This is a genomic window from Candidatus Pantoea communis, assembly GCF_011752685.1.
Lineage (GTDB): Bacteria > Pseudomonadota > Gammaproteobacteria > Enterobacterales > Enterobacteriaceae > Pantoea > Pantoea communis.
In genome coordinates, this window is the sequence record NZ_VWXC01000015.1 from 1 (window position 1) to 57,671 (window position 57,671).

Annotated in this window: 50 protein-coding genes and 1 pseudogene; 26 read left to right on the plus strand and 25 right to left on the minus strand. The window is 50.5% G+C overall.

What is annotated here, in order from left to right:
• Positions 1 to 259, minus strand: a 259-nt coding sequence (locus tag F3J37_RS18820) for an amino acid synthesis family protein (protein ID WP_166935102.1), incomplete at its 3' end; no start/stop codon positions are given.
• A 519-nt stretch (positions 260 to 778) separates the two neighbouring features.
• Here F3J37_RS18820 and F3J37_RS18825 point away from each other — a divergent pair.
• Complete coding sequence (locus F3J37_RS18825) at positions 779 to 1,459, plus strand: GntR family transcriptional regulator (RefSeq protein ID WP_034827627.1); 681 nt, start codon at positions 779 to 781, stop codon at positions 1,457 to 1,459.
• Complete coding sequence (locus F3J37_RS18830; protein ID WP_034827637.1) at positions 1,459 to 1,746, plus strand: DUF1330 domain-containing protein; 288 nt, start codon at positions 1,459 to 1,461, stop codon at positions 1,744 to 1,746. Before F3J37_RS18825 ends, F3J37_RS18830 begins: the two co-directional genes overlap by 1 nt.
• A gap of 82 nt (positions 1,747 to 1,828) precedes the next feature.
• Here F3J37_RS18830 and F3J37_RS18835 read toward each other — a convergent pair whose 3' ends face one another.
• Positions 1,829 to 2,671: a helix-turn-helix transcriptional regulator gene (locus tag F3J37_RS18835; protein WP_034827639.1), complete on the minus strand. Its 843-nt coding sequence runs from the start codon at positions 2,669 to 2,671 to the stop codon at positions 1,829 to 1,831.
• Positions 2,672 to 3,014: 343 nt separating this feature from the next.
• On the opposite strand from F3J37_RS18835, the gene F3J37_RS18840 reads away from it, so the two are divergent.
• The 5 genes from F3J37_RS18840 (at position 3,015) to F3J37_RS18860 (ending at position 10,814) form a co-directional block, all read left to right on the plus strand.
• Positions 3,015 to 5,141, plus strand: coding sequence for a TonB-dependent siderophore receptor (locus tag F3J37_RS18840; RefSeq protein ID WP_052127512.1), 2,127 nt, complete (start codon positions 3,015 to 3,017; stop codon positions 5,139 to 5,141).
• Between the two features lie 15 nt (positions 5,142 to 5,156).
• Positions 5,157 to 6,254, plus strand: a complete 1,098-nt coding sequence (locus F3J37_RS18845; protein ID WP_080748178.1) for an ABC transporter substrate-binding protein — start codon at positions 5,157 to 5,159, stop codon at positions 6,252 to 6,254.
• A 46-nt stretch (positions 6,255 to 6,300) separates the two neighbouring features.
• Positions 6,301 to 8,016, plus strand: coding sequence for an ABC transporter ATP-binding protein/permease (locus F3J37_RS18850; protein ID WP_166935104.1), 1,716 nt, complete (start codon positions 6,301 to 6,303; stop codon positions 8,014 to 8,016).
• Positions 8,013 to 9,758, plus strand: coding sequence for an ABC transporter ATP-binding protein (locus F3J37_RS18855; protein ID WP_255464793.1), 1,746 nt, complete (start codon positions 8,013 to 8,015; stop codon positions 9,756 to 9,758). Before F3J37_RS18850 ends, F3J37_RS18855 begins: the two co-directional genes overlap by 4 nt.
• Before the next feature lie 210 nt (positions 9,759 to 9,968).
• Entirely contained in the window at positions 9,969 to 10,814 is an 846-nt protein-coding gene (locus F3J37_RS18860; protein WP_166935108.1) for a sugar phosphate isomerase/epimerase family protein, read from the plus strand.
• 4 nt (positions 10,815 to 10,818) lie between these two features.
• On the opposite strand, the gene F3J37_RS18865 is transcribed toward F3J37_RS18860, so the two are convergent.
• From F3J37_RS18865 to F3J37_RS18880, 4 genes are all read right to left on the minus strand, one after another.
• Positions 10,819 to 11,799: a LacI family DNA-binding transcriptional regulator gene (locus F3J37_RS18865; RefSeq protein ID WP_034827643.1), complete on the minus strand. Its 981-nt coding sequence runs from the start codon at positions 11,797 to 11,799 to the stop codon at positions 10,819 to 10,821.
• 119 nt (positions 11,800 to 11,918) lie between these two features.
• Positions 11,919 to 13,070 carry a Gfo/Idh/MocA family protein gene (locus F3J37_RS18870; protein WP_034827645.1) on the minus strand — a complete coding sequence of 384 codons (1,152 nt, stop codon included), beginning with the start codon at positions 13,068 to 13,070 and terminating at the stop codon, positions 11,919 to 11,921.
• A complete protein-coding gene (locus F3J37_RS18875) occupies positions 13,067 to 14,131 on the minus strand; it encodes a sugar phosphate isomerase/epimerase family protein (RefSeq protein ID WP_034827646.1) in 1,065 nt (354 codons plus the stop codon). The genes F3J37_RS18870 and F3J37_RS18875 overlap by 4 nt, the downstream gene beginning before the upstream one ends.
• Positions 14,132 to 14,158: 27 nt before the next feature.
• A complete protein-coding gene (locus tag F3J37_RS18880) occupies positions 14,159 to 15,388 on the minus strand; it encodes an MFS transporter (protein ID WP_034827647.1) in 1,230 nt (409 codons plus the stop codon).
• Between the two features lie 438 nt (positions 15,389 to 15,826).
• Here F3J37_RS18880 and F3J37_RS18885 point away from each other — a divergent pair, with 438 nt between their 5' ends.
• The 3 genes from F3J37_RS18885 to F3J37_RS18895 all read left to right on the plus strand — a co-directional run bounded on the left by F3J37_RS18885 (position 15,827) and on the right by F3J37_RS18895 (position 18,420).
• The gene (locus F3J37_RS18885) at positions 15,827 to 16,183 is read left to right on the plus strand and encodes a helix-turn-helix domain-containing protein (protein WP_034827648.1); all 357 of its coding nucleotides are present in this window, start codon (positions 15,827 to 15,829) and stop codon (positions 16,181 to 16,183) included.
• Positions 16,173 to 17,438 (plus strand): type II toxin-antitoxin system HipA family toxin, encoded by a 1,266-nt coding sequence (locus tag F3J37_RS18890; RefSeq protein WP_034827649.1) that lies wholly within the window; start codon positions 16,173 to 16,175, stop codon positions 17,436 to 17,438. Before F3J37_RS18885 ends, F3J37_RS18890 begins: the two co-directional genes overlap by 11 nt.
• A 583-nt stretch (positions 17,439 to 18,021) precedes the next feature.
• Positions 18,022 to 18,420, plus strand: a complete 399-nt coding sequence (locus tag F3J37_RS18895; RefSeq protein WP_034827650.1) for an H-NS family histone-like protein — start codon at positions 18,022 to 18,024, stop codon at positions 18,418 to 18,420.
• 572 nt (positions 18,421 to 18,992) lie between these two features.
• Here the strand turns inward: F3J37_RS18895 and F3J37_RS18900 are convergent.
• The gene (locus F3J37_RS18900; RefSeq protein ID WP_034827652.1) at positions 18,993 to 20,075 is read right to left on the minus strand and encodes a class I SAM-dependent methyltransferase; all 1,083 of its coding nucleotides are present in this window, start codon (positions 20,073 to 20,075) and stop codon (positions 18,993 to 18,995) included.
• A 475-nt stretch (positions 20,076 to 20,550) separates the two neighbouring features.
• Here F3J37_RS18900 and F3J37_RS18905 point away from each other — a divergent pair, with 475 nt between their 5' ends.
• Positions 20,551 to 20,751, plus strand: coding sequence for a hypothetical protein (locus tag F3J37_RS18905; RefSeq protein ID WP_034827654.1), 201 nt, complete (start codon positions 20,551 to 20,553; stop codon positions 20,749 to 20,751).
• Between the two features lie 27 nt (positions 20,752 to 20,778).
• On the opposite strand, the gene F3J37_RS18910 is transcribed toward F3J37_RS18905, so the two are convergent.
• The 7 genes from F3J37_RS18910 to F3J37_RS18945 form a co-directional block, all read right to left on the minus strand.
• Positions 20,779 to 21,042 carry a biofilm development regulator YmgB/AriR family protein gene (locus F3J37_RS18910; protein WP_034827656.1) on the minus strand — a complete coding sequence of 88 codons (264 nt, stop codon included), beginning with the start codon at positions 21,040 to 21,042 and terminating at the stop codon, positions 20,779 to 20,781.
• A gap of 59 nt (positions 21,043 to 21,101) precedes the next feature.
• A complete protein-coding gene (locus tag F3J37_RS18915; protein ID WP_230599157.1) occupies positions 21,102 to 21,422 on the minus strand; it encodes a hypothetical protein in 321 nt (106 codons plus the stop codon).
• 117 nt (positions 21,423 to 21,539) lie between these two features.
• A complete protein-coding gene (gene ycgZ, locus F3J37_RS18920; protein ID WP_034827658.1) occupies positions 21,540 to 21,785 on the minus strand; it encodes a regulatory protein YcgZ in 246 nt (81 codons plus the stop codon).
• Between the two features lie 212 nt (positions 21,786 to 21,997).
• The gene (locus F3J37_RS18925) at positions 21,998 to 22,273 is read right to left on the minus strand and encodes a hypothetical protein (protein ID WP_034827659.1); all 276 of its coding nucleotides are present in this window, start codon (positions 22,271 to 22,273) and stop codon (positions 21,998 to 22,000) included.
• Positions 22,274 to 22,686: 413 nt separating this feature from the next.
• Positions 22,687 to 23,085 carry a fosfomycin resistance glutathione transferase gene (gene fos, locus F3J37_RS18930; protein WP_034827660.1) on the minus strand — a complete coding sequence of 133 codons (399 nt, stop codon included), beginning with the start codon at positions 23,083 to 23,085 and terminating at the stop codon, positions 22,687 to 22,689.
• Positions 23,086 to 23,161: 76 nt separating this feature from the next.
• Complete coding sequence (locus F3J37_RS18940) at positions 23,162 to 23,371, minus strand: hypothetical protein (RefSeq protein ID WP_034827661.1); 210 nt, start codon at positions 23,369 to 23,371, stop codon at positions 23,162 to 23,164.
• Between the two features lie 92 nt (positions 23,372 to 23,463).
• Positions 23,464 to 24,252, minus strand: coding sequence for a sulfite exporter TauE/SafE family protein (locus F3J37_RS18945; protein WP_034827662.1), 789 nt, complete (start codon positions 24,250 to 24,252; stop codon positions 23,464 to 23,466).
• Positions 24,253 to 24,357: 105 nt separating this feature from the next.
• Between F3J37_RS18945 and F3J37_RS18950 the strand changes: the two genes are divergently transcribed.
• Positions 24,358 to 25,125, plus strand: a complete 768-nt coding sequence (locus F3J37_RS18950; RefSeq protein ID WP_034827663.1) for an AraC family transcriptional regulator — start codon at positions 24,358 to 24,360, stop codon at positions 25,123 to 25,125.
• Positions 25,126 to 25,263: 138 nt separating this feature from the next.
• Here the strand turns inward: F3J37_RS18950 and F3J37_RS18955 are convergent, their stop codons facing one another.
• Positions 25,264 to 25,854, minus strand: a complete 591-nt coding sequence (locus tag F3J37_RS18955) for a TetR/AcrR family transcriptional regulator (RefSeq protein ID WP_034827664.1) — start codon at positions 25,852 to 25,854, stop codon at positions 25,264 to 25,266.
• Between the two features lie 77 nt (positions 25,855 to 25,931).
• Here F3J37_RS18955 and bdcA point away from each other — a divergent pair, with 77 nt between their 5' ends.
• Positions 25,932 to 26,645 (plus strand): SDR family oxidoreductase, encoded by a 714-nt coding sequence (bdcA, locus tag F3J37_RS18960; RefSeq protein ID WP_034827665.1) that lies wholly within the window; start codon positions 25,932 to 25,934, stop codon positions 26,643 to 26,645.
• 59 nt (positions 26,646 to 26,704) lie between these two features.
• On the opposite strand, the gene F3J37_RS18965 is transcribed toward bdcA, so the two are convergent.
• The gene (locus F3J37_RS18965; protein WP_034827666.1) at positions 26,705 to 28,276 is read right to left on the minus strand and encodes a sensor domain-containing diguanylate cyclase; all 1,572 of its coding nucleotides are present in this window, start codon (positions 28,274 to 28,276) and stop codon (positions 26,705 to 26,707) included.
• A 418-nt stretch (positions 28,277 to 28,694) separates the two neighbouring features.
• Positions 28,695 to 30,428 (minus strand): ABC transporter ATP-binding protein, encoded by a 1,734-nt coding sequence (locus F3J37_RS18970; RefSeq protein WP_166935110.1) that lies wholly within the window; start codon positions 30,426 to 30,428, stop codon positions 28,695 to 28,697.
• A 231-nt stretch (positions 30,429 to 30,659) separates the two neighbouring features.
• Here F3J37_RS18970 and F3J37_RS18975 point away from each other — a divergent pair, with 231 nt between their 5' ends.
• Entirely contained in the window at positions 30,660 to 31,082 is a 423-nt protein-coding gene (locus F3J37_RS18975; RefSeq protein ID WP_034827669.1) for an NUDIX hydrolase, read from the plus strand.
• A 1,180-nt stretch (positions 31,083 to 32,262) separates the two neighbouring features.
• Here the strand turns inward: F3J37_RS18975 and F3J37_RS18980 are convergent.
• The 3 genes from F3J37_RS18980 to F3J37_RS18990 form a co-directional block, all read right to left on the minus strand.
• Positions 32,263 to 33,315 carry a RepB family plasmid replication initiator protein gene (locus F3J37_RS18980; protein ID WP_034830847.1) on the minus strand — a complete coding sequence of 351 codons (1,053 nt, stop codon included), beginning with the start codon at positions 33,313 to 33,315 and terminating at the stop codon, positions 32,263 to 32,265.
• A gap of 942 nt (positions 33,316 to 34,257) precedes the next feature.
• The gene (locus F3J37_RS18985; protein WP_034830853.1) at positions 34,258 to 35,193 is read right to left on the minus strand and encodes a ParB family protein; all 936 of its coding nucleotides are present in this window, start codon (positions 35,191 to 35,193) and stop codon (positions 34,258 to 34,260) included.
• A 35-nt stretch (positions 35,194 to 35,228) separates the two neighbouring features.
• Entirely contained in the window at positions 35,229 to 36,431 is a 1,203-nt protein-coding gene (locus F3J37_RS18990) for an AAA family ATPase (RefSeq protein WP_034830844.1), read from the minus strand.
• A 2,360-nt stretch (positions 36,432 to 38,791) separates the two neighbouring features.
• Here F3J37_RS18990 and F3J37_RS18995 point away from each other — a divergent pair.
• Positions 38,792 to 40,327, plus strand: coding sequence for an FAD-dependent oxidoreductase (locus F3J37_RS18995; RefSeq protein WP_034830843.1), 1,536 nt, complete (start codon positions 38,792 to 38,794; stop codon positions 40,325 to 40,327).
• 158 nt (positions 40,328 to 40,485) lie between these two features.
• Here F3J37_RS18995 and F3J37_RS19000 read toward each other — a convergent pair whose 3' ends face one another.
• The 3 genes and pseudogenes from F3J37_RS19000 to F3J37_RS19010 all read right to left on the minus strand — a co-directional run bounded on the left by F3J37_RS19000 (position 40,486) and on the right by F3J37_RS19010 (position 44,256).
• A complete protein-coding gene (locus F3J37_RS19000) occupies positions 40,486 to 41,196 on the minus strand; it encodes a type 1 glutamine amidotransferase domain-containing protein (protein WP_034830841.1) in 711 nt (236 codons plus the stop codon).
• Between the two features lie 254 nt (positions 41,197 to 41,450).
• Positions 41,451 to 42,911 (minus strand): annotated as a pseudogene (locus F3J37_RS19005) (FepA family TonB-dependent siderophore receptor); the annotation flags it as partial.
• A gap of 478 nt (positions 42,912 to 43,389) precedes the next feature.
• Positions 43,390 to 44,256, minus strand: a complete 867-nt coding sequence (locus F3J37_RS19010) for a LysR family transcriptional regulator (RefSeq protein ID WP_166935112.1) — start codon at positions 44,254 to 44,256, stop codon at positions 43,390 to 43,392.
• A 93-nt stretch (positions 44,257 to 44,349) separates the two neighbouring features.
• Between F3J37_RS19010 and F3J37_RS19015 the strand changes: the two genes are divergently transcribed.
• From F3J37_RS19015 to F3J37_RS19060, 10 genes are all read left to right on the plus strand, one after another.
• Positions 44,350 to 44,850, plus strand: coding sequence for a lactoylglutathione lyase family protein (locus F3J37_RS19015; protein ID WP_034830838.1), 501 nt, complete (start codon positions 44,350 to 44,352; stop codon positions 44,848 to 44,850).
• The gene (locus tag F3J37_RS19020) at positions 44,843 to 45,817 is read left to right on the plus strand and encodes a zinc-binding dehydrogenase (protein WP_034830836.1); all 975 of its coding nucleotides are present in this window, start codon (positions 44,843 to 44,845) and stop codon (positions 45,815 to 45,817) included. Before F3J37_RS19015 ends, F3J37_RS19020 begins: the two co-directional genes overlap by 8 nt.
• 267 nt (positions 45,818 to 46,084) lie before the next feature.
• Complete coding sequence (locus F3J37_RS19025) at positions 46,085 to 46,828, plus strand: DeoR/GlpR family DNA-binding transcription regulator (protein ID WP_034830852.1); 744 nt, start codon at positions 46,085 to 46,087, stop codon at positions 46,826 to 46,828.
• A gap of 18 nt (positions 46,829 to 46,846) precedes the next feature.
• Positions 46,847 to 47,923 carry an oxidoreductase gene (locus F3J37_RS19030; protein WP_034830835.1) on the plus strand — a complete coding sequence of 359 codons (1,077 nt, stop codon included), beginning with the start codon at positions 46,847 to 46,849 and terminating at the stop codon, positions 47,921 to 47,923.
• Between the two features lie 347 nt (positions 47,924 to 48,270).
• The gene (locus F3J37_RS19035; protein WP_034830833.1) at positions 48,271 to 48,474 is read left to right on the plus strand and encodes a type II toxin-antitoxin system VapB family antitoxin; all 204 of its coding nucleotides are present in this window, start codon (positions 48,271 to 48,273) and stop codon (positions 48,472 to 48,474) included.
• Complete coding sequence (locus F3J37_RS19040; RefSeq protein WP_034830832.1) at positions 48,474 to 48,851, plus strand: type II toxin-antitoxin system VapC family toxin; 378 nt, start codon at positions 48,474 to 48,476, stop codon at positions 48,849 to 48,851. The genes F3J37_RS19035 and F3J37_RS19040 overlap by 1 nt, the downstream gene beginning before the upstream one ends.
• Positions 48,852 to 49,004: 153 nt before the next feature.
• Entirely contained in the window at positions 49,005 to 49,244 is a 240-nt protein-coding gene (locus tag F3J37_RS19045) for an Lrp/AsnC ligand binding domain-containing protein (RefSeq protein ID WP_205298999.1), read from the plus strand.
• Between the two features lie 796 nt (positions 49,245 to 50,040).
• On the plus strand, positions 50,041 to 52,251 hold the full coding sequence (fhuE, locus tag F3J37_RS19050; RefSeq protein ID WP_166935113.1) for a ferric-rhodotorulic acid/ferric-coprogen receptor FhuE: 2,211 nt from the start codon (positions 50,041 to 50,043) through the stop codon (positions 52,249 to 52,251).
• Positions 52,252 to 52,429: 178 nt separating this feature from the next.
• On the plus strand, positions 52,430 to 53,017 hold the full coding sequence (locus tag F3J37_RS19055) for a PNPOx family protein (RefSeq protein ID WP_230599254.1): 588 nt from the start codon (positions 52,430 to 52,432) through the stop codon (positions 53,015 to 53,017).
• 261 nt (positions 53,018 to 53,278) lie between these two features.
• The gene (locus tag F3J37_RS19060; RefSeq protein ID WP_034830827.1) at positions 53,279 to 54,730 is read left to right on the plus strand and encodes a sugar porter family MFS transporter; all 1,452 of its coding nucleotides are present in this window, start codon (positions 53,279 to 53,281) and stop codon (positions 54,728 to 54,730) included.
• A 14-nt stretch (positions 54,731 to 54,744) separates the two neighbouring features.
• Here F3J37_RS19060 and F3J37_RS19065 read toward each other — a convergent pair whose 3' ends face one another.
• Positions 54,745 to 54,915 (minus strand): DUF2256 domain-containing protein, encoded by a 171-nt coding sequence (locus F3J37_RS19065; RefSeq protein WP_072017069.1) that lies wholly within the window; start codon positions 54,913 to 54,915, stop codon positions 54,745 to 54,747.
• A 216-nt stretch (positions 54,916 to 55,131) separates the two neighbouring features.
• On the opposite strand from F3J37_RS19065, the gene F3J37_RS19070 reads away from it, so the two are divergent.
• The gene (locus F3J37_RS19070; protein WP_034830826.1) at positions 55,132 to 56,043 is read left to right on the plus strand and encodes a LysR family transcriptional regulator; all 912 of its coding nucleotides are present in this window, start codon (positions 55,132 to 55,134) and stop codon (positions 56,041 to 56,043) included.
• A 72-nt stretch (positions 56,044 to 56,115) separates the two neighbouring features.
• On the opposite strand, the gene F3J37_RS19075 is transcribed toward F3J37_RS19070, so the two are convergent.
• Complete coding sequence (locus F3J37_RS19075) at positions 56,116 to 57,312, minus strand: MFS transporter (RefSeq protein ID WP_230599251.1); 1,197 nt, start codon at positions 57,310 to 57,312, stop codon at positions 56,116 to 56,118.
• Positions 57,313 to 57,671 lie beyond the last annotated feature (359 nt).

Below are 57,671 nucleotides of genomic sequence, written 5' to 3' on the forward strand. Positions count from 1 at the left end.
CGACGGCGCTTTTGCCATAAGCCACAACCTTGTCACCGCCGCCCGCTTCTTTCACGATTAACCCGGTCAGTAACTCGCCCAACACGGGTGCCATTTCACGAATCTTAGGGGCGAGATCTTCCACGAACCCCTCACCTGCCCACGGATTCTTCACCACGGCAGCCGCCGCAATCATCACCAGCGGTGTCGTCGCCGCTTTGCCGCCGTCGGAGTAAATGGTCTCGGTGGTAACGAACGTCTTGCGTATATCTGGATGCATGGTCAGAACCTCATTCAAGTTAACGGTTTGTTAATCTGGTGTGTCGGGGAGTGATATAACACTGAGATTTCTGGCATGTCAAAAGTTGGTATACCATCATACGGTATTAAATTTTTCCGGCGTTTTTGCTATGCTTAAGCGACGCAAAACCCCGCCATGACTGGGGGGATGGGGATCAAAAAGGCAATGTGTCACCGGCGGTTTGAGAAGCGGGATGAGTGTGATTGAGTTCATAAAAATCACACGAATTATGAGGGCAGTCGTTTCATAACGGCATGAATTCACGAGATTTTGATTATTCCTCAAGGATATTTTTATTTCGTGCTCAGACCGCATGATGAAACTGTGAGCTAACGCTGATTTCAACGGGCGGGTCGGTGAGAAGTCGATAGGCGGTGGTAGCAAAGAGAGTAAAGGCGGCGTTGCTTTCAGAACGGAAACAGTGCTAATAGTTAAAACGCTTGCAGGACATGACATTGACTTCAGGCTGAATTTTTAAATTTCAACGAAGAGACGATTATGGATGCGAGTCATTCCCTAAAAATTGAAAATACGCCGGTGACGTTACGTGAACTGGCGTTGGCTAAAGTTCGTCAGGCCATTATCTCGGGATACTTTAAAGCTGGAGACCGTTTGGTTGAACGCTCACTGTGTGATGAATTAGGTGTAAGCCGTACCGTGGTGCGCGAAGTCATTCGCTATCTGGAAGCGGAAGGTTTAATTGAAAACCTGCCGAAAAAAGGCCCGATTGTGGCGATATTAACCTGGGAAGTGGCCGAGCAGATTTACGATATTCGTATCCTGCTGGAATCCGAAGCGGCGAAGGATTGCGCAAAATTAGCCACTAGCAGTGATAAAAAGAATCTGCACAAGAAACTCCTGCGCATTGCTAAAGCCTCGCACGATCATGATGATATTGAACGCGTTGAAGCGTCTCAGGCCTTTTATGAAGCACTCTTTTCCATTGCAAAACATCATATTGCGTGGGAAATCGTCCAGCGCCTGAATAGTCGTATTAGTCGACTGCGCGAACTGACCCTGCGCAGTCCGGAGCGTCAGGTGGCGGGTTTTGAGCGTATGTCGCGAATTTATGAAGCGATTGAAGAGAACAATGCCGAACACGCGAAAGAGGCCGTCAAACAGCATCTTTCAGAAGCGGCCACGCTGGCTAAATCTATACTGACTGCTGAGGAAAAATAATGTCTGCTTATTGGATCGCCCACGTCAATATTGAGGATGCACAGCAGTACCAGAATTATATTGAGCTGGCACCGCTTGCGTTTAAAAAATATCAGGCGAAGTTTATTGCCCGCGGTGAAAATGCCACCTCACTTGAGGGTGATGAATTTAAGAAGCATGTGATCATTGAATTCCCCGATTATCAAACGGCGCTGGACTGCTATCATTCTGACGAGTATCAGTTAGCCAAAAAGCAGCGTGAGAACGTGGCAACGGCCATGATTACCATTGTGGATGGGCTGGCGTAGAATTGGACCTACTCCCCAGGGTTGATTTGCCGCTCAATACCTCAGTTTAAAAAGCTAAGCAATCAGATCGCTCTGCCCCGTTTCAGCCCCGCATATCCTTAGGTGCAAAGCCATATTTTTTGCGGAAAGCGACGGAGAAATGGGCGGGCGAATAACCGACCTGATAGGCCACTGAAGAGACGCTGGCTTCCCCCGTCGACAACATACGCCAGGCGGTTTCGAGTCGCAGCGTTTGCAAATAGCCGAAGATGCTCTGATTAAACAGGCGTCGGAACCCGGCGGTGAGTTTACGCGTGTTCAGGCCAACTTTAGCGCTGAGATCACGAATGGAGGGAGGTGAGTCGATGTGCTCAGCGAGCAAGTTTTTCACATCATGCAGCCGGGCAATATCGCAGGCGCTTAGGCGTAATGTTGATTGCTGCAACGTCCTGTCTTCACTGACCAAACTATCCAGCGTGTGAGCAACGATCTCCAGCGCTTTGCCCGTCATGTACAGCTGTCGTGCGACACCTTGCAGTGGGTTGGTAAACAGTTGCGCTCTCAGTCCACTCAGGCACTTTGGCGTTGCCTGAATACGCATACCAGGATTTGCGGACAAATCGAGCTGCATGCCTGCAGTCAGTGTGTTGATGGACTCGGCGCAAAGATGCTGGCTCAACGAGTGCGTAGAGATATTCACGGCGGTGTAATTCAAATCAGCGCCAGGCAGTAAGCATTGACTTGCGTGCGCTAAATCCTGACTCCAGACAGCACAGAGTGCCGGACCTTTGATATGCCGCTCTGCTTGCTGAGGAAAACGGCACAACAGTTCACCACTTTCGATGATGATGATTTTCAGACCCACAAACAGCTGTTCATCCTGCCAGATCGCCCGCTGCGGGTTAACGCTGCCGCTGGCGAGTGAAATATCACCTCGCAACAACATCTGTACTCCGCCATCACCTCCCTGACTAAGTTTGCCTTTTCTGGCGGAAAGCTTCTGAGAATCCATCTTTGACCCTACCGTGAGATGAGTGATATTGATTATCATTCTCAATGTAAGCGTTTTGTAAATGCCTGTCCATGGGTATATCGAAACGCAAACCGTCTACTGGCAGCAGAATCAGCACAGATCCTAAATAAACTTCCCGGCCACACCGGGAAGTTTCATTTTGCATGTTTTTCTAAAGAAAGAGTTCGGCAAGCGAAAGTGTTGCTGATTGTCTGCCCACATTCTCACTGACACACTTTTAGTCGACAAAAAAGTCGCTTCTATTGTGGAGAATACCTTGGAAAACAATAATAAAAATTGGGCGCGCTGGACCACGCCCCTTACCTGCCTGGCGCTGTTAATTAATGCCCATTGCGCGCTGGCAGAAGATACCTTGCAAGTCACGGCAGACAGCAAAACGGCACCAGAAAAAGGCTATGTTGCACAGACCAGCACAACGGGGAGCCGCACCAATGAATCCATTCTCGCCACGCCCCAGTCAGTATCGGTGATCACCCGCAGCGAAATGGACGATCGTAACGTGCAGAGCACCACCCAGGCCCTGCAATACACACCGGGAGTGTATGCCTCAACCTCTGCGATCTCGTCCCGCTTTGACTACTTCAACATCCGTGGTTTTGATTCAACACTGAACGGGACCTTGCTGGATGGATTGCGATCCACCACTCAGCAGTCCTACGTACGCTACGAACCTTACGGATTGGAACAACTGGACGTGCTGCGTGGCCCCAATGGTTTCCTTTACGGCGCAGGATCGCCAGGCGGTATTATCAACGCCATCAGCAAGCGTCCCACGTTAAATGCACAGCATGAAGTGGCCATTCAGACCGGCAGTCATGGCCGCATGCAGGGCCAGTTCGACACCTCCGGGCCGCTTAACGATGATAAAACACTGCTCTATCGCGTGGTGGGTGTGGGGCGTGACAGCAATACCCAGTTCAACAACGTCCCGGATGACACCCTGTACCTGGCGCCTTCCTTGACCTGGCGCCCCGATGCAGACACCTCATTGACCGTATTGGCCTCGGTTAGCCGCAATAAATTTGGCCCCCCACGCCCTTACCTGCCGCTGTATGGCGCCTTACTCAGCAACCCTAACGGGCAGGTCAACCGCAACAGTTATCTTGATGGGACCAATCTCGATAACCATATGACCCAGAGCAATCTGGGTTACGAACTGGACCACCATTTTGGCGATCGCTGGACCTTCCATTCTGCCAGCCGCTACACCGAAACCGACCTGATGACGCAAACGCTTTCAGGCGCGTCGCTGGCGGCGGACATGCGCACGCTGAATCGCGTGGCCTATGAGTTCGGTATTAAAGGGAAAGTCTTCGCCACTGATAACAACCTCAAGACCGATTGGGATGCAGGGCCCGTGCACGGTTCCAGTGTTGCGGGCGTGTCTTTCCGCCACACCGGGGAGGATTACTATCTGAACTATGGCCGGGCCAGCAGCATTGATATTTACCAGCCGACCGGCAATGGTCGCTTCCCGACGACCTCGCCCTATACCAGCACGCAGCAGAATGCTAACGAAACCGGCGTTTACCTCTCTAACAGCCTCGCGTTGTTCCAGCATCTGAACCTCGACCTCTCTGCGCGTCAGGACTGGGCTTCGGTGAACACCAAAAACCGTCTCAACGACACTTACACTTCGCAGGACGATCAGCGCTTTACGTGGCGGGCAGGCTTAAGCTGGATAACGGATATCGGGGTAGCACCTTATGTCAGTTATGCCACCTCATTTGCGCCAGTGCTGGGCACCAATTTCTATGGTGACGCCTACAAACCCACCACCGGCAAACAGTGGGAAGTCGGTGTGAAATATCAGCCAGAGCAGTTCGATGCACTGTTTACGCTGGCATGGTTCGACCTGACGCAGGATAACGTGCAGACCACCGATCCCGACAATTCGTTGAACAAAATTCAGACCGGACAGGTTACCTCGAAAGGGATCGAAGCCTCAGCCACCGCCAACCTCACCGACGACTGGAAACTGATTGCCAGTTACAGCTGGAACAATCTTGAGACCAGCAAGACCACGGTGGCCGGTGCACAGGGCAAAACGCCCACCGCCATGCCCGAGCATATGGCCTCTCTCTGGAGCAATTACACCGTTGCGAGTGGCCCGCTGGCTTCACTGGGCTTAGGTGCAGGTGTGCACTATGTGGGCTCGACCTGGGCTGACACCAACAACACCATCAAAGTACCGGACTACACCCTGGTTGATGCCGCCATTCACTACGATTTGGGACAGATCAATGCCCAACTCCATGGACTGAATGTGGCGCTCAACGCCAATAACCTGCTTAACAAACATTATTGGGTCAGTTGCTCAACCACCACCTGCACCACGGGTTATGACCGCTCGTTAAGCGCCACCCTGTCCTATCGCTGGTAAGTTAAGGAAAACATCATGATGAGAAAATCCAACCTGATAATGTGGCTGTGCGCACTCTGCCTGATGTGCAGTGCTTCTTCAGCGTGGGCAGCGATTACGGTCACCGATATGCTGCAGCGTAAAGTGACTCTGCCTGGACCAGCAAAACGCGTGGTGCTGGGAGAGAATCGCCACATCATTACGCTGGCGCTGCTGGAGAAAGATCCTTTCCATAATCTGGTGGGCTGGGGAGACGATCTCCAGCGCTACTCACCTGCCACCTGGGAGGCGATAAAAAAACAGTATCCCGCGGCCAGCCACATACCGGTGCTGGGCACCATGAACAGCGGTACCTTTTCAATGGAGGCGACAATCGCGGCTAAACCGGATCTGGTGATCTTCACCCTGTATGGACCGATTCCACCGGGACTCGATGCTCTGGATGCGGCCCACATCCCCTATGTGTTTGTTGATTTCTTCCGCAAACCGCTGGTGAACACCATGCCAAGCCTGAAGATGCTCGGTCAGTTACTCGGTCAGGAGGCACAGGCCGATCAGGTGATCGCGTTCTGGCAACAGCATATGGATGAGGTTGCAAAACGCCTGGCGAATGTCAGCACGCGTCCCTCGGTATTTTTCCATCTCAATCCGGGTAAAGGCGATTGCTGCTTTACCTCGGGACCCAGCAATATGAGCGACTTCATTGCTGCGGCAGGGGGACATAACATTGGCGCCGACATGCTGAGCGCGCCGATCGGCAAACTGAACCCGGAATACATCCTGTCACGTAACCCTGATTTTTATCTGATGGGCGGTGGCTCCGCCGTGAGCCGCGACGGATTACAAATCGGCACCGGAGCCGATGCAATGCAGGTCGCCCAGAGCAGTCAGCACCTCCTGACCGCGCCAGAAATCGCCCATTTACCGGCGGTGAAAGCCGGGCTTACGGGTGGCGTCTGGTTATTCTTCTTCGACAGCCCGCTCTATTTCGTCGGGATCGAGGCCATGGCGAAAATGTTTCATCCCGCGCTGTTTGCTGATGTGCACCCTGAGGCGACGCTAAACACCGTAACCAGCAAGTGGTTGTCGGTGCCGCTAAAGGGCACATTCTGGACGGCACTGCCTGCGCAATAAGCACTGCAGGGCAGCGCTGTTTGGCGCTGCCCTCGGGGAAACCACGATGAAATCACCCTCGAAGCTTCTGACGGCGCAGATCCTTCCTGCGCTAATACTCAACCTGCTGTCAGGCGTGTTGATTACCGTAAGCTACCTGCTACAGGCACTGCTGTTCACGCAATTGATCATCGGGCTGAACGCATCCACATCGAATACGCTTATGACGCTGATTGTGATGCTGACGGGAAATGCACTGCTCAGGGCCGTGTTGATGGGTTTCAGGGCCATGCAAACCGAGCAGTTAGCTGCAAATGTGCGCACCCGTTTGCGTCTGCAGCTGTTTCGCCCTCTGCTGACACCTGGCTTTGATATCATGCAACACCATTCAGCGGCAAAATTACAGGCCACGCTGGTTGAGGGCGTGGAAGTGATGGAAGGATTTTACAGCCGCTATCTGCCCGCACTGCTACTGGCTTTACTCAGCGGTGCCGTCACGGTGATCACCCTGGCCAGTTTCGACCTGCTCTCAGGCGCCATATTGCTGCTCTTTTTGGTGACCTGCCCGGTGATGGATCATCTGTTTATGCGTCAGCAACGTCGGCATATTGTGGGTGTGTTTGCCGCCATGCAGCACTTTGCAGAGGATTTAATGGATGCGCTACGCGGCATGCTGACACTGAAAGCCTGTAATGCTGTGCCACGCTTTCGCGCCAAAATAGCAGACCACGCGGCATCACTCCGCCGCGAATCCATGACAACCCTGCGAGTGACGATGATGCGTGGCGGTATCACTCGCTTCGTATCGCTATTCGGTACTTCCGGGCTTCTTATCATCAACGCCTGGCGCACCATGCAGGGTACTGTGGATCCCGCCCTGTTGCTAATGACGCTGTTTATCACCTGGGAGGCGTTTCGCCCTATCCTTCAACTGGAAACGGTATTCCATACCTTGTGGGCCGCGCAGGAGATGCGCCCGGCAATGCAGGAATTGGCCGCCTCCACTGCCACCCTCCACGACCCTGACTTTCCCCACCCGATGCCGGCTGGCAACACACTGCATTTAGAGGCGATCACTTATCGCTGGCCAGGTCAGCATCAGCCGCTTTTCAACAACCTGACGCTGACCATTGCAGAGAATCGCCACACCGCCTTTATCGGACCTTCAGGGTCGGGCAAGAGCACGCTGTTTCAGCTGATCACCCGATTTATCGCACCGCAATCAGGCGCGATTTTTTTGGGGGATGAGCCGATCAGTGAGCTTTCGATTGCCGCATTTCGCCGTCGTATCAGCTGGGTGTCGCAGCAGGTTTTCTTGATTGACGGCACCCTGGCTGAAAATTTACGGCTGGGCCGCCCTGACGTCACTGAAGCGGAAATCTGGCAGGCATTGCAGCAGGCGCAACTGGCAGAGTGGGTTCAATCACTGCCTCAGCGCCTGAATACACTGGTGGGGGAAAATGGCGGGCTGTTGTCCGGCGGGCAGCGGCAACGACTGGCTATCGCGCGCGCGTTACTCAAACAGTCCCCCATTCTCATTCTGGATGAAATCACCTCGAATCTTGATGTGGTCAACGAGGCAGCCATCCAACGGGTCATCTCATCACTCAGCGGTCATTGCACACTCATTAGCATTGCACATCGGCTGAACACCATTGCGCAAGCCGATCACATCGTGGTGCTGCAGGACGGTGACATCATCGAACAGGGTTCACCCGCCCGTCTGAGGTTTGAAAACGGCTATTACGCTTCGCTGCTTCAATCGCAGGAGACAATCCTTTGAACACCAACACGCCTCCCGTTGCCCCATCACTTTGGCGAGCGCTGCTTTCGCCCCTCAGGGCACATCAGTCTCGGCTCTTCTCCACACTGGCAGCAGGGATCGTGGCGCAATGCACAACCTTCACCTGCATGATTATCGCGGGCTGGATCTGCACCCTGGTGCTCAGCGGTTCATCGCCCGATACACTGGGGTTCTTCGCTGCTGTTCTGGCCTTCTGCGTGGTGCTAACCGCACTGGCCCACTGGGCTCTGGCGTGGTTATCACATGACCTGGCCTTCGCACTGATTGAAACGCTGCAAATGAGCATCTTTGATGGCATCGCACGCGCTTCGCCTGGACGTTCACATCAGCAACGTATGGGGGACATCGCGGCTATAGCCACCAGCGATGCCGAGCTGATGGAGCGTTTTTATGCGCACATGCTGGTGGACTACCTCACCGCGTTTCTGATGCCTGGGATTGCCCTGGTAATATTGCTGTTCGTGAGCCCCTGGCTGTGCGTGATTTTTTTGCCTTGTGTGTTGATGATTGTCCTGGCGCCGTTGTTCTCTGCACGATGGGCGAAAAAACAGGGAAAAGCCGTCGCAGAAAGCAAAAGCGTGTTAAACAGCCATATTGCCGAACTCGCACAGGGCTGGAAAGACATTCAGATGTTTGGTGCTGAAGGTCGCTACAGCATGACGTTGCAGCAGGCCAACGCCAGATTAAACAACGCACAACGCAAATACGGGGCGCGTAACGGACTGGAGCAGGGATTGCGGGATGGCCTGATGGCGCTTTCACTGATTGCACTGCTTGTGGCCAGTCTTAACTCCTCTCATGACGCAGGACTGTCGCTCGCCTGGCTGCCGTTTATCCTCAGTATCGGCGCCGCGGCAATCGTTCCTCTGCTGGAAGTTTTGCAGGTCGGCGGGCAATGGGGCGCATTGAGAGCCAGTGCCGAGCGCATCTTTTTACTTCAGCAGCTTCCTGAACAGGTTCATGACGGCCTGGCGTCAATAAATCCTCAGGGGCATCGACTGCAATTTAACAACGTCAGTTTTTGTTACCCGCAAAGCGATACCCCAGTGCTGAATAACCTGAGCTTCACCATTGAACCGGGAGAAAGAGTGGCCATCGCGGGTATGTCAGGCAGCGGTAAGACTACCCTCGCCTATTTATTGTTGCGATTCTACGATCCAACATCAGGTACGCTTTCACTCAATGGCACAGATCTGTCGGCATTTAGCCTGAAGACGTTGCGACAGCAGATTGCCTGGGTATCGCAGGAGAGTTGGCTGTTTAACGATACTATTGAGAACAACATTCGCCTGGGCCGCCCCGATGCCACCTTTAGCCAGATTGAACAGGCAGCGAAATCCGCCTGTGCGAATGAATTCATCTGCAAATTGCCACAGGGCTATCGCCCCATCTGCACTAAAGGAGGCGAAAACTTGTCGGGAGGCCAGCGTCAGCGTATCGCTTTGGCACGAGCTTTAGTCAGTGACTCTCCGGTGATAATACTAGATGAAGTTTCTGCCGGTTTAGATGGCGAAAATGAGCGCCTTATCCTTGCCGCCCTTGAGTCTCTTCCCAAAACCCGCACCCTTATTATGATCGCGCATCGTATCCCGATGCTGAAATCCGCCGAACGCATTCTGCTGCTCGCCAACGGTCGAATCGCAGCAGCGGGCAGCTTTGGTGCGTTAACCGCTGAAGGCACATCTCTTTCAGCATTGCTGGTGAATCCACATACAAAGTAAGCACTCGCCTATCGCGTGCTGTAAGGTTCAGTAGCACATACACCATCAAGATGACCCTGGTGGCGCCTCAAAATCGGGCGTCACCATTCTCTTTGAATTTGATCACCCCATAATTTGAACACAGATCACAAAATCGGCACGCATAATTTTGTAATCGATTACTTTAAGTTAATTTGTAATCGATTACTTATGATAAGGAGCTGAATTAAGATGAAAAAATTGATGGTTTTGGCTGGGATATTATCCATGTTGAGTGCTGTGCCCTCGCAGGCGTCAGCAGCGGGCGTTGAAGATGAAATTGGGCTGCAGATGTACACTTTACGTAACGTCGGCACCCCGGCAGAACAGTTCGCCATGGCCCATAAAGCGGGGTTTGAGCACGTTGAACTGGTAGGCACGCAGGGTCTGGCAGCCAAAGAGCTGAAATCCTTGCTGGATAAAAATCACCTGACGGTAACCTCATCCCACGTGCAATTAACGGCACTGGAGAGCGACTACGCACAGACCGTGGCGTTCAATAAAGCGGTGGGTAATCACACCATCGTGGTTCCGTGGATCAAACCGGAAGATCGCCCGGACAGCACCAAAGCATGGATAGCCTATGCGCAACGCCTGGATAAACTCGGCGCGAAACTGCGTAAAGACGGCATGCAGCTCGCTTACCACAATCATAATTTCGAGATGAAAAAGTACGATGGCGTGACCGCGCTTGAGATCATCTTCAATCATTCACGGGCAGAAAACCTCAAACTGGAGATGGACGCGGCGTGGGTTTCACGCGGCGGTCAGGATCCGGCGCGCATTTTGAAAGAGTATCCGGGACGAATCTATGCGATTCACGCCAAGGATAATGCGTCGATTGGTATCCGCGACGATGAGATGAATTTTGCGCCGCTGGGCGAAGGCTTGCTGGACTGGAAAACCATTCTGCCTGCCGCCAAAGCCAGCGGCGTGAAGTGGTTTATCATTGAGCACGACAAGCCGAAGGATGCCTGGAGCATCATCACCACTTCACATCAGAATCTGCGTGCGGCGCTGGAAAAACTGCCGCATTAAGCAATCAGGCACTGGCGCGCACAATCAGGCGCCAGTCCATCATAACGCGTTCAGTTGGCGATTGCGGATCGTCTATCTTCTGCAGCAGCAGGCTGAACGCGGTCCGCCCGATATCGCGCGATGGCTGCGCGATGGTGGTCAGAGGCGGAGAGATCATTTCAGCCAGTTCCGACCCGTCAAAGCCTGCAACGGCGATATCTTGTGGCACCTGATGTCCCGCGGCCTGGATGGCGGCCATCGCCCCGGCCGCCAGTGTGTCGGAGACGGCAAATACCGCATCAGGCTGTGTATCTGCGCTGAGTAACGCTTCCATCGCGCGCTTGCCAGCGTTAAAACTCAGCTCACTCGCGTAACTCACCGCCTGCCATGACAGACCGCACTGTTTCAGCTCCTGCTGATAGCCCTGCTGACGCAGTTGGGCGTACTTGTAGCTCAAATCATGATTGATCAGGGCAATGCGTTTGCGTCCGCTGGCCACCAGATGCGCCACCAGCTGGCGCGAAGCATGGACATCATCGATGCCCACACAGGAGATGTCACCTGCATCGGCGTATTCGGCACACTGCACCCAGGGCATGTTGCCGATCAGCTGCGTCAGTTCAGTCAGCGTGGTGAAGGCATCCATGGTGATCACCCCATCGACCATTTTGCCTGCCAGCAGTTGCAGACTTGAGCGGGAGCGATTGATGTCCGATCCGGAGTTACACAGCAGAATGCGATAACCATTCTGCTCGGCCTGCTCTTCGATACCTTTCACAATTTCAGCGCAAAACGGGTTGGAGATATCAGAAACCAGCACCAGCACCATGGAGCTCCGCGCGGTGCGCAGCTGACGGGCTAACAGATTTGGCTGGTAGTTGCTGACTTTAATGGCTTCCAGCACCTTATCCCGGTTTTTATCCTTTACGGTGTCACTGTTATTAAGCACGCGTGACACCGTGGCCACGGAAACACCGGCCAGCTTCGCGATTTTCTGAATGGACATGATGACTCAACTTCCTGCGTCAGTTTCTGAATTGCAGGCTACCATAAATCGACGCATGACAATAAGTTAGGCAGGGTGGCTAATGCGGAAGATCAGGCGCGCCGGAACGCGCCTGTGTATCAAATGGTGACGCCGACCCAGCGTTGATCGCGATGGCTTTTTACGATTGCCTCAACGATGGCCATCACCTGCGCGCCGTCGCTGAAGTCAGCAAAGTGTCGTTCATCTTGCGCCGGCATCTCACCCTTCTCCACCGCCTGATAAAACTGCTGCATCATGGCGCGAAATGCATCGGGCCAGCCTTCGATGTGCCCGCCGGGAAAACGGGCACGGGCGGCAACATCGCGGTTCATCAATGTTGCATCGTCCGTCAGGGTTTGGTTGGCCTGATGGCGATGACCGACCCACAACTGTTGTGGCACTTCCTGATCCCACGCCAGCGAGGCCTGGCTGCCGCTCACCTCCAGATAAAGGCGATTTTTGCGCCCCGCCGCCACTTGTGACACGCTCAAACAGCCTTTACTGCCATCATCGAAACGCAGCAGCACAAAGCCCAGATCTTCCGTATTCACCGGACAATCCTGATACTGGGCCCGCTGCGTCTGCGCGCTGAAGGTGGCCTGCCCGGTTAGATTGGCTTTGCGGGTTGGCCAGACGATGGCGAGGTCGGCCATCACCGCCACTATCTTGCGGCCAGTAACAAACTGTATGGTGTCGCACCAGTGAGAACCGATATCCGCTACCGCACGCGATGCACCGCCCTTGTCGGCCTCCACACGCCAGTTGTAATCCGTCTCTTCCAGCATCCAGTCTTGTAGGTAGCTGCCCTGAACGGCAAAGGTGCGGCCCGTTTCGCCGCTGCGCACCATGCTCGCGGCTTGCTGGACCATGGCAAACTGTCGGTACACGAAGCTGACCCCGTTGACCACGCCAGCCTGTTCTGCCAGTGCCACTAATTCACGCGCTTCGCCCATCGTCATGCAAAGTGGTTTTTCCGAGAACAGGTGTTTACCGGCAAGTAAAACCTGCTTATTAATGTCGGCATGAAGGTGATTGGGCGTGCAATTGTGCACAGCATGCAGGTCTGGATGCTGCAAAAAGGTGACAACGTCACCATAGGCGTGCGGCACGTGTAATTGCGCCGCCTGTGCTTGTGCTTTCTCCAGCGTGGAGTCGCACAGTGCCACAACATTAATATTGCCAAGGCGCCTTAGAGCCTCAATGTGCGCGGGGCCGATAAATCCGCTGCCGATAATCCCGACATTAATCATTTAGGTTCCTCCCTGAGTCCGAGCTGCGCCCTGATACTGCCGCTGTCATCCTGCGCGGCAAAATCATCAAAGGCACGGCTGGCGACCGGAATGATGTGACGTTGAATGAATTCAGCCCCTTCCCTCGCACCGGTTTCCGCATCTTTCAGGCAGCATTCCCACTCCAGTACCGCCCAGCCGTTGAAATCGTACTGCGCCAGTTTGCTGAAGATGCTTTTGAAATCAATCTGCCCGTCGCCTGGCGAACGGAAACGCCCGGCGCGATCGATCCAGTTTTGATAGCCGCCATACACCCCGCTGCGGCCATTGCGCTGATACTCCGCATCTTTGACGTGGAAAGCTTTGATACGCGAATGATAGATATCGATGAACTGCAGGTAATCAATGTGCTGAAGATGCAGATGGCTGGGATCAAACAGGATATTGCAACGAGGATGGTGCTTTACCTGTTCAAGAAAACGCTCAAAGGTGGCGCCATCGTGCAGGTCCTCGCCTGGGTGTAATTCGTAACACACATCCACGCCATGTTGATCATAAACATCCAGCACCGGCTGCCAGCGACGGGCGAGTTCCTTAAATGCTTCGTCGAGTAATTGCGGGTTGTGCGGCGGCCACGGATAGACATAGGGCCAGGCGAGCGAGCCGGAGAAGGTGGCATGGGCAGTCAGCCCCAGCTTGCTGGAGGCGGCGGCGGCATGTTTAACCTGCTCGATCGCCCAGGCCGTGCGCGCTTCCCGCTTGCCGCGTAGGTGTGCCGGTGAAAAATTATCGAAAGCGGCATCATGCGCTGGATGCACGGCAATCAACTGCCCTTCCAGATGCGTCGATAATTCGCTGATGCTGAGGCCATACTGCTTCAGCAATCCCAGCACTTCATCGCAGTAAGTCTGGCTGGTGGCTGCGCGTTGCAGATCAAATATCGCCGGGTGATTGCACGGGATCTGCAATGCCTGAAATCCCAAAGCGGATGCCCATTTCGCCAATCCTTCCAGTGAATTGAACGGGGCATCAGCGCCGATAAACTGTGAAAGGAAAATGCCCGGACCTTTTAACGTTTTCAAAAAACCACCTCCAGTAACAACAAAAACTCAATCGCGATACTTAAATGTGAACATAAACAACAGGGCAATCACGGCAGCCGCGATCGCCGGAATCCACCAGAACATGCCCCAACTGGCAGCCGATACCTGACCCGCGACCAAGTGGTTATACAGCGCACCTGAAATCTGCGATCCCAACAGCATGCCAATGCCGTAGGTGAACATCACAATCATGCTCTGCGCTTGTCCTTTGACTTTGTCTCCCGCAATGCGATCGGTGTAGATGAAGCCGACGACAAAGAAGAAGTCGTAACAGACGCCGTGCAGCAGAATCCCCAGCCAAATCAGCGCGCGTCCCTCCTCGCCCATGCCCATGGCAAACAGCGCATAACGCACAAACCAGGCGCACATGCCGACCAGCAGCATGTATTTCACGCCCAGTCGGCGAAACAGCAGCGGAATCACCAGCATGAAGAAGATTTCAGACATCTGGCCGAAGGACATCAGTGAGCTGACGTTTTCAACACCGGCGTCGGCCAGCCAGGAAGCGGTGTAGGCGTAGTAAGTGCCCAGCGGAATGGAAATCAGCGTGGCACAGAGCGAAAAAATGAAGAAGTGACGGATTTTCAGCAGGGCAAACGCATCAGCACAGAACAGATCGCGCGGTCTGAATGGCATACCTTTAGCGGGTGCGGGCGTATGCGGCAGCGTGAGGCTGTAGAGCGCCAGCACCACGGAACAAATCGCCGCCACCGTGAAGACGCTGACGCTGGAGGCGATACCGGTAAATCCGATAAAGAGACCGGCGATGATCCAGCCAATGGTGCCGAACACGCGCACTACCGGGAAACTCTTTTCACTGCTGGCGAGACTGTGGAAGGCAATATTATTGGTCAGTGCCAGCGTGGGCATGTAGCACAGCGTGTAGCCAAACAGTAAGCCGATCAGCAGCGCGCCGTTCTCGGCGATCATCGCCTGAGGCACAAACCACAAAATCACTGCACCGGCCAGATGCATCACCGCCAGCACTTTTTGTGAAGGGAAAAATCGGTCCACCAGCATGCCGAGAACAAACGGCGAAAGAATGGAAGCAATCGGGCCCGCCGAGAAAGCATCGCCAATCAGCAAGGACATGTTGTGCTGCGTCATCACCAATCCCAGCGTGACCGACCAACTGCCCCAGATAAAGAACTGAAGAAACATCATCAGTGACAGCCGTGGGACCAGCATGCGCTGCATTGCCTGGTCTTGCGCGGTGCCTTGTGTCGCAGCAACCATTTCCAACCCCCAAAAAGTAATCGATTACAAAATGCGAGAAAATAAAAGTAATCGATTACAAAATGGAAATCCTCGTGGCTGATCACAAATTTTTACTTAGGGGGAACGTGAGGATTGATGGCTGGTGTGGGAGATGGCGTAGACCCTATTAGGACTGAGCCGCTTAATGATGAGTTTTTTTGGTTTTTTAAAACACTCGAGCAACTCCAGGCGCAAAACAGGTCAGGGTTTGATCTGAGCAGTTTATGCCTTAACTCGTTTTTTTGTGTAGCTGAAGAGTAGCGGGCTACTTTAATAGTGACTTTAAACACCCTTAAACAAGGTTTTAGCCATTAAAAGACCTTATAAACACCTTTAACCAACTCGCGCTACAATTTTTACTTTAAAAGCCTTATAATGAGCTCATAATCTTATTTTATGACGCCAGGAGGTTTTAAAATGTCTCTTAACCTCTTCTCTGAATCTGAGATGATTGCTGAACTTGGGCTGCGTCTCAAAGCATATCGCCTTAAGCGCAATATGCTGCAGAAAGAATTGGCTGATAACGCCGGGATTTCAGTTTCCGCACTGAAAAAGCTGGAAAATAACGGTAAAGTGACGCTTGAAAACTTTATGAAGGTCGTGTTTGCACTTCGTCTTGAAAGAGAAATGATGAATTTGTTTGCGCCACCCGCATTAAGCATTGCGCAGGTTGAAGCGCTCAACGCCCCAGGCCGGCAAAGAGCAACGAAGCGTAGTTCAAAAAAATCAACCCTTTCATCTTCCAAACAAGGACCCCTTAACCATGAATCCTAGTTTTTCGGCTCTTCAGCGCCTGGAAGTCATGTATGAAGGCTGGGGAGAACAATGGAGCATGGGCGTGCTGGCGGCAGGCAGGCAGCGTGGCGAGTGGCTGTTCGAATATTCCGAGCAAAGTCTTCAGCATGGCATTGAGTTTTCGCCGCTGCTACATCCACTTGCTAACACAACATACGCAAATTTTGAACGTCATCAGGAAGGCATACCGGGCTTTATCGCGGATTCGCTCCCCGACGGTTGGGGACGTTTATTGATGGATCGCCTGTTACGCCGTAACAGTATCGAACCCGCACGTTTGTCCATACTTGATCGGCTGGCAGTGCTGGGCAGCAACTTCATGGGTGGATTGACCTACCGTCCGGTATTAGATATGCCAGGCCAGCAAGGAAATGCGCAAAATATTGATGATTTGATTGTTCTTGCGCGGGAAATTCAGGTGGAAGTGGCTGGCCTGGATTCCGATATATTACCCGAACTGGTACGTCTGGGCGGTTCACCACATGGAGCACGTCCTAAAGCGTTGCTGGAGTTTAATCCTGCCAGCGGTAGGATGAGCTCTTACCCTGCAGAAGGCTGCGAGCCCTGGTTAATTAAATTCCCTGCCGCACAGGAAGAATCCTGGGTGTGTGCGCTGGAGGAAGTCTATGCACGTATGGCACGGATGTCAGGTATTGATTTTCCGGAAAGCCACTGGTTTGCCTTGGGGAATGGCTTGTCCGCTTTTGGCGTCAAACGCTTTGATCGTATCAATGGCATGCGGATCCCTACTCTGAGCATGGCTGGAGTGCTACAAGCTGATTTTCGGCTGCCGTGCCTTGATTACAGCGATATTCTGCGTGCAACTGCGATGGTGACACGTTCAGTAAAACAGCGTGAGGTTCAGGCCCGTCGTATGGTATTTAACGTCATCATGAACAACCAGGATGATCACGCGAAGAATTTCGCTTTCACACTCAATGAAAATAAAGAGTGGCAAGTCTCACCGGCGTACGACCTGACCTTTCAGAGCGGTCCGGGTGGCCAGCACCAGTCATCTGTAGTGGGTTATGGCAGCAGTATCTCTCGCAATGCATTGCTTAAGGCTGCCAAGTCTGTGGATATTAGCGAGAAAAACCTGAATCTTATTATTGAGGAAGTCAGTGATGTTGCCCGGACATTTGTTCACACCGCCAACGCATTGGGAGATATGATTCCGGCTACGGTCATCAAAGCAATCGATGCGCAAATACAAGCCAATCTTAGAGCGCTTTAACAGCGTAGGATGCGGAATGACATCAATCTGACCGCTCCATGGATTCATGATTGCGCTTTTACACGCATATAAACATCTAGCTTGCTTGATATTCACTGCCAGAAATTTACACGAGTAACCTCTCACCACGCAAAATTGAGCCCCTATCCATCATAGCTATCTTGTAAACCGTTAAGATGATTAGCAGTGACGCATCGTGAGGTTATCTGCACGAGTGAACGCTTTATCCGGTCATTAATTAAGTAGCCATTAACGTTTGCTTCCTCCCAAAGGTGGGCTTGACAATCATTGTGACCGGGTAACATAAGTTTTTCTGCGTCGACATACTTAAAAATATAACCAAACGCTAAAATCACTGATAGTTAAAATAGAGTTCATAGCGCAATTATCGACTTCTCAACGCCTGGCACACCCCGAATTTTTGAGAAATATCTAAAAATTGACACTTTGCGGGCTTTATTCTTGATATCTGATGTGTTGTACTTCTGCCAAGAGAGTAACATCGATATACTCTTCCCTAATTTGTTATCTACTGCACCACTTAATTTATTTCGTTCAGCGACAAAATATTCAGGAGAAGTTCATGAGTGATTCACTTAAAGCGTTAAACAATATCCGTACGCTTCGCGCGCAGGCACGTGAAGTGCAGCTTGCCGATCTGGAAGAAATGCTGGAAAAATTCACTGTTGTTGTGTCTGAGCGCCGTGAAGAAAACAACGCCAGCGAAGCCGCCGTGCGTGAAAAAGAAGAGAAACTGGCTAAATATCGTGAACTGCTGCTGCAGGACGGCATTGACCCGAACGAACTGCTGGGCGCCTTAACGCCAACCGGTAAGACTCGCGCTAAACGTGCTCCACGTCCGGCTAAATATAAATATATGGAAGAAGGCGTTGAGAAGCACTGGACCGGTCAGGGTCGCACGCCAGCTGTGATTAAAGCTGCTGTTGATGCCGGCAAATCTCTCGATGATTTTCTTATCTAATCGGGCTTTCCCCGTTTAAATTTGAGTTATCGAACATTTTTGGTGGGTGTTTCGCCCACCAGAATGTAAATACTGATTGATATCTTCGCTCTCTCCCGCTTTCGTGGAATCCCCTTATTAAGATAATGACGGGGTTAACTATCAACTATTGTCATAGTCATGCTCAAATCGCCCGTCCCTTACTTTAACAACGCACAATAATGAATGCGCCGCCATGACATTGTTCTGCTTTACTCAGGTTTAGCTCGCCTTAAAATCAGGTTAAATTCCCGATTCGATTCGAGACTGATATTAATAAAACCCTCACACTGATGGCGATGCGGGCAGATTGATTCAATACCCGATCATGACGTGACTGGCGTTATTTTGTGCATGCGCTCACATCGCGCTCCTCGCCACCTATTTATCCACGTCGATATTTCAATCATGCCTATTCTTACAGAAATTTTCTGGGTGCCTGGTGGGGATGCGCTTTTGCGCCTATATCTCGCTCAGATAACCTTATAAAGGGCGATATGTGACTCAATGTGCGGCAGAAGTGAGGTTGATTGCAGCACGAACATACTAACCATTCATTCAACCAGCTTCTGCACTATAAACACTTGATGACCAGCAAACGAAAGTGACGTACCCGGCTGAGGCCAATCACCCATCAGACAAAAGCCGTGGTGCATAAATGTCTGCAGCCAGGCTTCACGCGAAAGAGATAACGTGAACGGCAAATTATGCCCTTCTGTTGCCTGCTGCAGCACCGCAGCGGCAGTTATCCACCTCAGCGAGGAATCTTGTGTGGGTTCCACCACAATCAGTACACCTTCAGGTTTTAATGCATGCCAGATGCCCTGGAGCATGGCATCGAGGCCTTGAGTTGTGTGAAGCACGTCGATTGCCAGTACGGCATCGTGTTGTGACGATGGACAACCTGGCCAGTCCCGCAATGGTTGAAGGTCACCATGGTCAGTGTTTGCGTTAATTTCCAGCACCTTTGGACAATCACTTCCCTGCATTGCCGTTTGTAGCAGTGAGGCGGTAATCTGGCCGAGGTAATCCGCCAGCATGCTCTTTTGATGCATCGCTGGATAAAGGGGGCAGCTCTCGTGCGGTGATAATCGGCTGGATGCCAACTCGGGATAGCGCATCACCTCACACAGTGAGTGCTGGTCTGCGAATAATGTGTTGAGGAAAGCCTCTCCCTCAACGTGCCAATCGAGACAACGACGCAGACGAATTTTTGCATCGTCGATACGCTGTTCGATGGAAGGCAGACTCGGGGCACAATCGCCAGCAAACCAGCGCTGATCGTGCTGCTCCACAATCCCTTCCTCCTCCAAAATGTCGTGCCATTTTTCCAGCATAAACTGAAAACAATCGGCAATCCCTGCTCGCTGGCGCGCATCTGCAATCAGCCAGCCTTCAGCGGAGATAAAAGAAAGTTCATGCAGCAGTTGCCAGATCATTAACGGTGCCATTGACTCGCTCTCCGTCTGGAAAGCAGCCAGTGAAGCAATCATTTCAGGCGTCGGTAATCGATGCGCAGCCTGATGCCCTGCCCGTTGCCAATCTTCATATTTTGATGAGGCAGTAGTAGCGGGCGAAAAATGGCTGTCCGTCTGTGAGTTCGCTACGCCCTGATGCGCGCTTTTATCTCCATTCATAACCACTCCAACGATCAAATGGGGTGTGAATTCATCACATTCTTTGTAGGGGTAAATTTGGCTTTGCTAATGATGCGTGCAATTTTAAGCCTTAACCCTGTAAATGATAATCATTATTATTCATCGTACAAATAAAATTTATAACACTTCACCCGATCTGTTTGTTGAAAACAGAGTCATGAAGCAACGGGGAAAAGGTGAGTTCATAGTGGAAAGAGGTTTAGATGGGTCAAATGATGGCATCCATTAATCTTTAAGAGAGTGACGATTTTTGCAAGAAATGCATGAATGAGAGACGTTGAGAATAAACTTTATAAGCCCAGCGTAATTAACCAGTAAACTCTTTATTTACAATAGCGTGTGGTGTCAAATTTCAATTTTGAAAATAAGAAATGCTGGAAACACAATTATTTAAGGGTATCGGTAGGGGTTCAGATATGCCACACTGTATTTTTATACAGAACGTGGAGTTACGGTGAAGCATGATGGCCAGATCACACAAGAGATATTGGCACTGTTAGGGAGCACTGTGTCAACGTTTATTCGGGAAGGTTTAGCTTTAGAGGCCCACGAGATTTCACAAGCCCTGCAAAAACTCAAAGATAATGAAGCGGATTCAGTTTTAAAGGAGAAATACGAAACGCTTATCCGCTTACTTTCTAAAATGATGCACTGATTCATGCTCGCTATAGAAAATCAGGCATCAATCATCCGGAGTGACACCCACCACAATTTCAAGGGTCTGGCGCAAGATGTGGGCTTCCGAATCATCCTGAGCGGATTCAAGTGCTCGAATTAAACTGATGATAATGGCTTTGTTCGTTATCTGTCCTTCAGATGCCAGCACATTACGGATGATGACACCTAAAACTGTCGCCTCATCTTTCAAACCCGGACCCGCATTGCGGAAACGTTCAGCCAGTTCCTGATCGGCAAGCGCAGAAAAAATGTCTTCTGAAATATGCATGATTTGATTCCGAGCTTTGAGTTGTCATGGATTAAACACGATTAGAATCAACGTGAAAATCAGTGCTTTCTGTTAATACCTGAGTGATGCGAGTCCGTGTACAAGTGCTGGACTGAATTGAGTCCCTCAGCTCGTTGTTGTTTGGCCCGCTCTCCCTCGGCAATGTTCTTTCTCACCTCGACAATGGTCTGGGCGATCAATTGCCGCCTGTCAGCATCATCTGACTGGTCTTCCATAACCTGAAGTTGTTCGTTGAGTGCACGGAAAGAAACAGGCCCCGCTCGCTGGAGCAGAACCAGTGTGGCTTCACCGAGAATTTCATCGACTAACTGCTGGTGTTCACTTCTATTCATATACTTCTCTGATAACGGCATCTGCATGGCAATTTTGCTGTAAACAGACTGCAAATTGCAATTTCTGTCACGGAGCCAGGATTCATTCTCATACCATGCAAATTCAGAACGGTAATGTTGTACAACTTAGGCCAGAATACTGAATCACTCATCCCGCTCGAAAAGCAGTCCGATAAGCTGATGATAGTGGTGTTCCTCTTCAGCGTTGGAGGAAATTTCCAGACGACGAAGTAACTTGGTGCAGAGGGATTTACGGTTCAGATTCTTGCCCTCTCGCAGGATTTCTACCACGATCTGACCCAAAGTTTCTTGCTGAGAAGGCAAAGAGGCTTTATTAAAATATTGTGCAATAGCTTCTGAAGAGTTCGGAGTGTATCCATTCTGACGCATGTGTTAACCCTCTCATGTTGGGTCAGGCAAATGGCCTGATAAAGTTGTACAGTTATTGCAAAATCTGTACAGAAATATAGTCAATGTCAGGTGCCCATTTTTTTGCAAAAAGTGCTATGAGCTGAGAGGGATTTTGCCAAACAGAAAAATCTTAATCGTCTGTAACGACAAGTATTTTGAGCGGATCTTAATATTTGAGTTAAGTACTCTCGCTACTTTTTAATATTTTCAACTGGCAATAATGTGATGCTGTCCGAGCTTTCACTCAGACGCCGTAACGGTGAGCTGCTGCGCTTATCTTCTGACGAGGGTTGCCGATAATCGTTCAACCAGTTAATCGCAGCCAAAACGGCTTGTTTACGCTCTGGCGTATTAGCCTCGTCGGCCATGCGATGCAGTTCCTGATTTAATTGAATAACACTGATTTTTTCACGGCGGGCAAGAATCTGATAAGCAGCCTCGCCTAAAATTTTGTCTGAATTGTCCATTGTTTTACCTCCTGAGAATCGGGCTTACGCTGAGTCCTCGGGATCTATTGTAGCCGATGGGATATTTTCGATAAACCAGGCGGCGGGGATCTCAGGCTTCGTGATGCCAGCCTGTTTAAACCAATACGCGCCAGCTCTGAAATGACAAACATCCAAGAGATTTATCTGAATGATCTTCGCAGGGTTTACATCCTATGAATCACTGCCAGGCTCAGGCTAGGGTTACATTTATTTATCAGGGGGTAAATTATGAATAAATACGCAATTTCTGCATCATTACTATCCATCGCGCTTTGCGGGCTCTGCTCTTTCGGCGCGTATGCAGGTGTTTTTGGTTAACCGTAGCGGCAGAGAATGCCCCGGCGTCAGAGACGCTGCCAAAACGCAATGACTCCGTGCTGCGCCTTCTCTCCTCAGTAAAACTTCATCTCTTCATACGGTTGTGCTCTGCAGGCATTTAATCTGCTTTCCAGATCACCAGCATGAAGTTCCAGCTTATGACCGTCCGGATCGAGGAAATAGAGTGATTTGCCCTCACTTTTGTTGACCTTCCACTCTTTTACGCCTGAAGCTTTCAGCCTTTCGGCAAAAGCTTCAAACACTTCATCTTCAATGCTGAAGGCATAGTGCGTGTAATCTTTACCGATGAAAACGGCATCCAGTGAGAGGCACAGCCAAAGCTCACCTATCGAGAGATAAGCGCCATTCTTCCATTGTGCGCGGGGAGTGAATCCCAGCGTCTCAACATAAAAGGTGAAACTCGCAGAGACATTGCTTACAGCTAGAGTGATGTGATTCAGACCGGTCAGCATATTGAACTCAATACAAGAAGTTGTAGGGTTAATTTATCACAGGCGATGAGATGGAAAGCGGCTGCCACGTGGGTAGCTAAGCAAACTTCTGCAGAATTCTTATCGCCATTTCCATGCCCTGCTCACGCTCGGCATCATAGTGATGACCATCGTTTTGCGCTTCCTGCAAGACATCAATCAGCGACTGAACGGCAAACTCGCTTTTTCTACCCAGAACTTCCAGCACTGCGCCGCCGATCTCATTGCAAATGGCTTTTCCTTCCGCGTATTTGTTTTGCTCAGACATGACTGACTCCTTCGTGAACGTTAAGGTATTCAACCTCGCCATTAGTAACATGGACAGTGGCGAACTTCATTTCATTGCAAAAATGAATCCCGTTAAAGCACCATTGACACAAGCACAACACTCAATAACAGCACATAAATTCGCGCATGCCAGACATCTGGCACGGCGGGAATGTATCTTTGTGCAACCAAAATGCCGATTAACCCTGTGACCACCAGCAACATAACAATTTTGAGACTAATAAATCCGAGGAAACCACTTGCCGGAATTATTTGCCAGCCGCCGATGGCATAAGTGATGGCGCCACACAGCGCTACCGGCAGCGAAAGCGGATTGGCAACGCTGATGCATTCCCGCATCGGATAGCCATGCCGTCGCAATAACGGTACCGTCATGACACTTCCACCCACACCCAACATCGCAGCAATTGAACCGATAAGTATGCCGCCGCCTGTCACTGTGGCCCTCGATAGCCGGCGTGACGTGCTACCACTGAAGAAACCTTTACGTAGCAGGCAATCAGCAATCGTGATCAACATATAAAGGGTAAACAGTGAACGAACCCACTCTTCGCTTAACAGTCCTGCCAGCCATGATCCGACCACCGCACCTATAGCGATAAACCAAATGAGGGGAAAACAGGCCTGTACTGCGATGGCACCCGCTCGCCAGTTTCGATAGCTCACCCACCCAGCGTTAAATATCATCACCGCCGTGGAGGTGGCGACGGCAATATGCATCGCATTGCCTGCCATTTCGGGCTGCCCACGCAACAACTGATAAACAAATGGCACGACGACAAAGCCGCCACCAAAACCAAACAGCACCGTAGTCACGCCAGTGGTAAAACCAGCCAGCACAATCAAGAGAATATCGTTCAAGGGACGTCCCACTTATAAATAAAGCCATAGCCTAACGCTCACCTGACCCACTTCCCATTTGAGCAACGCTCAATTACCCTTGCCAATCGGTCATAAGGAGTGAACGTGCGCAACACAAGCATTGACGATGTCGATTGGATAGAACGTGATGTGGTCGCGATGGGGAATGACTATGCGCAGGGGTTTGTACTGGCCCCCCACCAGCACCGCCGGGCCCAATTGCTTTATGGCGCAACGGGTCAGATGCATGTATCAACTCAGGACGGAGAATGGGTCGTGCCGCCACAGCATGCGGTGTGGATCCCGCCGGAAACCCTTCATGCGGTGAAATTTGTCGGCGTAACGACGCGAAGCCTGTACATCACACCTGCGTGCGCAGCACGGATAAGTGACCGCATTCGCTGCGAGGTTATCAGCGTATCGCCCCTTTTACGTCAGCTGTTGCTGGACGCAGTGGACTTGCCGCTGCTTTATGGCAGTGAACGTGAATGCGCGCTGATCAACTTGCTATTACTCGAACTGGGAGCGATGCCTGCGCGAGAATTCGATATCCCCCTGCCACGACAACCCGCATTGTTGGCGCTGTGCCAGGCATTCCTGCTTGCCCCTTCCATCCACGATCCTGCAGATCGCTGGGCAAAAATGATGTTTATGAGTGCCAGCACCTTTCGCCGCCATTTCCTGCAGCAAACCGGTATGACTTTCTCCGCCTGGCGTCAGCGAGCCTGTGTGGTCAGCGCGCTGTCCTTGCTCATTAAGGGCAAGTCGGTGAATGAGGTCGCTTTATCGCTGGGTTATGACAATGGTTCGTCTTTTGCGACTATGTTCCGCCGCGTAACCGGCCAGCCGCCTTCGTTTTATCATCCCTTTTGAGACATAAGCCCTTAGTTATCTCTACCAGAAACCACGGTTCCTGGAGGACGGGCTTTACTGCTATTACGCCAGTCGTCTTTGAACGCAGAAATGGAAGTTCATTTCTTAACTGCGTCAGCAACAACAGCAGTGACCGCCTCAAACCGGAAGTAATTGCACCAGCATCTGACCCGCCAGGCGCGCTGTCTCCCGCAAACGCTCCACGCTCGCGCCCTGCCGTGAGCGAGCTGACAAGCCCGACATGATCGTCACCATAAAATCCGTTATTCGCACGGCCTGTTCTGGATAGCGCTCGGCAATATAGGCATGGAACATCTTCTCGGCCGCTGTATGAAAACCGCAGGCCACCTCGCGCGCAGAAAGATCATCGCTATGGATACCTTCCAGCACCAGACATCCTGTGGCTTCTGGATCGGCAGCATAGCGACTTGCAGCTTCATCCAGTACCGCAGAGAGACACTCCGCCACCGGGCGATCGTGACGCAAAAGCGCTTTGAAACTGATAGCGCCATTTTGGGCATATCGATCAAGCACCAGCCGATAAAGCCCGAGTTTACTGCCGAAGGCGGCATAAAAGCTGGGCGGATTGATGCCAAAGGCTTTGGTCAAATCCCCCACACTCACCTTGTCGTAACCACACGAGTGAAACAAATTCTGTGCAATGCATACCGCCTGTTCCGCATCAAACTTGCGTGGGCGGCCTGGCGTACGGCTAGTTTTTGTAGTCATCACTACATAATCCTTTGACAACCTGACTGACTCAATAATATTGTAATGACCACTACAATACAATTGAGGGCACTCTAATGGCGGTATTTACTAACAAATCGGTATTGGTGTTGGGCGGTAGTCGGGGCATTGGCGCGGCCATCGTGCGGCGTTTTGCTTCCGAAGGTGCTGCGGTGGTGTTCAGTTACGCCGGCTCGCGCGAAGTGGCAGAAAAACTGGCGGAAGACACAGGCAGTAAAGCGGTTCAGGCGGATAGCGCCGATCGCGATGCCGTGACTAAGCTGGTACGCGAATCCGGGCCTCTGGATGTGCTGGTGGTGAATGCGGGCGTGGCAATTTTTGGTGATGCGTTAGAGCTGGAAAGCGATGCCATAGATCACTTATTCCGCATCAACATTCACGCACCTTATCACGCTGCGGTGGAAGCCGCCCGTCAGATGCCAGAAGGCGGTCGCATTATCGTCATTGGTTCCGTCAACGGAGACCGGATGCCAATGCCAGGCGGCGCAGCCTATGCCGTCAGCAAATCGGCCCTGCAGGGATTAGCGCGCGGTCTGGCCCGTGACTTTGGACCACGTGGTATTACGGTGAATGTCGTCCAGCCGGGTCCCGTCGACACCGATATGAATCCGGCAGACGGCCCGATGAAGGAGCTGATGCACAGTTTTATGGCCATTCAGCGTCACGGTAAACCTGAAGAAGTGGCCGGAATGGTTGCCTGGATTGCCGGTCCGGAAGCTTCATTCGTGACAGGCGCTATGCACACAATTGATGGCGGATTTGGCGCGTAAGATGTCATCGATGAATTTGAGCCAGGTTGCCCCACTAAAACCTGGCTGCATTTGCTCTTTCAGCTGTGAGTGTTCAGATATGACTCATCGCTCTTCACCTGATTTCTGCCCGCCTGCTTAGCGGAATAGAGCGCCATATCGGCCTGCCTGATCAACAACTGAGCCGAGCGATTTTCTCTCTCAGTGTTCAGCGATGCACATCCCGCGCTCAGCGTCACCCGTTGGGAAGCTAACAGAGACGAGTCATGGATGATGTCCTGCCCACGTACAGCTTGCACAGCAGCAGCGGCCACTGACATCGCATGCTCAATATCAGCACCGGGCAGCACGATGGCGAACTCTTCTCCTCCATAACGTGCCACCAAATCGGTACCACGCAAGGAAATGGCGTTTATCGCCAGCGCCACACGCTTCAGGCATTCGTCCCCGGCCACATGGCCGTAAGTGTCGTTATAGCGTTTGAAATAATCGATATCGATCATCACTAGCGAAACCGGCTCGTTGTGCGTGTCTGCGGCCAGGATGCACTCCTCAAGGTAGCGATCAAATGCACGTCTGTTCGCGAGCCCCGTTAACGCATCCGCATGCGCCAGTCTGTTCAGCGCATAGTTGGCTGCACTCAGCTCATCACGAAGATTGGTCAGTTCAAGCTGATAATGCAGGCTATGTCTGGCCTGACGTAGCACGAATACGCCCATGGCAACGATGGCGGATAACAGTGCAAGACTCAGCGACACATCCTGAACGCGTCCTTTCATCCATTTAATGAACAGGCTATGCGTGTCATACCCTGCTGCAACCACCAGCGGGTAACGATCCGATCGTGCAAAACCAAAGATTCGCGGTTTGCCATCAAGTGCCGAGGTCCACTGCCCGCTTCCGCGGTTTGTGCCCTGCAGCATCTGCTGAAACAGATGGCTGGAAGAGAGGTCTTTGCCGATAAAACTATCAGGCATCGGCCGTGCGTATAACACGGAACTGTCAGCCAGCATTAACACCAGTACGTCCTTAGGCCCCATCTCGTAATAAGCGTAAAAGTGCCGGAAATAGTCAACTTTCACCGTAGCCAGCAAAACGCCCTGAAACCCGCGCAGCGCATCGCTGATGCGAAGTGAGACGGGGATCACCAGATCGCCGGTGCTTCTGCTACGGATCACCGGACCGAGATGAATGCTGTTGCGCGGATTGTCGCGTTGAAACCTAAAGTACTCGCGATCGGAGTTATTGATGTCTGCCGGTATCTGCGATGCAGAGGTGGCTATCCACTTGCCTTGGGCGTCGTAATAGAAAAGACCGTGCAGCTGCGGCAATCGCCCCTGAAGCTCCCGCATGGTCTGGCTCAGATTGCGGCTATTGATACCGGTCACCAGCTGCGATTCAACGTCACGCTGCATTTCACGCATCGCGAGCTCAGTCTGCAAGAAAGTATCTTCTGCCTGCCGCGCCTGCGACAGCGCCAGATTGGTCGCCGTTTCCTCACTCTGCCTGACAGTGTCATTCCAGTCCTGGCGCAGTGTCCATATGCTGATGCCTAATACCGCTGCGATCAGCACAATGCCTGCAAACGTGATGCTTCTGATAAGGGAGTGATAAAGGAGCCCTGCTTGCTCGCGCGCGTTTTTTTGCTTCATCCTTCATCCCCATTATCTTTTTCCAGCATTCAGTTAAGCAGATAAAGAGAAATGCGAAAGCTTAGCTGACACAACCCGCCAAATGGCTGAACTCCAGGATATTTCCTGCTGCTTAATATTGATAACATTCAGGAATGATTACAAATTGATATCAGTAAGGATGACGAAGGACATTGCGTAAGAGCGTTTGAATAAAGATAGGTATTTCAATGAATATTTTTAGAATGCCATAATTAAGTTTCTTAAAAAGAAACCATGAGGAATCTGACCGGCTTAGCAGGCCAGATTCAATCGATGACAGTTATTAAATATTTAATCCAGCGCGCCTTTATTATTCAACTGAAGAAAGCATTTTGATGGCGCAGCGGATTAACAGCATGAACTGGCGTCTCTCTCAAATCAGTTCCCGACGATTGCATTACGCCGATTCAGCAATGACCGATTTAAACTGAGCGTGCCACATATTATAAAACTTGCCCTGTTTACCCATCAACAGAGCAAAACTTCCGTTTTCGATCACTTTTCCCTCCGCCATGACCACGATTCTGTCGAACTCTTTGATATTTCCCAGACGGTGAGTCACGGCGATAACCGTCGTGTCGAGTGAAAGGATTTCATTAAACAGGCGATGTTCAGTTTCTGGATCGAGCGAGGATGAAAACTCATCAAAGATGAACAGATTGGCTTTACGGTATAACGCACGCGCGATCGCCAGCCTTTGCCACTGCCCGATTGAAAGTTCATCACCGCCAAACTGTTTACCCAGTCGGGTCTGCTGCGGATGAGGAAACGCGACTTTACTGAGTAAATCGTCAACCTGTGTGGAATGCGCTTCTGTGTCATACTGACTCAGTGCGATATTCTCACCGACGGTAAATTCATACTTGCCGTAGTCCTGAAACACAGTTGCCACTTGCTGGCGGTAACCGTCAATCTCCAGACTTTGTAGTGGAACACCGGATACGCTGATATCACCCTGTTCATAGGCATACATCCGCAGCAGCATTTTAATCAGCGTGGTTTTGCCACTTCCGTTATCCCCCAGAATCGCCACTTTCTCACCTGCCCAAATCTCAAGATCAATGCCGTCTAAGGCTCTCTTGCTCCGGCCTTCATAACCAAAGCTAAGATGCTTAATACTGAGTGAGAACGGCGTGTTATCCGGGAGTAATTTTTGGCCGTTGGTAACGGGCTCAATCTCCTCGGTCATAAAGGAGTGGTAACTATGAAAAAAGCTGCCCATTGATGTCAGATTGGCACCGTAATTCGCAATTTCATCCAGATGCGATTTCATCATCACAATGGACTGAAACACCATCACTAACGCGCCCACCGCGATATCACTGCTGCGCAGATTGCTCAGGAAAAGATACACCCCGGCAAATAGCATCACCAGGCTAAGCAGCATGGCGGGAATGGGCGTTATCAGCGCCCTGACGCGTTGCTGGTGCATACGTTTATAGGTATTAAATGCTGACCCTGAGAATTTTTTTAGCAGATAACTACCCAGCCCATAAAGCCGAATTTCCTGTAAAAAGCTTTTATCCATACTGACACCATAGACGTAACGCATTGCAATTGCGTCCTTAGAGTTTTTGAATAACTCGTGCACGTATTTTTTCTGGATATGGATATTAATGATAATCATCGGTAATACGGACAATGCGCAAATGGCCGCCCCAATCCCTGAATACGCAATCAGCACCAATAGCAAGCTTCCAGCCATCACGGCGGCTCTGAAGGCGTAAATAATGCAAATGATGAAATTAAGCGGTCGATAGGCTGCTTCTTTCTTCAAAAATTCCAGCTGCTCGTAACGCTCCTTGTTATCAAACAGGCTCAGCGTGAAAGATTCATTCATTCTCCGCATAATATTTGCGCTGAAATGGCTGGTTGAAATTTCCGTCACATCACCCTGAATGAGATTCACCAACGGGGTCATCAGTTGAATACCCAGCAAAGACAGACACCAGATAGCAACACTGAACATCAGTGCATGATCACTGATTTGAGGCGTATGGAGTGTGTTAATTATCTTTCCTGTCATGAAGACATTAAGCGCCGGTATCAGGCCCTGAAGAAGGACGATGGCGATAAGTGCAGTAATACGAAGCGGGCTGGATGCAAAGACGTACCTGATTGCCAATAACACTGACTGCCTCCCTTGTTGCAGTTGGAATGGGTCACGCGGGTCGAAACAATGATAGTTGAGAATGAAATTCATTTACACTAATCGCTCACATCTACTTCGCAGCGCGTAACGAGGAAATGCGAAAAGATTTATCAAACATGTAATTAATAACCATTCTCACTTGAGCTATACTCCTCCCTCCCTTCCGCCAACCCGGTACGAAGGCGCAGTAACAAAGACTGGAGGATGAAGATGATCGCAGACAAGGTTATCCGCATTGCGGCGGCAATCATGATCAATGCGGAGGGGCGAGTACTTCTGGTTCGCAAGCGCGGTACCCGCTATTTCATGCAGCCCGGAGGGAAAATTGAGTCGACTGAACGGCCTGTGGCTGCATTGATTCGTGAACTCAAAGAGGAGCTGCAAATCAATGTCACTGAGCAGGATACGCAATATGTCGGTCAGTTCACTGATACAGCCGCAAATGAGCCAGGACATACGCTTATCGCTGAAATATTCACTGTTCTTGCACCCACGACAACGATAATGCCAGCAGCTGAGATTGAAGAGATCGCCTGGCTCCATCCTTCCGAGAATGCTTGGCTGCCGTTAGCGCCGCTCACCGGCCAGCAGATACTCCCCCTCATATTGAACGCAGGCCAAAGCGCTCACTGAGTCTACCTATTGCCAGCCAGTCATGATGAGCGAGAGCAAACGTGAAATGAAGGGGATCTACACCTGATCAGGATCGCGAGGTGCGAGTCGATCCTTTGGAACAACCACTATAGAGAGTAAACCACCCCTTCATACCCTGACGCGCTGCAATGATGATAATTACCCGTTCCTGTGCATTCGCGCCCATCATATTTAGGTTAGTAATCACTAACACTAGTATTGGCAAGCCTTGCGAGGTTAGTAATCACCAGGGGGGTAGATTAAACATAACCACTATAGTGAGTAGTTACTCTCTATAGTGGTTGTTTCTACTCTCTATAGTGGATGTTTGATCCTTTGCCCTGCAAATCAACGATCTTGCGATCGATATGGGATCTTCAAGTTCTTCCGATATGTGCATTGCATTAAAAGCTTACTCTCTATAGCGGTTAGCTACAAAATCAAACATCAAAAATAAATTCTATAAATCATACCCTTAAGATATTTAAACAAAAACAAATAACCGCTATAGAGAGAAAGCTCACTCTCTATAGCGGTTATTGCAGGATGCGAAAATCCCGCAATTGCGTGCGTGTTAGCAGGATCTCAGGCTAAGCCGCTCATCAATGCCATCAGCAGCGCTATCCACTGTAGTGAGTAACTCCTCCCTATAGTGGATATACAGAGAAGGAAAAGCAGTTTCCGGCAGTGAAAGTGAATAACTCAATGATAATAAAACAGTAAGTGTTGAGATTTAGGCAATGTTGAACATTAATCACACTGTTATCCGAACAAATATCCCTCAATAATCCTCAAACAACTCAATAAGATAGAAGTGATAACGTCACTTCCGTCGAATAACCACTATAGAGAGTAGATACCTACTCTCTATAGTGGTTATTAAAACCTGGCGACGATCCTGGATCATTCCACGACGACTAAACACCAGCAGTCCCCTCTTCTATCACACTGAAAGCAGTCACATTGCGAGTTTTGGCTGAGAATGGTGCAAATTGTGAGCGACTTCCAGATAACCACTATAGAGAGTACAAGCCTACTCTCTATAGTGGTTACTGGGTCACAAATGTCTTGATAGCAGTGAATGTGGGAGGTGAACGACGTGGATTGAAGCAGCAAATAACCGCTATAGAGAGCACTTACTCTCTATAGCGGTTATCAAATGGGGGGGTAATTCAGAAGACTACTTCACTTTGCCTTTGCGGATTTCTTCAAGGATCTTCAGCTCCGCTTTTGACAGCATCACCATTTCACCCTGCGGTTCGCTCGCTGCAGCAACCTCATTGGTCTCGATAGGATCATCCAGCTCCAGTTCATCTTCGAGAATATCCGGCAGCTTGAGTGGCAACTCTGCAGGTTTGAGCTTAGGCCGACGATAATGAATGTGGAATACCACGGAGCTACCGCGTTTTAGCTCAGTGTAATCAAGGTAACCAATGTCTTTGAGCTGCTCCATCGCCCTGCGTACGGTCGCATTTTGCGTAATGGGACGAGATGTCAGATTCAGACGTTGTCGCAAGCGCGCCATGGAGATGGGCGCCGGATTAGGAGGAAGGCTTTCGATGAAGGTATAAAGCGCCTGAGCGGACTCCTTACGAGCCAGTGCGTTTATGGCGCGCAGCTGCAGCAATACCTTGCGATCAAACTGATACAACTCGAACAGCTTTGGATCGGCCTGAAGCTCGACCGTATCCTTTTTGACACTGTATTTTGCGGATTGCACCAGATGCGTGACATAGAGTTCATCTTTGTCAGCAGTACCGAACTGGATGGTATTGGATGCAATGCGGATCAGCGAAGCTTCCAGTCGCTCCCTCAGCTTGGCTGAAGATCTTGAAGAAGGAATGCCGCACAGTTTGACGAACTCGACGAAGGGTAAAACCACCTTGTCATTCGTCACGTTATACTTCGCAAACGCGTGAATGATCCCGACCCAAGTCTTAAAATCATTGTCCATATCGAGTCGCTGGCCAATGATCCGAATCCTTTCATAACCTTCTGATTTAACGAGAGACAGTAACTTAAGTTCGTTCGTGACATCAGTAACGGCTGTCGTGTCGTTTTTACGGTTATTGGTCGATTTTAACGTAGGAACGAACAGGCCCAATCGCATTAAAGCAACCGGTTGAACAGTGTTATCTCTGTTGGGGGTAAGTACAACCAGTTCGCCAGTTCGTTTATCTGTTTCTGAAAAGGCTTCAACTATCTTGTTGTTTTTTAGCTCATTTTCCGACATTTTCGAGGATCCGGTTTATACACAGGGACATCGCGCGTTTACTCTCTATAGCGGATACTAGCACTCACTTCATCGGTTAGACTACTCTCTATAAAGGATAATTTACTCTCTATAGCGGTTAGTTTACTCTTTATAGCGGTTACCGATATCTCCTCAGGGCTAGTGGCACAAGGCTTTAACCGTAGTGGGGATCTATTAGGAACTTCTATGATCTCATGAGGATCTGTTCTTGGATCGGGTCAGTGAATAATGGGGATAACCTTTCCGGGATAACGGCGGCTGAAATTCAGTCAATCACGTCACTGGAAATCAAAGTTATGCACAGCGGGATCAGTTACACACAGCATGCATCCTTGCCTGCTCACTACAGCGGTTATCAGTCACTCTCTTCATCGGTTGTTTCACTCATTTCATCGGTTATTTCCCTCTCCACAGCGGTTAGTTTACTCCTTATAGCGGTTATTAAGGCCATCTCAGCCCAGTCATACCAAGGCCTGCAGCGATCCGGGATCTTCTTTGATCTCAATGGGATCTCATTATGATCGAATAATTGGATCTACCCTGTGGATAAAGGGGATAAAAATCAGCGTTAAATGAGACTGTTAAGCAGATTTCAGCCGGAATACGGTGATTTGGTTCAATTCTCAATGTCGATCCCGAGAAAAGATCCCCTTGTAAAACTTGTTGGCCTGGATAAGCCCAGATTTTGGTATGAACACGATCATCAATCAGATATTCGTAAATTCAGCCTGTACAGGGTTTTTGGGGCGTTGAGAGGATTGGGCTTACCAGATACGATAACTGAACTTAAATGGCTTAGAAGGCTGCTGAAGCGCTTAGAAGCACAGATTCAAACGAGCGTGGGTTACTGAAAAGTGGGAACAATAAAAAGGACGTGAAAATCACGTCCATTTTGGATTTGCGTTGTATGAAGAAGCCGGATCAAGACTTAGAAAGGATCGCCTTAATAGCAATATCGATCTCTTCCAGCGTATTGGCAGGCAAACGGTGGAATTCATACTGTACATGGCGCTTTTCTGCGTTAGTTTTGCGCTTAGCGTAAGCGGTACGATCTGAGAAATGGCCAAACTTCTCAGTGGTGACACTCTTGTTTTTCACCGGCTTAACCAGCTGCTTTTTAGCGGTGGTGAAAAACGACAGAATCCGGGTTTTCTGATCATCGGAGGCCAGTTTGTGCAGCGCCTGATCGTCATCCATTCGCGCTTTGACCTGAGCCACAACCTCTTTAACCGCCACACCCTCTGCTTTAGCTTCTTCTGCCACATCCAGCAGTAATTTGTAGTCCGGAATGCTGAGGTCGGAAACAACCGGTATTAACTCGATAAATTCAGCAGGAACCCACGCAGCCTGAAATGCACGCGTCACTTTGGCGTTTGAGATCCCTTCTGCTTTCGCAATCTCGGTCTTGTTCATGCCCTGCGCTTCCATCATCAGGAAACGTTGACCCAGTTCACGCAGATTGTGCTCTTTTGCTGTCTGAATATCCGCAGCCAGCTGACGGGCATCACTGATATCAATGTCATCCTCGGTCACCAGAACTTCGAGGCCCGTTCCGGCGAACAGACAAGCGGCACGACGACGAGAACCATCCATAATTTCAATGCGGCCATCCACCAGGCGACCAATTGCCGGGAAGAACTGTTGCAACTCAATGGTGCGCGTAATGTCTTTTACTGATTCTTCGGTCAGCGCTGACTGATCTCGCCCATTCACCTGCGCGTCAACAAAGGTTTTGCTTTCCACTTCACCGCTGGGAATGAGCTGGCGGCTGAATGTCGCTGTGTTACCAGACTTAAGAGTGAACACGCGTGACTGATTGCCGCTGTTGATAAAGCTCGACATCTGGGATTGGCCCATGGTGCGGCCAATTCTTTTGAGTGATTTGGGTTCGGTCACTTGGTACTCCTGATATATTCAATGCGGTCAAATACAGCGCGTGAAAAATTCTCGGCTTCCTGTTTTGCCTTTCTGAGTGCATCGGCACTGCCTGGATACGAAGTCGGATTTGCGCTGATCACCGTGTCAAATGACTCGCCACAGCGCTCAAAACCATCTAAACGGGGCAACACTGCATCCAGCATCGATTTTGTGAACACCTCACGTGCATAGCTATGAGACGTAATGTGGTCATGTTTGGTGGTCATCTTCGACATAAAGCCAATATTTGCTTTCAATCTTGGTTCTATCCCCTCGTTCTCAATGCGCTCAAGCATTTCCGGCAGTCGCGTCAGGTATTTCATCGTTGAGTGAAAATCAACCTGTGCTGGCGGTGTCGGCGTAAGCAGTAAGTCACTCGCGGCAATGGCATTGAGCATAAATGCATCAAGATGCGGGCCGGTGTCGATAAAGATGAAATCGTAATCTTCAGCCAGACGGTCAATGACGTTGCGGCGCAGAACTTCCGATGGTGCGATGCCGGGTAGATTCTCAGCAACCAGTGCATCCCAGTCGCTGGCGACAAAGCCATCATCGATAGAGGCAGGCATCACATCGACGCCAGGCATCACTGTGGATTTCACAAACTGCTCACGCAGCTGCTCGGTGCTGACATCGTTAAGCATCGCCTGTGCAGCCGTTTCCAGCACCGAACCGACACTGTTGGTATGGCTGAGGAACATGGTGCTGGAGGCCTGCGGATCCAAATCAATCACCAGAATTCGCAGATCATTATGCAGCAAGCCTGGGTGAGCACGCAGACCATGAGCCAGGGTAACGGTCGTAACAGTTTTGGATACGCCACCCTTGAGATTCACAACAAAAACGACGAAGGGATCTTTATGTTTGTCGCGATATTTGGGTACCTTGCGATGCTTATAAATATCGACAACATTCTGAATGCTCATCGCATATTGAGAAGTGCTGCCCGTCTGCTTTCTGCCGAATTCATAACCCGCCTCTTCCATCTCACTGATGGCGGCGGCAACCGCGTGTTTACTCAACAGCGGTAAGTTGGCGACGGCGTTACGTGTAAAGGTATGGTAGTAGCCTTGTTGATTGAATTCCTGACGCTGCTGCTCGATATGGCTGCTGAGTCCGTGCAGCATGCCATTCGCACGGTTGGCGATGTCAAACACGTCACCGTAATCACGCTTCATAAGCACCTCAATAATAATGATTTGTTGTATTGTACTAAAAAAGCTTCCGCATGCCAGTTTTTAGGTAAAAATCAATAAAAGTGGATTTTTTGTGGTTTCTTTGTCGTTATGCTGATTGAGTATAATTAATTAAAATCAATGACATAGGTGATGTTGTATTTATCTGACCGATGGAGGGTTGAGAGTGATGTTTTAGTCAACTCCCCTACCCTATCGTATTTAGCATGATTTTCAAACAAAAGGTGTTAATGAGGTAATATTGCAAAAACCGTGGCTTTTTAAACGATAAAAAATTGTCATGGCCGGTCATAGTGTTTCCACCACTTAAGATGAGATGAATACCTTAAGCAGCATGTGATTTGTTGTGGATAGAAACGGAGACGATTTGATTGATCGCGGCGATTTTATTTGAAATTTTCCAAATCCGCATGGCCAGACAAAATAATCTACACCTTCCCTTCCGTTAGTTTTAATCAAGACATTCAATGCTATTCAAAATGGTTCACTCTCTAAAGTGACCATTATTTGACATGAGTTGACGTAATGAATGCATTCATACTTATCAACTTATCAACTTATCAACTCATTCTCACCCTGTAAGAGCAGTTATTCGATCTAAAACCCGTTAGTACATTTACGACATATCAAGTCGTTCAAAGAAAGGAATTTAGATTCAGTTCGCATTTAACCTGATTTATACACTATAACTTTCAGCGTAACTTAACATGGTGTGATAACTGAGGAACTGACCAAATCTCCCAAATGTCAGTTAACCCTATCAGGCCATGGCGATTGTTTCGTCACTAATATGATCACGGAAGTTTCCAGGTTCTCCGTACTGTATCTAAATCAATTGGAGGACTTAATGACAACGTTCAGGTTTAAGTTATCCCTATCACCTAAATTTCAGTTCGCAATTGAACGAGAGCTCAAATCTCTAAAGGTGTAGCAAACTCCGAATTTGATGGACGTAAATGAATTAATTTGAGCTCTTTCTCAATAGTCTGAGGGATGGCTTAAGTATGTTTCGATTAATGCATGGCGAGGTTTGACAACTAATAGATGATGACCAGGCACTCAAGTTGTTTAAGGGATCTATATAGAGACCTTGTGGTCTTTTTCAAAAAGGCAGACGATTTGGGCAAATTAGGGGTCATTACTTACTATCGAATTTGCAACCGCAGGTATCACCAAATACATTTTTTATTTCCCCCTTGAGTTGACGAAAGATTAAGGTGGGGCGTAATCAATCACTACACAGGAAAAGTCAAAAAACTGGAGGAGGATATGGTGATTTTCAGCCTGAAAAAACAAGATTAACTTATATTTTTCAACGTGTTAATCATTTTTTCTATTGGTGAGAAAAACACAGAGTTCAAGCCATTTCACTTCACATTAAACCCGTTGGGCCATACTATAATGTTCAGCATTCAGCATTCAGCATTCAGCATTCAGCATTCAGCATTCAGCATTCAGCATTCAGCATTCAGCATTCAGCATTCAGCATTCAGCATTCAGCATTCAGCATTCAGCATTCAGCATTCAGCATCAAGCCCATCGTCCAGAGACTTTCTTCCGACAAAGTTATCCGTTTCCAACAATCCAGATATTGCAGACAATTCGACAAAATCTGTCTACCCATCTGACCAACTCGTATGAAAGCATTACGTACCCGTCATCCTGCCAATGTGCGACTGACCCTTACTATACTAATCAGATGTCTTTAATCACACCCAATGGCTATGCAAGCGAAACGGAATCTGGAGAAGGCTGAAATGCTGTTTACAGATTAGAAGTCGCATTGCGCGGATAGTGAAAGTGGAAAGAGAAAGATAACAAAATACCGACTGTCGCTTAGATGTATTTCGTTATCCTGAAGTTCTGCCTGGAGTAACTGCAAAGAGATGAACGACACGAAATGCGTTATACAGAAATACCATCGTCATGACTCACTAGGACTCATAAAAGTAGCACCCAGACCATCCTAAGCGCCATCTCTCCAATTACCTTCACCACCAGTCAAAAAAATATGGTGATTTTCAGCCTGAAAATTTCAGAAATTTTCTTTTAATACACTACCTTATAGCGTTTTCAGGAAGGTGAAAAAATCCATCTGAAAAGATGACAATGTCATTTCAAGCTTTAATCATCAACACTTATGACAGCCAACCCGGAAGGGCAGGGCGCCCATCTACTGCCGGTAAGAATGCTTTACTCAGTGCGTGCGGAAGACAGTGAGCAAAAGCACGCCCGGTTCAATCGAGCGCAATTATACTTTGCATTGAGCTGTGTTAATCACACCAACCCTAAGCGTTCACCATGACGTTCCTGTTTAACTCACCCCACAGTCGGATAGTCCTATGAACAATATCGACGTACTCATCGTTGGAGCAGGGCCCACTGGTTTGGTGCTGGCACTCTGGCTCACCCGACAAGGCGTGTCGGTCCGTATCATTGACAAGAGTCAGGGACCGGGTGAGACATCACGAGCAATGGCCGTTCAGGCTCGAACGCTGGAACTTTATCGCCAGTTGGATATGGCTGAAGAAACCATCGCAGCAGGCTATAAAATGCCGGCTATGAATATGTCGGCGAAGGGAAAACCGAGGGCGCGCATTCCCCTGGAGAATGCCGGGAACGACATTTCTCCGTATCCGTTCGTGCTTGTCTTACCCCAGGACAGACATGAAAAACTGCTGGTCACCCGCCTTGAAATGGCAGGTGTCATCGTCGAACGGCAAACAGAATTTATGTCGTTTAGCGAAGAAGGCGAACAGATTGTTGCTACGATCAAAACACCTACAGGGCAAACGGAAACCTGCACTGCCACCTATCTTGCAGGCTGTGATGGCGCGCATTCCCCGGTGCGCCATCAAATAGGCAGTGACTTCGAGGGCGGTACTTACGACCACCTCTTTTACGTTGCAGATGTACTGGCCAGTGGAGTGACACCCGCGAATGAGGGACATATCGCCTTCGACAAGTCTGATTTTGTCCTGGTGATGCCCTATGGGCCAGAACATCAATATCGTTTGATCGGCACTGTGGAGAGTGAGGAAGGGGATAAGCAGCAACATTGTTTTGACGATGTCAGTCAACGGGCCATCAATGGGTTAGGGCTCAGCATCAAACAGGTGAACTGGTTTTCCACTTACCGTGTTCATCATCGGGTAACCAATCATTTTCGCCATGGTCGTGCATTTCTGCTGGGGGATGCAGCACACGTCCATAGCCCGGCAGGAGGGCAGGGGATGAATACCGGTATTGCCGATGCGATAAACCTTGCGTGGAAATTGTCTGCGGTAATTAAAGCGCAGGCCCCTGAAACCTTGCTAGATAGTTATGAGGCAGAGCGAAAAGGCCTCGCTCACCAACTGGTAAAAACCACAGACCGGGTCTTCACCTTCATCACTGCCGCTGGCGGGTTTGCAGATTTTGTGCGTACGCACATTGCACCGGCAATCGCGAGTCAGGCCTATCGATATGGAAGTGTGCGCGAATACCTTTTTCGTATCATCTCACAAACAACGATGAGCTATCCGAATAGCCCTATGAGTGAGGGAAAAGCGGGAGAAATAAGTGCGGGCGATCGCTTACCGTATATCGCTATGGGTGAGACAGACAATTATGCATCACTGAGAAAGATAGTCTGGCAATTACACATCTATGGTACAGCCACTGAAGAAGTCAGGAACTGGTGCGATCGCCATGGTGTGGAATGGCATGTCTTCCCCTGGCAGGATGCATTTGAGAAAAAAGGATTCAAACAGGACAGCGCTTACCTGATTCGACCGGATGGCTATATCGGCCTGGTGGTCACTGAAAGACATGCGGAGCGTCTTTCCGCTTATGTCAGTCGTCTTGGAATACAGCGAGCTTTGTTGTTGAGGCATTGAAAGTCAGCTCGCTCGTGCTACTGGCAAATTCATCAGTTCATTGAGTGGCGTAGCAAGTTGCATCAACATGAGTGTGCCAACTTCGATTTGTGGGAAAAATCAGCCTATGGTGTTGGCACGGATTCAACACTGCGTCAGCAAGTTTCGGCAACAGTGTTTTAAAACGCAAGAGGAGTCGCTGCCAGCAACGCGTAACACAAAGCCTCACCAACCGCGCTAGCAGATTGCGAGTTCTGACCGGTAATCAGCAGGCCGTCGGTCACCACATTGCACTGCCAGTTATCCGCAGGCTGGTGGCGTGCACCTCGCGCTTTGAGCGCTGCTTCCAGCATAAAAGGCACAACATTTGCCATACCGACTTCCATTTCCTCGGTATCAGTGAAGGCCGCCACGCGTTTTCCTTTTACCAGATACTGGCCGTTACGCAGTTTCACATTGATCAGCGCTGCCGGGCCGTGGCAAACCGCCGCAACGGGTTTGCCGCTCTCATACATCTGACGCGTCAGGTATTTCAGCACGGCATCATCGGGGAAATCCCACATAGTGCCGTGTCCGCCGACAAACAGAACCGCGCTGTAATCCTCACTTTTGGCCGCCGCCAGCGGTAAGGTGTTATTCAGCCGCTGCTGAAAGCCCACGTCCTGCCAGTAGTGCTGATTGATCGCATCATCTTCGATACCATAAACCGGTGGTTTTCCTCCTTTGACAGAGGCAAAGGTCGTTCGAATACCGGCTGATTCAAGCACATGTAAAGGGTGAGTCAATTCTGGCAGGTAAAAGCCGGAGATTTCATGCCCGGCGACGATATCGCGAAAACTACTCAGTACCAGCAATACCGGTTTAACTGAGTGCGGCTGGACGCCATTCATAAAGGATCCTCAAAGTCTTATTCATTTTTTGCGGAGTGGATGCGCTGTGCCGGGAAATGTGCCAAACATCGCCCTACCCAGAATAATTTGCGGTGTAAGATTGTGAAACGGTGATTTGCATATAGCGGCAATAAGAATTCTTTATAACAGTGCGGTATGTAATGTTTTATCGCCGAAATATAATGTTTAAACACTTCCTGGAATATCAGACGCCTCGACATGAAAAAGAGCCTCCGCAGAGGCTCATAAATGTCTTAGAAGGAAGTAGTCACACCCGCATAATAAGCGCGGCCCGGTTCGTTATACGTCGAAGCACCTTCGTTCTCGCGGTAGATCTGTTTATTCAGCAGATTGCTGATGCCGGCACTGAAGCGAAGGTTTTTATTCATCTCATAATTTACGCCAACACCATAAATTGCATAGGCACCGACTTCCTTATCTGATAAGCCGCTCGCTTCTTTACGAATTTCTGCCGTGGTACGTGGATGCTGACGGCCATACATGGTCCAGCTCAGCGTGGTGGACAAGGCATCCGTCACCTGCCATTCCAGCCAGCTGTTCACGGTGTATTTCGGAATCAACGATAAAGGATTGCCGGTCGATTTATATTTCGACGTGAACATGTAGGTGGCATTGGTGCGCCAGTTCAGCGTGTCTTCAATCAGCGGTAGGGTTAAGTTTCCTTCCAGACCCTGGGTTAACGCTTTACCACCGTTTTGCCACTGATAGATATCATAGTTCGAGGAATACCATGAACCGGCTACCGCAACGGTTCCAAGAGAATCCGAGCCCGCGACTATTTTATTTTGATAATCATTACGGAAGTAGGTCAGGCCTGCGCTGTAACCCGCGTCATTCCATTGCAAACCAATCTCTTTGTTTACACTGACTTCAGGTTTGAGATCGCTATTTCCCATCAAGTAACAACCATTACTGCCGCTCACAGAACATCCGTTACCACTGCTGGCGAGCAGATAGCTTTCGGTTGATTGATAGAGATTCGGGGCTTTAAACACGCGAGCAATACCGGCCTTTAACTTCAGCGTGTCGGTTAAATCCTGCTGAATATTCAGACTCGGACTCCAGTTATGACCGAATTTATCGCTGTAATCGAAGCGCAGGCCGGGAATCAACGTGGTACCGTCGAAGGCATCAATGGTGTCTTCCAGATAGAGTGCACTCAGCTCCTGGCTGTTTTTGCTGCTGCGCTGCGATGGGTCGCCAGAAACACCGTTGATATCAATGCCTGTCGCATCCGTTTCCTGCATCGCCGCCGGGTCGTTGAGCTGCTCTTAGTTCCACTCGCCCCCGATGGTTAAGGTATGGTCCACCAGCAAGTTGAAGGGAACGGTGTATTCGTTGTTGATACGCCAGGTTTTATAGCGGCTGGTGTTGAAAGTATCGCTGTTGATCATCCCTTCTACTTTGCCGGTAGATCCTTCGGCCAGACGCGTATTATGCGTATCTTCATAGCTCAGCGTGAGTTTGGATTGCCCCCAATCCCAGATGCCATTGTGGATGAGGCTATAAGCCTGGCGGTACATGCGGTTGGTTTCGCTGCCATATAAGGTCGGCACCAGTGTACTGAGATTACTCAGGCTATATTGCGTATCCCCGGCGTAGATATTGCCCTGGCGGCTGTAGGCGTAATTGAAGTCGAGGTATTGTTGATCGTTGATCTCCCACTGTAACGACGTGTTGATATCACGATTGCGCTCAAGATCCTGTTGAGTAATCAAGGATGCACCAGGTTGCTGCTTTAATACGTTCTCAGCTTTTGCACTGACGATCATATCCGTTTCATTTGTTGCGGGCTTCTCTGCCTTTTTCGCTGAAATAACTTTCTCTTTACCGCTATCATTATTATCCAGCGATAAGACGTCACTATTATCAGCCGCCAGCACATTTCCACTGTGAACGATTATTCCAATCAGAATTGAAAGCGTTGTTTTCCTTACACTAAAGACAAAAGACATATTGTTACACCGGTTTATTATTAGTTACATATCAAATGAGGAGGAGAATAATAATCATAATCATTCTCAATATTGCTATTTTTGACACATTTAGACATGTCTGATGGTGCCTGTTTACATGTCTTGCCTCAGGTATTGCAAAAGAGGTTGTAAAGTGAGCAATCATGGAAAGATTGTGAAGGCGTGTGGCGGACGTTTTGTAGCATCCGCCACAAGATTAGAGGTGACGTTGTAGCCAGGCTAAGGCTAATTGGGCGCGGGCAGAGAGTGGCCATTCAGCCCGGTGCACTAACCAGATGGTGTCAACCAGCGCATTACCCTCAGCGGCAACCTCAATGGTTTCAGGGCGGGTAAACGCCAGTCGCGCATATCGTGGCAGAACCGCAAAACCGAGCCCGCGCGCGACCGGTTCCAGAATCAGGCCGATCTGATTACTGAATCCGCGTTGGGGGAGGTTACGAATGCCTGGGTTGCCCGGAAATAATCGACCTAATAATCGTGTCGCCATCGCCTGCCCATCGGGATGGTCGATATAACCCAGCTTTTCCAAATCGTTCCAGCCAGTCACTCGCGTATTAGCCGGTACGATCAGTTCCAGCGGTTCTTCAGCAAAAGGATGGGCCTCGAGCCGTTTATCATCCGGTTTGTGTGTGACCAGGCCCATTTCGTAACGGTTATGCAAAACCGCGTCGATCACTTCGCTATCCGGCGCAAAGCGGTGACGAACAGTGAGGTCGCGATGCTGTTCCTGTAATGACAACAGCAAGGGATAGAGCCGGAGCCCGATGCTGCCGGGCGAAATCACGCTCACTTCACCGCAGGTGGCTTCGGCATCACTCAGTCTCAGCATTAAGTGATGGTGAGCACGATCAATTTGCTGACAATAATCCAGCAGGGCGCTGCCAGCGGGCGTCAGTTCCAGTGGGCGCTTACTCCTCAGTATCACCGGACCTAACTGCAGTTCCAGATGGCGAATATGCTGACTCACCGCCGCCTGGGTGATGCCTAATCGCTCAGCGCTGTCGGTAAAGCTCCCGAGTTCGGCCAGCGTGGCAAAAGATTTGAGCCATTGCGGGTTCATCATAATGAAATTTTATACTTCTCATAATTGATTGTCTGTTTTCATTATAACGACAGTTACGTAGCCTGTAGATCTTTTCATCCTATGAGATTGATCATGACAACTCCCTATCCGCGCACCTTTTCCCATATTGGCCTCTCGGTGACAGACCTTGATGCCGCCGTGAAGTTTTACACCGAAGTGATGGGCTGGTATCTGATCATGCCGCCTACGCAGATTGCAGAGGATGAATCCGCCATCGGTGTGATGTGCAGTTATGTTTTCGGCAAGGGATGGGAGAAGTTTCGCATCGCCCACCTTTCCACAGGCGACCGCGTCGGTGTTGAAATCTTTGAATTTAAGGCGGCAGCAAAACCCGACAATAACTTTGAATACTGGAAAACCGGCGTATTCCATTTCTGCGTGCAGGATCCTGATGTAGAAGGCCTGGCGGAGAAAATTGTCGCTGCGGGTGGCAAACAACGTATGCCGGTACGTGAGTATTTCCCTGGTGAGAAACCATATCGCATGGTCTATATGGAAGATCCGTTCGGCAACATCATCGAGATTTACAGCCACAGTTACGAGCTGACTTATTCTGCAGGTGCGTATGTCTGAGCATGAATTTGCCCTCCCCGCCGACTGGCGAGGGTGGGTGTGGCAGGGTGGCGATAACCCGCTGGCGCTGCAGGAACGCTACCTGAGTTTATCACCCCTCCAACCGGGCGAAGTGCTGATAAGGAATGCCGCGATAGGTTTGAATCCGGTTGACTGGAAAGTGCTCGACACCCAGAGGGATCGGGTGCCTGGCGTCGATGGTGCGGGCACGGTGGTCGCGGTTGGCTCCGATGTCGACCTGCACTGGTTGGGCAGGCGCGTTGCCTACCATCAGAATTTACAATGCAATGGCAGTTTCGCTGAGTATACCGTGCTGGCCGCGCAGGTTTTGCTGCCTATCCCGGATGGACTCGACTTCGCGACCGCCGCCGCTTTCCCTTGCCCGGCACTGACCGCCTGGCAGGCAATTGAAAAGATCCCGCTTGAGCCTGGCGCGCCCCTCTTGATTTCGGGAGCGGGGGGATCGGTCGGACATTTTCTTGTGCAGTTGGCCTACGCACGTGGCTTTGAGGTCACGACGTTAAGCGGTGAACGTCACTGGTCACGTCTGCACGCGCTGGGTGCGAAGCGCTGCTACAGCGATGAGCAGCATGATGCTTCTGCCGTGAAGGAGCGCTATTTTGCTGTTATCGATGCTGTCAGCCCGGAAAAAGCAGCGCTTCTGGCGAATAACCTGATGGCGAATGGGCATCTGGTATGCATTCAGGGGCGGGTGAAAGAGTGGCCAAATCCGGCGTTTGGTCGTGCGTTGTCGTTGCATGAAGTGGCGCTCGGCGCGCTGCACCAGCATGGTAATGCACAGCAATGGCAAAGACTCACGCAGCAGGGAGAACAGATGCTGAGGCAGATTGCGCAGGGCACACTGCAAAGCGAGTCGTTGCTGCACTTCGCATGGGAACAGCTTCCGGCGCAACTGCTGGCTCTGCAGCATCGCAATTTCAGTGGTAAGCAGGTCATTCTGCTCTAGTTGAGAAAAGCGAAAACACGCTCGCTTGTCTGCACAATATCGATAGCCGGATTATGTCACTCGTAACTCGGCTAATGGATTATTCAGTTCTCACGGCAGTGGAATCCTTTGCAGAATGATAAAGTCCCTCTCTCGGGTGCTATCTCAGCACCGTTCGCCAGTTCAGTTAATGCATTGATTGTATCCACTCGCATAAAGCAGTATTCACTGCACCCCTCATGCTGTATTCTGCTGCATATTGCAATATTTTGCGGTTTTGAGATCGGCATGCATAAAACAGCCAGACAAAAATTATTGATGGAATTGCTGCTTGAACAAGGGCAGGTGGGAATTGGGCAGCTTGTTGAAAAGTTGCAGGTTTCTGCGGATACCGTGCGTCGCGACCTGGCCGATCTGGAAAAACAGGGTCTGGCGCAAAAAAACCATGGTGGAGCCGTGGCACTGGATCTGTCAGTGATGAATCGCCACCAGCGCAGCGCACTGATTCCCGATGTCAAAATTGAACTTGGCAGGCAGGTAGCGGAAAAAATACCGGCAGGTGCCACGCTGTTTCTGGATGCGGGCAGCACAGTGCTGGCGGTCGCCACGTTGCTAAAAGGCCCAGCAACGGTCATCACTACGTCACTGGATATTGCCCATCACCTCAGTGATAAGCCGGATGTCGAACTCATTCTTTTGGGCGGCAAATGGGACAAGCAACAACGGCTGTTTTCCGGCAGCGCCACGCTATCTCTGCTTGAAAAGTATCGTGCCGACATCGCCATTCTGGGGGCTTGTGCGCTGCATGCCCGGTTTGGATTGAGTGCCAGCCAGGAGGGTGACGCTGAGGTGAAGCGCGCCATGCTGGCGGCAAGCAGCGAACACTGGGTGGTGGCCGATCATATGAAGCTCAACCGTTGTGAACCCTATCTGGTCGCACCGCTCACCGATATCCATCAACTTTTCCTTGATGCGTCCTGGAGCGAGTTTGACGTCACCGACGCTACACAGGTCAACATCACACATTCTTAATGGCAAGAGGAGTCAGAAATGAGTATTCAGAAAGAGATTCGCGTCGCCCTCATCGGCTACGGATTTGTCGGTAAAACATTTCATGCACCTTTAATTCAATCCGTTCACGGTTTGAAGCTGCATGTTGTTTCGTCTGGCAGTAAGGAGAAGGTCAAAAAGGACCTGCCTGACGTCATCGTTCTCGACTCCCCGGAAGCGGCCATCCAGCATGCAGATATTGATCTGGTGGTGATCGCCTCGCCCAATGCGACTCATGCACCCCTGGCGAAGCTGGCGCTGAATGCCGGTAAGCATGTGGTGGTGGATAAACCCTTTACGCTGGATCTGGCAGAGGCCAGAGAGCTGGCGGCACTGGCCCGTGAGAAGACATTACTGCTTTCAGTATTTCAAAACCGTCGCTGGGATACCGATTATCTGGGGGTAAAAAAGGTCATCGATTCTGGCGCGATCGGTCAGGTCAAACATTTCGAGTCTCACATCGACCGATTCCGCCCGGAAGTGCGCGACCGCTGGAGAGAACACGATATTCCTGGTAGCGGCTTATGGTTCGACATTGGGCCTCATATCATCGATCAGGCTCTGCAACTTTTCGGACTGCCAGAAACCGTTTCTGGTGACATCGCCGTACTGCGTCATGGCGGTAAAAGCAATGACTGGGCGCACGTCACGCTTAGCTACCCTGAGCATAAAGTGATCCTGCATGCCAGCATGCTCGCCGCGGGTGGCGTGTCACGCTTTATCGTTCACGGAGATAAGGGCAGCGTGGTCAAACCCAAAGCCGACCAGCAGGAAGCGCAACTGATTGCTGGCATCGAACCGGGTTCCGCGACCTGGGGCGAAGATCAGGATGATTTGATGGTGTTTGACAGCAATCTGCAGGTCACGTCACTCAAAACGCCAAAAGGCGACCAGCGTCAGTACTATATCCAGGTGCGAGATGCGCTGGCGGGCAAGCAGGCTAATCCAGTTTCTCCCGCTCAGGCGATTGCCGTCATGGCGGTGATTGAAGCGGCAGTGCGCTCATCAGAGACGGGCACGGTGCAGAAACTCGCGCTGAGTGAAGCGGAAGCTGGTGCGTTTTATCAACTGAGTTAGCCGGTTGGTAGCGCTCAAGTTATCCGGGCGGGCGTTAATTTGCTGGCACAAGCGTGCCAGCGGATAAAAACGCCTCTGGCCAGATTTTAGTGCATGGAATTAATCATGCCGCGTCGGAATCTCACCCCTCCGTGCGCGGCGCGTTTGATGTCCTGAAACTTTTCGCGTGTTCTTACCCTAGGCATGAAGAGTGAAATTTGGTGACAAGAATGCACGTATAGCTACGGCCATGATTGCCTTCGAAGTTGCAACGCTCCATACCAGAGTCATCAACAAGGTGAGAAATTGACCTGATTCATATTTTGATGCATGATGACATCAGTTTTTGAATCATATGAGGTGGCGAGATGCGTACTACAGTGACAATTGATGATGTGCTGTATGCTCAGGCTCTGGATATGGCCGATCCAGATATGGACAAGGCTGATATTTTCCGTGAAGCGATGAAAACGTTTGTTCGGGTACAAGCGGCAAAGCGCCTTGCTTCATTGGGTGGCGCAGCGCCTGAAATGGAAAGCATTCCCCGCCGTCGCGAGGAACCGTCTGCATAATGTCCATTCTAGTTGATACATCTGTCTGGGTAGATCATTTCAAAAACAGAAATGAAGAGTTAGTGCGGTTACTGAGCGGGGACCTGGTATTGATTCATCCAATGGTTATTGGAGAACTTGCCTGCGGCACTCCGCCAGCGCCCCGCGTGCGCACACTTCGTGACCTGAACTTGTTACCGCAATGCCACCAAGCCAGCATGAGTGAGGTGATGGCATTTATTGAAAATAAAATGCTGTACGGACACGGGTGTGGCCTGGTGGATATCACCTTGCTTGCATCTGCTCTCATTACCCCAGGAGCAATGCTCTGGACGCTCGATAAACGGCTCGTCAAGTTAGCCAATGACCTTAATGTAGGCTTTCAGCCTGTTCACTAACCTTAACTTCATCGTTAAGTTATCCCGCCCGCACAATCACAGCGAGATGAACCCGCCTTCACCGTCGCCAACATCATCATATCCAACACTAATCAAACGCGTTCCGATATTCACCGCTGCTAGTTTGGGGTTATTCAATGTCACATTGGTTGGCTGTTCCCCGGCCAAAGGGCGAGGAGCAGTTACCAAGAGATAGTGGATTGCTATAACGCTAGTGGCGGTTACGATTACCTACTCAAGATCATCGCACCCACCATATCGATGTTTCAAGACCTGATGGAGGACGATATCGGCATTGAAAAATTCGCCAGCCGTATCGTTCTCCGCCAGCCTTATCCGCAGCGTGGAGAGCCGCTTAACGTGATTGCCCATGGTGTTGCGAGCTGGAAGTAGGGATCGTCACCTTCGTTAAATCATCATTTCCCAACCTAGCGTTGAGGATGTCCAGCGCTGCTTTCTCAGCAATAAGCATTGTGCGCAGAAACTGAAAAACTATCACTGGCCAGTGTAGGTTCCTGCCTCTAAATCCCGAGGTCATCACGACATGTTTTATGTTGTTACATATCATATCGTTATGATTTCACTTCGAGGGGGTTTAAGTGGGTTAGTTTTGCGGTTATTTAACAATCATGAAACTGTTGGTGTGGGCCTGGATTGAATCAGGGAATGAATCATTGGAGTGATTCAGTCAAATAAACGCCTTGAGGTCTGGGTTGTCCATTTAAAGTCTGGGAATTTAGATTAGTGCGAAAGCGAAAATAAATTCGTTATTAATTATTTCATAAACCCATCCTCAATAAATGTCTGTTGATTGGTTGCTACGATGTTTCAATATTTGAGACAGCAAAGAAATTGAATAAGTTTCAACGCTAAGACCGATTTATTTTTACTATGTCCATTAGGGATTATCACCTGAGGTTATAAATTTATCGTTAGTTCTGTTTATTTTTCGTCATTACCGTAAATAACTTGATCGGTGAATTGTAATAATTATAATTCTCATTCGCCTTCTTGGGCGAGTGGGGAATCTGTTGCTGCGTACCACTTTCACGCTAAAACGCTTCCTACTAAATCAGTTTCGAAAATATGTTTTACAGGGAATTCTGTCTCTCATTTTGACGGAGTTGGGCGTTTGCGCATCAGAACACCCACCAGTCATCTCATTAATAAAAAATCTCAAAGGATGATAATGTCTCGTTCTTCACGTCAAGCCAGGCTATTAAAGGCAAATAATAATATCGGTGTGAGCCAAACGCTGCCGATGATCTCTTTACTGGCCTTGGTTATCGCGACTGCATTACACAGCCCGAAAGTTTCCGCTGCGGAGACCACCACTAAAGAGCAAACGCTGGAAGTCACGGCGGCAGCCGGTAGCATCAATAGCAGCCAGGACACGGACTACAACGTCCCGGTTACGCGCGCCGCCATTAAATTAGCGCTGACCGCGCGTGACACGCCGCAGTCTGTTTCTGTCATCACCAAACAGCGTATGCAGGATCAGAAGCTGGAGACGTTAACTGACGTCTTAACCAACACCACCGGCATCAGTCAGTTCAACTCTGGCGCTAACCGCAGCAATTTTTACTCACGCGGTTTTATGATCGATAACTACCAGATCGATGGCGTGCCAGCACTGATTGATAGCGCCTGGAATCTGGGTGATACCCTGTCAGATACCGCAGTTTATGACCGCGTTGAAGTGGTACGCGGTGCGACGGGTCTGATGACCGGCGCGGGCAGCCCGGCAGCGTCAGTGAACATGGTGCACAAGCAGGCAGACAGCAAAACGTTTCAGGGTAATCTGTCAGCCAGCTACGGCAGCTGGGATACCCAACGTTACGTTGCCGATCTTTCCGGTCCATTGACCGAGTCCGGCAATGTGCGCGGACGCGTGGTGGCGGGCTATCAGGATGGCGACAGCTGGCTGGATCACTACCATACGCAGAAGAAATTCCTGTATGGCACCGTCGCGGCCGATCTCACCGATTCCACCACGCTGACACTGGGGTATGATTACCAGGAAACCAACATTCAAGGTGCGACCTGGGGCGGCTTGCCGACTTTCTATCTCGACGGCAGCAAAACCAACTACTCTCGCAGTGCCAACCTCGCACCAGATTGGGCCTACAACAACAGCGATTCCAAAAAGGTGTTCGCCAGCCTGAAGCAGACGTTTAATAACGGCTGGGAGCTCAACCTGAGCGGCTCGCATACTGAAGCCACTATGGACAGTAAGTTGCTGTATATCGACGGTTACTTTGATAAATCGACCGGTATCGGCATTGGCCCCTATGAGGGCTATGACTTGTTAGGCGGCACCGGCTACAACACCGCAAAACGCAAAGAAGATACCGCAGACGCCTATGTCACCGGTCCGTATGAGCTGTTTGGTCGCCAGCATGAGTTAATGGCGGGTGTCACTTATATCCGCCAGCACGATCGCTACGTCAGTGCCTCCACCAGCTTCACCTCGGCAGACGTGGGTGACTTCAATGACTGGGGTAATTATCCAGAACCGGATTGGGACGACCAGGCGCTGTCACAGGATAATGTGATCCGTCAGAAATCCGCTTACTTAGCGACGCGCATTTCACTGGCCGATCCGCTGCATCTGATCCTTGGCGCGCGTTATACGCAATACAACGCCAACACGCTGACGCAGAATATGGAGAAGAACAACATCACGCCGTATGCAGGCCTGGTGTATGACATCAACGATACCTATTCCGCCTACGCCAGCTATACCTCTATTTTCAAACCGCAGACCTATCGTAATGCGCAGGGTGCTTATCTCTCTCCTGTCACCGGTAAAAGCTATGAAACCGGGATCAAAGGCGACTGGATGAACAGCCGCATCACCGCATCGCTGGCGGTGTTCCGTATCGAGCAGGATCACCTTGGCGCGACGGATTATGCGCTGGTGCCAGGCAGTACCGATTACGCTTACTACGAGCAGAAAGGCACGGTGAGTAAAGGTGTTGAATTCGAAATCAACGGTGCGGTGACCGATAACCTGCAGATGACCTTCGGTGCAACGCGCTATGTGGCGAAAGATGGCGAAGATGCCGCGCTGAACCCAACGCAGCCGCGTACTTCACTGAAACTGTTCACCAGCTATCGCCTGCCGATGCTGCAGGACCTGACTGTGGGCGGCGGCGTGAACTGGCAGACGCACACCTGGGATAACGTAGCGGGCCCAGGCGGAACCTCAACGCTGTATGCAGAGCAGGGCAGCTACGCGCTGGTAGATCTGTTCGGACGCTATCAGGTCACCAAACAGCTCTCTGTGCAGGCCAACCTGAACAACCTGTTCGACGAGACGTATAACATCGATGTTGGCAGAAACACCGTGTACGGCGAACCGCGTAACCTGTCTATCTCCGCGAACTACCGATTCTGATTTGGCTGAATTCTCCACGGAGAAAGGCCCTGTCATCATCTGATTGCTGGAACCTTCACGCCTTGTGTGCGGAGGTTCCAGCGTCACACCCTTCAGGTAAAGTTAATCCCGCAACACCTCAATGAATAATCACAAGTCTCTATACTTAACGTCATTCGTTACATTGGGGGCGTAATTTTTGACACCAGAATCTGAACATATTGATGCCATGGCCTGGCAGGAACTGAATGACGCAGCAAACGACCCTCACACCGGGTTTCGTTATCTGAACGTCTGCACCATCAATACTGAATTAAAACCACAGGCTCGCATGATGGTGTTAAGGCGAACGGACAGTGCCCGGCGGCTTCTGGAGTTTCACACCGATATCCGCAGTGCAAAATGGCAGGAATTAGCCCTCAACCCCGCTGCAACGGTATTGGGATTTTGCTCGCAATCACGCCTGCAGTTACGTTTGCAGGGGGGGTTCAAACGATATGAACCGGCAAGCGCTCTCGCCGGGCAAACGTGGCAAGGGTTGCCAGTCTGGACGCGCAGGAGTTATTCAGGCGGGCCGCCGGGAGCAGAATGGTTGTTTCCGCACGATCAAACCCAGCATGCTGAAAGTGAGGAGAGCGGGGAAGGTGGTCAGCGCCATTTTGGTGTGTTGGTTTTTCAGGCTGAGTCGCTCGACTGGTTTCGCCTTGAGCGCGACAATAATCGCAGGGCGCGACTGACTTATTCCGCAACGGGAAGTCTGACTTCATCCACCTGGATTAACCCTTGAAGATTCTGCATCCTTCCATTCCCTCGTAATAACAGCCTCGCTTTATTATCTGTGCACCGCAAATAACAGGTTGTGGGCGATGTGGATGCTGGCGAGGGTTAACCCACGATATGAATTCGAAAATCAAAAAATGTCTTCTGTACAAACCTCTCAGACCCAACGCAATACCGTGACTCAGATCTCATTCTTCAAATCCTGACTATACTCATACCTTTCTTTACACAGTGTTAGCTGTGTTTTTAGCAACCCATGGAAGCTCAAATGCAAAATTCTTCTCCGCCCCCATCGGATGATGGCGGCTCGCTCAATTTAACCGTGCAGCAACGTCTGTTCTTTGTGGTGTTAGTCGCCACCATGGGCGCGCTGGCGTTCGGGTATGACACGGGTATCATTTCCGGGGCGCTGCCCTATATGACTTTACCGACCTCGCAGGGCGGACTTGACCTCACGCCCTTTACCGAAGGGCTGGTCACTTCTGCGCTCACATTCGGTTCAGCGTTTGGGGCCTTTGTTAGCGGGTTTGTCTCTGATCGCTTTGGCCGCCGAATCACGCTGCGCAGTCTGGCCGTGCTATTCGTTGCTGGTGCATTAGGCACCACCATCGCGCCGAATCTTGAGATCATGGTGGTGATGCGATTTATCCTCGGATTCGCCGTGGGGGGCGGATCCTCCACGGTTCCGGTGTTTATCGCTGAGATTGCGGGTCCGAAACATCGTGCGCCGCTGGTTAGCCGTAATGAGCTGATGATTGTGTCAGGCCAGTTGCTGGCTTACATCGTCAGTGCGGCGATGAGTCTGTTACTGCACGATCCGAGCATGTGGCGTTATATGTTGTCGCTGGCGATGATCCCGGGTGTGCTGCTGTTTATTGGCACCTTTTTTGTCCCGGCCTCACCGCACTGGATGGTGGCCGAAGGGCGCATAAACGAGGCGTTACGTATTCTGCGTAAATTGCGTGAGAATCCGCGCGAAATTAAAAAAGAGATGGCGGAGATGCGCCAGAACGCGCGCGAAGCCCGTCAGGGGCCGCCCGCTCGTGAACTGCTGAAAGAAAAATGGATAGTACGATTGCTGCTGCTGGGCTGTGGCATGGGGATCGTTGCACAATTCACCGGCGTGAATGCCTTTATGTATTACACACCCATCATTCTGAAAAGTACCGGTCTGGGAACCAGCGCGTCGATCGCAGCCACGATAGGCAACGGTGTGGTATCTGTGATCGCGACCTTTGCCGGCATCAAAGCGATCAGCCATTTTGGTCGCCGCCCAATGCTGATCACCGGGTTATCGGTGGTGATCGCCATGCAGCTGGCGCTGGGAGCGGTGCTGGTACTGATGCCGCACAGTTTAGTGCAAAGCTTGCTGGCGCTGACCTGCATCCTGGTGTTTCTCTTCTTTATGCAGATGTGTATTTCGCCCGTGTATTGGCTGCTGATGTCTGAGCTGTATCCGATGAAAGTACGTGGCGTATTGACCGGTTCAGCCGTCGCTTTTCAGTGGATATGTAACGCCATCGTTGCGTTGGCTTTCCCGCCGTTGCTATCGCTGGTGGGAAATAATGCATTCTTCATTTTTGCCGCCATCAACGTGGCATCGCTGGTGTTTGTCGCGGTGATGTTGCCGGAGACCCGTGGTAAATCGCTGGAAGAGATCGAATCGCACATGCGTGAACATTTTGGCGAGAGCACGACTGAAACGGCGGCTTCAGCGTAGTGGTTGAAATCGTATTATGACCCGCTGCCGACCGTGTGGCTCTTGGCTGCACGGCGGCAGCGTTCCGAGCAGTACTGCACTTCATCCCAGCAATTTTCCCACTTTTTACGCCAGGTCATCGGTTTATGACACTGCTTGCAGTAGCGGACGGGCAGGGATTTTTTGTTTCCTTTGAAGTCTTTCATATTGTGTTGCCTGCGACGAAGTGATTCAGCATCGACCAGTTAAATCAGTTCTCACTGCGTTTACCTTAATAGTGATTGTAGAACATGACCAATTTGCGCAATTAACTGGTATTCAAACCCTCCATTGAATACATTTATTCCACAATAAAAACCCGTCGCGTCTCTAACTATCTCTTTTCAAGGCGAAAGCCAGCCCATCATTCAGGAACTCATTCCATGCGTAAAACAGACCATCTTGGGGGGATAACGGCGTTCGTGGCGACGGCCCAGCACGGCAGTTTCACCGCTGCCGCCGAACGTCTGGGGCTCACCAAATCAGCTGTGGCTAAAAGTGTCGGCCGACTTGAGGCGCGACTTGGCGTTGAGCTGTTCCTGCGTTCGACCCGACGTCTTAGTCTGACACCGGATGGCGAACGATTCCTGGCGAGCAGTCAGAGCGCCATCGAGATTCTGGAGCAGGCAGAGGCTGAGCTGACATCACATATTGCGGAACCTTCCGGACGGTTAAGGATAGATCTGCCTGCCGCGTTTGGCAGGCAGCGCATCCTACCTCATCTGCTGCGCACGCTCCGTCAGTATCCGGAACTCTCCATGACCGTGACGTTCAGTGAGCGATTTGTCGATCCGATAGAAGAGGGGGTTGACCTGGTGGTCCGTATTGGTGAACTGGCTGACAGTAGCGGGCTGATAGGACGGCGTCTGACAACCCAGAAGCTGGTTATTTGTGCCTCTCCTGATTACCTGCAACGTTCTGGTGTGCCTGCTGAAACCGCTGATATGAGTCACCACCAATGTATCGTTGGCCTTCGTCGCAATGAACCGAAAATCTGGCTGCTGAAAAACAGCCTGGGGCAAGTCACGCGCTTTACGCCGCCGGCGACGCATGAATTTGCCGATGGTGATGCGATGCTGGCGGCTGTGCTCGCCGGGTGCGGATTGTCTCAGCTGCCGTTGTGGCTGGTCGGGAAATATCTTGCTGGTGGGGAACTGGTTGAAGTGCTGAGTGGACATGCAGGAGGGGAAATGCCGGTGAGTGCCTTATGGCCGAAAAGCCGTCAGCTGCTGCCTAAAATCCGCTTTATGGTGGATACGCTGGTTAAGGCAGCGGAAGAGGGATTGCTGGACTGAGTCAGCATGAGAGAAAACAATTTCGCCCCCGATCGGAGGCGAAATTTTGTCGACCTAATGGCAGCTTGTTACTTAACTTTGTCTAACTGAGCGTAAGGTTCCGGAACGGTGACCTGCATTGTCAGCACGCTGTTTTATGAAGATGCTGATAAACGCCAGCACGGCAAAAATGATGCTGCTCAATACCACCGAGCGTGTGCCAAACTCGGCAATAAACCAGCCGCCAGCCAGTGAACCAATGGTGATGCCGAGATTGGAAAACGACATGTAAAGACTGTTGGCAAATTCGGGTGCCCGGCTGGCTTCACGCATCAGCCATGTCTGGCTAATCACCAGCCCGGAGGAGTGGAATGCGCCCCAGAAAACAGTCAACAGGCACATGGCCAGTGAGGAGCTGCCGGTAATCCAGATCAGCACCAGTACCAGCGCGAATAACAGCGGATAGAGGTGGGTGGTTTTCACTACGTTTTTCTGCAGGAAAGTGCTGAACACGAAGTTACCAATGAAGCCGCATATGCCAAATACCAGCAACAATCCACTGATAGTGTTGTTGTTCAGATGCGTGATGCCAGCAAGGTAATCCGCCACGTAGCTAAAACTGGAGAACATCGCCGCAAAGATCATGGTCACGGTGATGATGGTCAGCCACAGCTTGCCGTTACGCAGCACGCTGAGTTGGCTGGCAAAGGAGACCTTTTCTTTTGCAGGCAGGGAAGGAACGAACAACAGAATGCCAAGAAACGCAATAAAGCAAGCCACCGCCGCAAACCAGAAGGCTGCAGCCAGCGAAACATGTTCAGCCAGCAGCGTATTCAGTGGTACGCCGAGCACCAGCCCGATCGCCACACCCGCAAAAATTTTAGCTGCCGCCCCCGCGCTTTTCTCTTTCGGAACGGACTGGGTGGCGACTACCAGCGCAACAGAGAAGAACACCGCATGCGTGAGCGCAGGCAAAATGCGGAAAATCAGCATGGTGTTGAAAACGTCGGTGGTGGCGTATATCAGGTTCGAAACCACAAACACCAGCAGGATTGCCAGCAGCACCGTTTTCTTGTTCAAACCCGAAAGCAGTAGCGTGATGAACGGTCCGGTGATGGCCACAATTACCGCATAGATGCTCACCAGATACCCGACCTGCGTTGCCGTGACGTGTAGCTGTGAGATGAGTTTGGGCAGTAAACCGATGATGCCAATTTCCGTGGTGATGACGCCAAAAACGGCAACGGACAGCGTCAGTAAAAGGAGTGAACCCTTGTTTTGCATTGTCATACCTATGTTCAGGTTGTTATTAAGCAGGTGAAGATCGCCGCGCAAAATATCCACTGTGAATATTCTTGAGGGGCGTTTAGGAAGGGGAATTCTTACGGAATTTCAAAAATGCGGAAATATCACTATGCGCGGAGAAGTGGAGACATAAATTCGTCAATAGGGAGCAGGTGAGGTTGGTTGCCGATAAGAGGCGATGGACGATTATTGAGCAACGTTGCGGGGGAATGGGCATCTGCCTCAGCAAAGTCCAGGAATAGTCACAACACGACTGAGTAATAAAGACCAAGTGTCTGGTCGCGGCCTCTATAGGTGTTAAGCCCGGCATCTCAGTGAGTTGGGCTATTCAACCCTGACGCTGT

Coding starts and splice junctions, on each gene's coding strand:
- F3J37_RS18910 (WP_034827656.1), bottom strand. CDS start 21,042: ATGCATATTTCAGAAGACATTTTTTCTGCGCTTGCCGATCAGGAACTG.
- F3J37_RS18880 (WP_034827647.1), bottom strand. CDS start 15,388: ATGGTTGCTGCGACACAAGGCACCGCGCAAGACCAGGCAATGCAGCGC.
- F3J37_RS19010 (WP_166935112.1), bottom strand. CDS start 44,256: ATGATGAACCCGCAATGGCTCAAATCTTTTGCCACGCTGGCCGAACTC.
- ycgZ (WP_034827658.1), bottom strand. CDS start 21,785: ATGCGTCAGAATGGATACACTCCGAACTCTTCAGAAGCTATTGCACAA.
- F3J37_RS18995 (WP_034830843.1), top strand. CDS start 38,792: ATGAACAATATCGACGTACTCATCGTTGGAGCAGGGCCCACTGGTTTG.
- F3J37_RS18895 (WP_034827650.1), top strand. CDS start 18,022: ATGAGTGATTCACTTAAAGCGTTAAACAATATCCGTACGCTTCGCGCG.
- F3J37_RS18865 (WP_034827643.1), bottom strand. CDS start 11,799: ATGTCCATTCAGAAAATCGCGAAGCTGGCCGGTGTTTCCGTGGCCACG.
- F3J37_RS18860 (WP_166935108.1), top strand. CDS start 9,969: ATGAAAAAATTGATGGTTTTGGCTGGGATATTATCCATGTTGAGTGCT.
- F3J37_RS18830 (WP_034827637.1), top strand. CDS start 1,459: ATGTCTGCTTATTGGATCGCCCACGTCAATATTGAGGATGCACAGCAG.
- F3J37_RS18925 (WP_034827659.1), bottom strand. CDS start 22,273: ATGGACAATTCAGACAAAATTTTAGGCGAGGCTGCTTATCAGATTCTT.
- F3J37_RS18915 (WP_230599157.1), bottom strand. CDS start 21,422: ATGCAGATGCCGTTATCAGAGAAGTATATGAATAGAAGTGAACACCAG.
- fhuE (WP_166935113.1), top strand. CDS start 50,041: ATGTCTCGTTCTTCACGTCAAGCCAGGCTATTAAAGGCAAATAATAAT.
- F3J37_RS18870 (WP_034827645.1), bottom strand. CDS start 13,070: ATGATTAATGTCGGGATTATCGGCAGCGGATTTATCGGCCCCGCGCAC.
- F3J37_RS19030 (WP_034830835.1), top strand. CDS start 46,847: ATGAGTATTCAGAAAGAGATTCGCGTCGCCCTCATCGGCTACGGATTT.
- F3J37_RS18835 (WP_034827639.1), bottom strand. CDS start 2,671: ATGTTGTTGCGAGGTGATATTTCACTCGCCAGCGGCAGCGTTAACCCG.
- F3J37_RS19020 (WP_034830836.1), top strand. CDS start 44,843: ATGTCTGAGCATGAATTTGCCCTCCCCGCCGACTGGCGAGGGTGGGTG.
- F3J37_RS19065 (WP_072017069.1), bottom strand. CDS start 54,915: ATGAAAGACTTCAAAGGAAACAAAAAATCCCTGCCCGTCCGCTACTGC.
- F3J37_RS19015 (WP_034830838.1), top strand. CDS start 44,350: ATGACAACTCCCTATCCGCGCACCTTTTCCCATATTGGCCTCTCGGTG.
- F3J37_RS18965 (WP_034827666.1), bottom strand. CDS start 28,276: ATGAAGCAAAAAAACGCGCGCGAGCAAGCAGGGCTCCTTTATCACTCC.
- fos (WP_034827660.1), bottom strand. CDS start 23,085: ATGCTGACCGGTCTGAATCACATCACTCTAGCTGTAAGCAATGTCTCT.
- F3J37_RS18900 (WP_034827652.1), bottom strand. CDS start 20,075: ATGAATGGAGATAAAAGCGCGCATCAGGGCGTAGCGAACTCACAGACG.
- F3J37_RS18985 (WP_034830853.1), bottom strand. CDS start 35,193: ATGGGCCAATCCCAGATGTCGAGCTTTATCAACAGCGGCAATCAGTCA.
- F3J37_RS19060 (WP_034830827.1), top strand. CDS start 53,279: ATGCAAAATTCTTCTCCGCCCCCATCGGATGATGGCGGCTCGCTCAAT.
- F3J37_RS18980 (WP_034830847.1), bottom strand. CDS start 33,315: ATGTCGGAAAATGAGCTAAAAAACAACAAGATAGTTGAAGCCTTTTCA.
- F3J37_RS19040 (WP_034830832.1), top strand. CDS start 48,474: ATGTCCATTCTAGTTGATACATCTGTCTGGGTAGATCATTTCAAAAAC.
- F3J37_RS18975 (WP_034827669.1), top strand. CDS start 30,660: ATGATCGCAGACAAGGTTATCCGCATTGCGGCGGCAATCATGATCAAT.
- F3J37_RS18940 (WP_034827661.1), bottom strand. CDS start 23,371: ATGTCTGAGCAAAACAAATACGCGGAAGGAAAAGCCATTTGCAATGAG.
- F3J37_RS18825 (WP_034827627.1), top strand. CDS start 779: ATGGATGCGAGTCATTCCCTAAAAATTGAAAATACGCCGGTGACGTTA.
- F3J37_RS18845 (WP_080748178.1), top strand. CDS start 5,157: ATGATGAGAAAATCCAACCTGATAATGTGGCTGTGCGCACTCTGCCTG.
- F3J37_RS19025 (WP_034830852.1), top strand. CDS start 46,085: ATGCATAAAACAGCCAGACAAAAATTATTGATGGAATTGCTGCTTGAA.
- F3J37_RS19075 (WP_230599251.1), bottom strand. CDS start 57,312: ATGACAATGCAAAACAAGGGTTCACTCCTTTTACTGACGCTGTCCGTT.
- F3J37_RS18885 (WP_034827648.1), top strand. CDS start 15,827: ATGTCTCTTAACCTCTTCTCTGAATCTGAGATGATTGCTGAACTTGGG.
- F3J37_RS19035 (WP_034830833.1), top strand. CDS start 48,271: ATGCGTACTACAGTGACAATTGATGATGTGCTGTATGCTCAGGCTCTG.
- F3J37_RS18890 (WP_034827649.1), top strand. CDS start 16,173: ATGAATCCTAGTTTTTCGGCTCTTCAGCGCCTGGAAGTCATGTATGAA.
- F3J37_RS19070 (WP_034830826.1), top strand. CDS start 55,132: ATGCGTAAAACAGACCATCTTGGGGGGATAACGGCGTTCGTGGCGACG.
- F3J37_RS19000 (WP_034830841.1), bottom strand. CDS start 41,196: ATGAATGGCGTCCAGCCGCACTCAGTTAAACCGGTATTGCTGGTACTG.
- bdcA (WP_034827665.1), top strand. CDS start 25,932: ATGGCGGTATTTACTAACAAATCGGTATTGGTGTTGGGCGGTAGTCGG.
- F3J37_RS18955 (WP_034827664.1), bottom strand. CDS start 25,854: ATGACTACAAAAACTAGCCGTACGCCAGGCCGCCCACGCAAGTTTGAT.
- F3J37_RS18990 (WP_034830844.1), bottom strand. CDS start 36,431: ATGAAGCGTGATTACGGTGACGTGTTTGACATCGCCAACCGTGCGAAT.
- F3J37_RS18850 (WP_166935104.1), top strand. CDS start 6,301: ATGAAATCACCCTCGAAGCTTCTGACGGCGCAGATCCTTCCTGCGCTA.